We start from the raw sequence: 57,671 nt of genomic DNA, 5'->3' as shown, positions 1-57,671 counted from the left end.
CCAGCGGGAACGGTACGACGATGCCGTAAAGGCTTTTTCCAGTGCCCTCGCCATTGAACCGGAAAATGCACTGTCGTATTATTACATGGGGCTTGCCTATCTCCAGTCAAAGCAGTTCGAGAACGCGATCTCCGCTCTCGCGCAGGCGACACAGCTCGATCCAACGCTTTCCGACGGCTACATGTACCAGGGTATTGCGCTTGCAGCGGTCTCGCGCCATGAAGAGGCAATCCCGCTGCTTGACCAGAGCCTTGCGGTAAACCCCTCGCTGATCGAAGCAATGATCTGCAAGGCCAAATCACTCTTCATCCTTGAGCGGTACCCCGAGGTGATCGAGACCGATGACCGTATCCTCTCGCTCAACCCGACGCTCATCGATGTCTGGATGCAGAAGGGAGATGCCCTGTCCGGCCAGTCCCGGGAACTGGAGGCCATCAACGCTTACACAAAAGCGCTGGAGATCAATTCTAACCTTGCCGAAGGATGGGTGCGGAAAGGGACCGTGTTATACGATCTCGGCAAGATCCCCGATGCGATCAGCGCATACACCCGGGCGCTCGAGATCAACCCGGCGCTCTATGACATCTGGATGCGCAAGGGCGATGCGCTCAACCAGATCGGCAGGACGGATGATGCGATCCTTGCCTATTCAAAATCACTGAAGATCGAACCTGACAACGAGGCTGGCTGGATCAAGAACGGCCGGGCACTCTTTGACATGGGCCGGTACCAGGACGCGATCGATGCCTTTGACAGCGCAATCGCCCTGAACCAGCGGAGTATCGAGGCATTCTACTACAAGGGCCTGGCACTGGAGAAAGTGAACCGGTTCGAGGGCGCGATCCACGTCTTCGAGATCCTGCTCGAGATCGACTCAAAGAACGGCGATGCGCAGTTCCACAAGGGGCTGTCGCTCGCAAAGCTGGGGGACCACCGGGACGCGACCGCCAGTTTCGAGAAGACCATCGCCATCCTCCCGGCATTTGCACCGGCATGGTACAACAAAGGCAGGTCCATGATCGAGATCGGCCGGTACCCGGATGCGATCGTATCCCTGAACCGGGCAATCGAGATCGAAGCATCCTACACGGAGGCCTTCTATTATCTCGGCCTTGCGCTCTTAAAGACCGGAAAATATCCTGAAGCCCTTGAGGCATTCGACAAGAACCTGGCAAAAGACACGAGCAATGCACCCGGGCATTTCAACCGCGGTATCGCGCTCGAAAAGACCGGCAGGTTCGAAGACGCGCTGGAATCCTTTGACAAGGCCCTCATCTACGACCCGGAGAATGCCCTTGCGTTCTATCACAAGGGGAAGGCCTACGGGGACCTTGGCCGGCACAGCGACGCGGTCTTTGCCTTTGACAAGACCCTCCAGCTGAAACCCAAATATACCGATGCACGCCTGAGGAAAGGCATTGCCCTCTACAACCTTGGAAAATTCCGGGACGCAATTCACGATTTTGACAAGGCAATTATAGAGAATGCAAATAATTTCCAGGCCCATTATTACAAGGCACGGGCCCTTTCCGACCTCTCCCAGCACGACGAGGCGCTGGAAGAATACTCTCTTGCGATCAGGCTTGACCCGAACTCTGCCGAAGCGCATTATCATGCCGGTCTCTCGTTCCTGGAACGGTCACATCCTGCGGAGTCTGTTGTTGAATTCGAGCGTACCGAGACACTCGACCCCGCAAACGCGATGGCCTTCTATCACCATGGCCTTGCCCTCATGCGGATGGAACGGCAGAACGATGCCATCCAGGTCCTGGACCTCTGTATCTCCCTCACGCCCCGGTATGCCCCCGCCCATCACCAGCGCGGGCTCGCACTCTATGAACTCGGCCGCTACCAGGAGTCCGTCGATGCATTCGACCAGGCCCTCGAATCCGATCCGGCCCTTGCCGATGCGGCACTCTGCAAGTCGTTCGCCCTGCACGACCTCGGCAGGTATGAGGATGCCCTGTCAGCAGCCGAAAGAGCGATCAGTATCCGGCCCGGATCTCCCGAGGCCTGGCACAGCAAAGGCACGGCCCTTTCCGACCTCGAACGGTTTTCCGATGCAGTCCCGGCATTCGACCACTCGATCGAGCTGGATCCTTCCGATGCCATGATCCATTATGAACGCGGGCTCGCGCTGGCACACCTGGAAAAGTATCTCGAAGCAGTGGAAGCGTTCGACCGTGTCCTTGCCCTGATACCCAGCTACACCCCGGCGTTCTACCAGAAAGGGATTGCCCTTGCCGAGATCGGGATGTTCGAAGAGGCGATCATGTCCTTTAACATCGCCCTCGAGATCACCCCGGATGACGCAGCAATCCATTACCAGAAAGGGCTCGCACTGGTCCGTCTCGAGAACCATGAGGATGCGATCGAATCGTTCGATGCAGCATTCAGCATCGATCCCCTGAAAGCAGACTCCCTGTACCAGAAGGGTCTTGCGCTTGCGGTCCTCGGGAAACAGGAAGAGGCAGCGTCCGCGTTCTCGCAGGCCCTGGAGATCGATCCCGGCAACAAGGACGCGCTCTACCACAAGGGACTGGCCTTTGCCGAGCTGGGAAAATTCACCGACGCGATCGAGATCCTGACAAAAACCCTGGATACCAACCCGAAAATTGCCAATGCCTGGCTGATCCGGGGGTTCTGCCTGTTTGCCGTTGAACGGTTCTCTGAAGCGGTGCTCTCGTACAACAATGCCCTTGAGATCGAGACAGAGAACCCCCATACCTGGTTCTACAAGGGGCGGGCGCAGATCAGCCTCGGGAATGATGAAGATGCGGTGGCGGCATTCGACCAGGCCATCCGGCTGGTCCCTGAGTTCGGGGAAGCCTACTATTACAAGGGCGTTGGCCTGTTCCGCCTGAAACGCCTGCCCGAAGCCGCAGCGTCATTTGATGAAGCCAACCGGCTGATGCCGGACTTTACCGAGGCCTTCCTGGAGAATGGCCGGACCCTTGCCGCACTCGGGAGGTACCGTGAAGCGGCGACGGCCTTTGAACAGGTGCTGGCCGTCCATCCCAAGGACCTCTCCGCACTCTACGGGCTGGCACGGGCACGCGATCATCTTGCTTCCTACAAGGAAGCGATCGCCGCATACGCAAAAGTCAACCGGATCTCCCCGGACTGCGAACGGGCATTCCTGTACAAGGGTTTTGCCCAGATGCTCCTCCACGAGTATGACGATGCGGTTGCTGCATTTACCCGGGTCATCGAGATCAACCCGTCCAATGCCGAAGCATGGCAGGAGAAGGGCAGGGCACTTGTCATGCTTGAAAAATTCGCGACAGCCGTAGAAGCGTTTGATGGCTTCCTGGGGGTTAAGCCGGATGTTGCCGAGGTCCTGTTCGAGAAGGGTCTTTCCCTCACCCACCTCGACCGGTACGAGGACGCTCTCGAAGCGTTCAGCCGCTGCATCGAGCTTGGCCTGAACACGGCAAGGGTCCATACCGAGCAGGCGCTCTGCCTGTTCAGGCTTGAACGGTATGAAGCAGTGATCGCTTCGGCAGACCGGGCACTTGCCCTCGACCCGCAGGACCCGCGTTCTCTCCTGGCAAAAGGCGAATCCCTGCTGCTCCTCAACCGTTATGCGGAGGCCATCTCCTCGTTTGACGGGGTGATCGCACAGGATCCGGAAAATGTGCGGGCACACCGGGGCCGGGGGATCTCCCTGGTAAAACTTTCCCGGTACGAGGACTCGGTCATTGAACTGGACCGGGCGCTGGAGAACGATACCGCAAACCCGGAGCTCCTTGCATGCAAGGGACACTCCCTGTACCGCCTTGCCCGGTATAAGGAGGCAGTGGAATCGCTGGGCAAATCGTTGAAACGAAAACCCCAGAACCCGGCAGCCCTCCTCTTCCGGGGGAAGGCATATCTCCGCCTCAGCCGGTGGGATGATGCCCATGCGATGTTCGAGAAGCTGATCACTCTCGACAAGAAAAACGCCACTGCCTGGTATTACAAGGGCGTTGCCCTTTCTGCACAGAACCTTCACGAGGAAGCCCTTGCAGCATTCGAGAAGGCGATCGTGTCCGAAGGTACCTGTGCTGTCGCATGGTACAATAAGGCACGTGAACTGAACGCGCTGAAAAAATACGAAGATGCCCTTCCTGCCTTCGATCGTACTCTTGAACTGCAACCGGATATGCAGGATGCCGCGTACCAGAAAGGGCTGGTACTGGCAATTATCAGCCGCCATGAGGATGCCGTCGCAGCCTTTGACCGGGCCGTGTCCATGGGGCTGAATACCCGGGAACTCTGGTATTACCGCGGGAACTCCCTCATGCAGGTTGGACGGTGGCAGGATGCACTGGAATCCTTCACCAGGACCCTGGGTCTCGCGCCGGAAGATGCAGCCGCTTGGCTCGACAAGGGTGTCTGCCTCACAAAGCTCGCGGATTATTCCTCTGCTGTTGAAGCATTTGATAAAACTATTGAGTATGACCCGAAATCCGTGCAGGCCGTGTTCAGCCGCGGGCAGGCATTAACGGAACTCGGCAGGGATGAGGAGGCAATACTTGCGTTTACCCGTACCCTTGAACTCGATTCCACCTGGTATGATGCCGCATACCTGAGGGGGCGTGCATTCTCACGGCTCGGGAAATACACAGATGCTATCGCATCCTTCGATTATGCCCTTGAACATGCCCCGGATTTTTACCAGGCTCATTACTACAAGGGACTTGCCCTCCAGGCCCTGGGGAAATACGAGAAGGCGATACGCTCCTACAAACAGGCCCTCACCCACGATACTTCGATCGTCGATGCCGTATACCAGACCGGTCTTTCCTACTTCGGGCTCGGTAAATATGAGAACGCCCTCAGGGCGTTTGACAAGATGCTGGAAGTGGAGCCGAACAATTCGCAGGTCCTGTACCAGAAGGGACGTTCCCTGGCACGACTGTCGCGGTTCGATGAGGCACTCCAGTCGGTCGACCGTGCACTGGAACTCGAAAACAACAATGCCGATGTCTGGGTGCTCCGTGGCAGTACCCTGTACGACCTGGGCCGGTTTGAGGAGACCCTGGAATCCTTTGACCGTGCCATTGCCCTCACCCCGGAGAACCCGGTTCCCTGGTACCTGAAAGGCCGGTCGCTCACCGATCTGGCACGGTACCAGGACGCAGTCCCCTGTTTTGACCAGGTGCTCGGGGCCGATGACCATTGCGGGGGAGCCTGGCTCAGGAAGGGCAGTTCGCTCCTCTCGCTCGGCCAGTTTGAACCGGCCATCGATGCCCTGACCCATGCCCTTGACCTGGATCCGAAGAATGCAAACGGGTGGTATGACCGTGCCATTGCGCTGTCGGAGCTGGGCCGGTATGAAGAAGCGGTTGCATCCTATGACCACGCCATCGCGATCAACCGAAAATATGCCAACGCGTGGTATGACAAGGGCGTTGCCCTGGTGCACCTCGACCGTGACCGCGATGCAATCCAGGCATTCGAGAACACGACCGCGATCGATCCGCACTTCATCAACGCCTTTTACGACAAGGGGCTCGCGTTCGAGCGGCTTACCCAGTACAGGGAAGCGCTCACGGCATTCGATGCAACGCTCTCGATCAATGCTTCGTATGTCCCTGCCCTCTACCATAAAGGACTGGCACTCTTCCACCTTGACCGGTTTCCTGAAGCGGCATCCACGCTCTCTGCCACCCTTGACCTTGACGCAACCCTCACGGATGCATGGTATCACCTGAGCCAGTCCTATATGCGTCTTGGGAATTTCGATGAGGCCGTGCCCGCATTCGACCATGTGCTCGAACAGCGTCCGGACGATATGGATGCATATCTCGGAAAAGGGCGTGCACTCTCTGCACTGGGATCCTATGACCGTGCCATTGAGTCGTTTGACAGGATCATCGGGCACTCTCCGCAGCATACCGAAGCATGGCATGCGAAAGGGCATGCCCTCTATAACCTGAAACGGTATGGCGATGCGATACATGCCTTCAATACGGTACTCCGGTCTGACCCGGGGGACCACGACGCGATGTATCACCGTGCTGCATCGTATGTCGCCCTTGATAAGTTTGAGGAAGCGGTCGAATCATACCATCACCTGCTGACCCTGACACCGGATAATGACAAGGCATGGTTCGAACAGGGCATGGCCCTGTCCCGGCTCAACCGTCATGACGATGCCATCCATGCATTCAACCAGGCGGTCCGCATCCGGCCGGACTATTTCGATGCCCTCTTTGCGAGGGCCCGTTCATTCGACAGCCTCGAAATGCCAAAGGAGGCAGTCGATGCCTACAATAATGCACTTGCGGTCCAGCCCATGCACATCCCGTCCCTCCATTTCAAAGGTGCAGCTCTTGTGAAGATGGGGAAGAACGAGGAGGCCATCAAGATCTTTGACCGTGCACTGGAGATCGACCCCACGTATACGGAAGCGTTGTACGACAAGGGCCGGGCCCTGTCAGCGCTGGGGATGTTCCGCGAGGCGGCCAAAACATTCGATAAGGTGCTCAGCATCGACGGGAACTATGCCGGCGTGTATTACCACAAAGGTCTTGCCCTTGCGAGCCTTGGCCGGCATGACGAGGCGATCATCGCCTTCAACAAGAACATCGACCTCGACTCCGACAACTGGCAGGCCTCGTACCATAAGGGGCTTTCCCTCTTCCAGACCGGAAGGTCCCAGGACGCGATCGAGGCCTTCGATAACGTGATCGGGATCTTCCCGGAATCGATCGATGCATGGCTCCACCGGGGCAAAGCGCTTTCCGCGCTGGGCCGGCACAACGATGCCGTTGAATCTTATATCCGGACGCTCGAGATTGACCCGTCCAATGCCGATGCCTGGTATCTCAAGGGAAGTGCGATTTATGCATCGAACGGGTACGAGGATGCGATCGAGGCATTCAACAGGGCTTTGGAGATCCGGCCGGATTACATGTCGGCATATTACGACAAGGGACGGTCCCTGTGCCATATGGGCATGTTCCAGGAGGCGGTGATCGCGTTCGATAATGCTCTTTCCCTCCAGCCAAAGAATGTGGATGCCCTGTACCACAAGGGAGCAGCGCTGGCAAAACTCTCGCAGTACGACGATGCGATCCAGGCCTTTGACAAGGCCCTGAAGATCCGCCCCAATTTCGCCCATATCTGGACGGGAAAGGGAAGGGCCGTATCCGCTCTTGGCAGGGACCATGACGCGGTCAGTTTCTTCAACAAAGCCCTTGGCATCAACCCAAAGGATGCACGTGCCAGTTATTCCCTTGGCTTTTCCTTATTAAGGCTCGGGAAATATCACGAAGCCATCAGGAATTTCGAGGCAGCGCTGGCGCAGCATCCTCACTGTGCAGAAGCGTATTACCAGAAGGGCCGGGCACTCGCGATGCTCTCCATGAACAACGAGGCTGTCATCGCGTATGACCGGGCGATCTCGGAGAATGACGGGTTTGCGGAAGCTTGGCTGTACCGCGGGATCTCACGCGCCAGCCTCGACTTGTTCGACCTGGCAATCCAGGATTACGGGCACGCCCTTTCCCTCAACCCGTCCTATGCCGCTGCCTACCTCTTCCGGGGCATTGCCCTGATAAAGGTGCATCGTGCGGATGAGGCGGTCGGTGCATTCGACCAGGCGCTCATCCACCAGCCGGATTATCCCGAAGCATACTATTACAAGGGCCGTGCCCTCCTTGAACAGAAACAGTACGAGGACGCGATCCCGTCTTTCGACCTGGCCCTTGCAAACAACAACCGCTACGCGGAGGCCTACTTCCACAAGGGTGTTGCCCTCGCCCGCATCGAGCGGTATGATGAGTCGATAACTGCGTTCAACGCGGCACTGGGTATCCAGCATGAATACGCCGAGGCGATCTACGAACGCGGGAGGTCCCAGCTCCACACCGGAAAATACAAGGATGCCATTTCCTCCTTCGACCAGGTCCTCGCGCTCACCCCCGGGAATGCGGGTGCCCTGTACGAAAAAGGCCGGGCGCTCCTTGCCCTTGTGAACCCGACGGCAGCAGCCACTGCGTTTGACCAGGCGATCGATATCAACCCCTCCTGCTGGCAGGCACTCTTCTGGAAAGGTCGTGCACTCGTTGAACTGGTGAGTTACGATGCGGCGATCACGGCATTCGACCATGCGCTGGAGATCATGCCGCGGATGGCCGTGATCCATGACCAGAAGGGACTGGCCTATGCAGCCCTCGAACAATACCGCGAGGCGATCGGGTCCTATGACCGTGCACTGGAGATCGAGCACCTCCCGCCGGTATTTGCCCACAAGGGCGTTTCCCTCGCCGAGCTCGGGATGAACCGGGACGCGATCGAGGCCTTTGACAAGGCGATCGAGCTGGATCCGAACCTTGTCGAGGCGTGGATGGGAAAAGGGAATGTCATGTATGATCTCGGCAAATATCCGGATGCGGAAAGGGCGTACGAGAGCGGGCTTGCACTGGACCCGGAAAATACCGAGGCACTGACACGGCAGGGGATGGCCCTGTCGGCCCGGCAGAAATACGATGAAGCCATCGAGTTTTATGACCGTGCCCTGCTGATCGATCCAACGTTCTCCATCGCGTACTTTACCCGGGGCAGTGCCCTGATTGCGCTCGGCCGGAATGAAGACGCCGTGGAGGCGTTCGATGCGATGCTCCATATTCAGCCGGAGTTCGTCGATGCCTGGATCCACAAGGGCCGGGCGCTCCAGGAGATGGGCATGTTCCAGGACGCCCTCGCTGCATTCAAGCGGGCGCTGGAGATCGATCCCGGGCGCAAGGAGTGTTGGAACGATATCGGGGATGTCCTTGACAAGATCGGCAAACCCGAGGAAGCAAAGATCTGTTACGAGAAGGGAAGGTAAGGGGTTCCCGTTCCGCTTTTGATACTGTTATCTGCGTTTTTCCGATCCTTGTAAAAATTATTCCTCTTCTTTTTCCCGCAGGTACACGAACCAGAACACAAGGCCGATGATGATCGCGGCAATGCCGACAAACACCGGGGTATACTTCATATAATCCGGTGCGGTCGCATCCCTGAGCTGCCGGGCAATCTGCCTGTTCTTGTCGATCTTCGGGTAATCGGGGTTGAGTTCTTTCACCTTGTCGAACGCAGCGATCGCCTCATCGTACTGCTTCATGCCGGCAAGGGCATATCCCTTGTTGAACCAGGCATCGGCATTGGCGGGATCGAGTGCGATCGCCTTTTCGAATGCGAGGACCTGCTGGGTATAGTATTCGTTCGCCCGGGCCGGGTCGTTCATCTGGTCTTCGTACACATACCCGAGGTTATAGAGGATCTGGCCCCGGTTGATCCAGCCCTGGACATAATTGGGATTGATCTCCACGGCCCGGGTCGATGCGTCCAGTGCATCGGAGAACCGGCCGTCTCGGTTGAGTGCGTCCGCTTTGGCGTCCCATGCATCGAAGTACCCCGGTTCAAGGCTGATCGCCTGATCGTATGCCGCGACTGCATCGGAAGTATTCCCTGATGCAAGGAACGCATTTCCCTGTGCGTACCATCCGGTCGCATCGCCGGAATAGGCAAGGGCCGGAGTACAGAATAGAAGCAGGAAAACAATCGTGATTATCGACAGATGTACCGGGAATCGTATGCTCATATCAACCGGATAATATCTGGTGTGAAAGGGGAATAAAGAATTCTTTTCCTTGTGCCCGGTAGACAATTGCCCGGCTTAGTGCGTTAAGACCAGGATCCTGCGTGTCAGGCTTTTATGGACGCGCTGGTCGTGCTGCTGCAGCACGGTCATGTGCTGCGCTGCAATGCCGGAAATGTCCCGGTGGGTGACAACAACCGCACGGCGCCCGGGCCGGAGCACGCGCCGGATCTCGAGAAGGGCATCGCCATAGAGTTGGTCCATCGTATCGCTCTTGCGGATGCAGACCGACTGGCCGTACGGGAAGTCCGTGACAACGCTGTCAACCGAATGGTCCCGGAACGGGAGGGATGTGGCATCCCCCATGAGAAAGTCCGTTTCCTTTGCATTCTGCAGGCTCCCGCCGATCATGAACGGGTCGAAGTCGCTGCCAATCGTGTGCATGCCGAGCAGCTCGGCCTCGATAAGAATACCCCCGGTCCCGCAGAACGGGTCAAGCACACTATCGCCCGGGCGGGTGCATGCAATATTCACAAGGGTCCGTGCCATCCGCGGCATCATGACCCCCGGGTGGAAGAAGTCGCGCTTGCCGGGGTTCCGGGTATCGTATGCTGCCCTGTTGATCGTGTAGATGACCCTGCCAAAATAGCACCGGTCTTCCGAGAGGATTGCCCGGTACTCGACCTCCGGAGAATTGAGCGAGACGGGACCGGAGATCATCGTGCCGATCAGTCGCTCGAACTCCCGCTGCGATGCCGGGTTTCGTTCATGGCACCCCCCGTGGACCTTTTTTGCCCTGCCGGCAAAGGCCACATCCGTTTCCAGTGCAAGGCCTTTGAGCAGATCGCGGAATGCCGTGAGATCGGGCTCGCACTCCCCGAGGTATTCAAGCACGACCTGTGTCATGGCAAGGCGCTCTGCTGCCTCCGGGTCAGGGCAGTCGGCTACTGCGACCTGCAACCGCTGGTCAGTCACGGTCCCGATACATTCGAGCTCCGCGAACGGGAGGGTTGCATTCTCTCCCGAGAGCTCAAAGAGCAGCTTCATCCTGATCAGATGGTATCCGGGCGCACAAATAGGTGTGCCAGAACAAATGTAAAAAAGTGGGGGAGGGGATGGGGATGAATTACTTCTTACCCTTCTTCTTCCCCATAATGCCGGAGAAGAAACCGCCGGCACCGCCGCCTTTCCCTTCCAGTTCAGCCAGTTTCTGGTACAGTTCCTTCTGTTCGTTGCTGATGGATTTGGGGGTAATGATCCTGACCCGGACCAGGAGGTCTCCCGGTTTTCCGCGCCGCTTGACCCCCTCGCCGGCGATCTTGAGCGCCGTGTTATACTGGATGCCGGCCGGGATCCTGAGGTCGATGTGGCGTTTGTCAATGGTCTCGATCTCGATCCCGGTACCGAGAACCGCCTGGATTGGGCTGATCTCGACTGTGGTTTCCAGGTTGTCACCGGCACGCACGAACCGGTCATGGGGCTGGACATAGACTTCAAGGAACAGGTCGCCGTTTGCTGCCCCGTAGTCCCCGGCCTCCCCGTACCCTTCCATGCGCAGCCGCATCCCGTTGTCGATCCCGGCAGGGATGTGCACGGATACTTTCCGCTTGACGCGGGTGTGTCCTGTGCCATGGCATTCCCTGCATGTCTTTTCAGGGATCTTTCCTTTCCCCCCGCACTGTGAACAGGTGGACATACGGACAAACTGCCCGAAGGGGGAGTTGGTTGCCTGCCGCATCTGCCCGCTGCCGCCGCACCTGGGGCAGACATTCAGCCGTTTTGTCTCACTGCCGGAACCGCTGCACGCCTTGCATGGCTCCGAGTGCATCACCTCGATCTCCCGGTCCATGCCGGCCACGGCATCCTCGAGCCGTATCTGGATGCGCATCAGCAGGTCGGCACCGGGCTGGGGCCCGGATCTCCGCCGGCCTCCGCCACCAAAGAAATCGAAGATATCGCCGAAACCGGAGAAGTCTGCGGAGAACCCTCCCCCGCCGAACCCGCCGCCACCGGTGTAGGAGCCTTTCGAGGCATTGGTGAAGGTCTCGTGGCCCATGTTGTCATACTGTGCCTTTTTCTGGTCGTCGGAAAGGACACTGTAGGCCTCGTTGATCTGCTTGAACTTCTCTTCGGCGCCGGGCTCCTTGCAGACATCGGGGTGGTATTTGCGGGCGAGGTTGCGGTAGGCTTTCTTGATCTCCTTCTCGTCGGCATTCCGCGGAACGCCTAACGTGTCATAGTAATCGCCCGCACTCATCGTTTGCTCACTCTTCTTTTACCTTATAGTCGGCATTGACGACATTGTCATCGGTCTTCTGCTCCTGTTCGGGAGCGGGACCGGCACCATCGCCCGGCGGCTGCTGTGCTGCCTGGTCTGCCTGTGCCTTCTGGTACATCTTGGTCGTTGCTGCGTACACGGACTCTGTCAGGGATTCCATGGCCTTCTTGATCTCATCGAGGTTGTCTTCCGGCAGGGCCTTCTTTATCGCTGCAATACCCTCCTCGATTTTTGTCTTGTCTTCCGTATCGATTTTGTCGCCGCTCTCCTTGAGCATCTTCTCGGCCATGAAGACTGCGGTGTCTGCCTGGTTGCGCAGCTCGATCTCGTCGCGCTTCTTCTTGTCTTCTTCCTCGAACTGCTTGGCGGATTCCATGGCCTTCCTGATATCCTCTTCGGACAGTTTCCGGTCGCCCTTGATGGAGATCGCCTGCTGGTTGCCCGAGCCAAGGTCTTTTGCCGACACGTGGATGATACCGTTTGAATCGATATCGAACGTGACCTCGATCTGGGGGATGCCCCGTGGTGCCGGTGGGATGCCGGTCAGCTGGAACTTGCCGAGCGTGAAGTTATCCTTGGCAAGTGCCCGTTCGCCCTGTACTACATGGATCTCAACACTGGTCTGGCCGTCCGCGGCAGTGGAGAAGATCTGGCTCTTTCGTGATGGGATGGTCGTGTTCCGCTCGATGAGCTTGGTGGCGATCCCGCCAAGTGTCTCGATGCCGAGTGTCAGCGGGGTGACATCCAGGAGGACGATGTCCTTGGTCTCCCCGGTAAGGACTGCACCCTGAATCGCGGCACCGACGGCAACACACTCATCCGGGTTGATGCCTTTGTCTGGCTCCTTGCCGATGAGTTTCCTGATTGTCTCCACCACAAGCGGGACGCGGGTCGATCCGCCGACAAGCAGTACGTGGTCAATGTCCTTTGGCTCCAGCTTTGCATCGCTGAGTGCCTGCTTGACCGGGCCGACCGTGGATTCTACGAGATCCCCGATGAGCTGCTCCAGTTTTGACCGGGTCAGGTCGATATTGAGGAACTTTGGGCCGCTGGCGTCGGTGGTGATGTACGGCAGGTTGACGTTCGTGGTCTGCCGCTGGGAGAGTTCGATCTTTGCATTTTCAGACGCTTCACGCAGGCGCTGCATTGCATAGGGATCATTCCTGAGGTCAACACCCTCCTTCTTTTTGAACTCCTCAATCAGGTAGTCCTGGACAAGTTTGTCAAAGTCATCGCCGCCAAGATGGTTGTTCCCGGCCGTGGACTTCACCTCGAACACACCGTCGCCAAGTGTCAGGATCGATACATCGAATGTCCCGCCGCCGAGGTCGTAGACAAGGACCGTTGCATCATTTTCCTTGTCGATGCCATATGCGAGTGCGCTTGCTGTCGGTTCGTTGATGATCCGCAGCACTTCAAGGCCGGCGATCTGGCCGGCATCCTTGGTGGCCTGTCGCTGGGCGTCGTTGAAGTATGCGGGGACGGTGACAACCGCCTTGGTGATCTTCTCGCCAAGATATGCCTCGGCATCGACCTTGAGTTTCTGCAGGATCATGGCGGATATCTCCTGCGGGGTGTAACCCTTGCCATCGATGGTTACTTTCTCGCTCGTCCCCATCTTCCGCTTGATGGACTGGATCGTGCGCTGGGGGTTGGTCACTGCCTGGCGCTTGGCAAGACTGCCGACAAGCCGTTCCCCTTCCTTGGTAAATGCGACAATGGACGCGGTTGTCCTCCCGCCTTCAGCATTCGGAATGACGATGGGCTTCCCGGCCTCCATGATCGACATACAGGAAAAGGTTGTTCCCAGATCGATTCCCAGAACCTTCTCTTTAGCCATTTTTTATGCCTCCTGATCTTTCAGATTTCCTTTGGATACTGCTACTTTTGCAAACCTGATAACTCTTTCATGCATACGATACCCGCGTGAGATCTCGTCAATAATGGTACCGGCAGGTTCATCTGACGGCACATGGGCGATTGCCTCATGTTCAGCGGGATTGAATGTTTTTTTGAGTGAATCTATAGGACGGACACCATGACGAAGCATCTGGTCATTGAGCAACTGGTGGATCTGAACAACTCCTTCATGGAGGTGTGCATCATCAGCCTTGAGTGCCCTATCCATGTTGTCGAGGACCTCAAGGAGGTCGATGGCAAAGCGTTCGTTTGCCATGGCGACAAGCGAAGCGCGATCCCGTTCACTGCGTTTTTTATAATTCTCAAAATCCGCAGCAAGGCGCAGGAACCGGTCGTTCAGATCAGCATACGCTTTCTTCTGCTCATCCGGTTCACCGGCACCAGGAACGGCCGTTGATGTTTCCTCCGTGCCATTCACCTCTTTCCCGGGCTGCCCGTGTCCGTCATCTGCGTCGTTCATAATACATCCCATTCGATGTTCCATTATCTATTGCATTGTAGTTCTATATAAAATTTCACATACACCATATTCGGGAACCTCCAGATTGTGACTGTTTTCCAAAACCGGATGCAAATCATTTTATGAATCGGTATTCAGCAAAGATTTAAGGTTTGTTTCTCTCAAAGTTCCTGGCTTTTTTGTCCGGATCATCAAGATCCCGTACCCTGGATACCAAATGACCCTTGAGATACCGGTATGAGGTATACTCGCATACCTTTTTCTTTCCTGTTTTTCATACATAAGACCATGAAGTGGGCATTGCTTTCGGTCTGGGACAAGACCGGTATTATCGAACTTGCACAGGCCTTATCGGCACACAAATTCAATATCATGAGTTCCGGGGGAACAGGCAAAGCCCTTGCTGAGGCGAATATCAGGTTCACCGAAGTGTCGAGTTATACCGGCTTCCCGGAGATGATGGATGGCCGGGTAAAGACCCTGCACCCCAGGGTCCACGGGGGACTCCTGGGGCGGCGGCAGATCGATGATGCAGTGATGACAAAACACGGGATCAACCGCATCGACCTGCTTGTCGTCAACCTGTACCCCTTTGAAGCAATGTCCAAAAAGCAGATGGATCTCGAAAAACTGATCGAGTTCATTGATATCGGAGGGCCGGCGATGATCCGTGCAGCGGCAAAAAATTACAAGGACGTTGCAGTCGTTGTGGACCCGTCGGATTATCCCGGCATAATAACATCGATACATGCAGGGGACCTCTCCGAAAACCAGCGCCTTGAGCTGGCAAAGAAGGCATTCGCCCGCACCGCCAGGTATGATGCAGCGATCAGTAATTACCTGTACACCCTCACCTCGCCGTTCCCCACAACGCTGTCCCTCCAGTTTACGCACGGGAGGCCGTTGCGTTATGGCGAGAACCCGCACCAGATGGCAGCAGTGTACGGGACTCATGGAATTGCCGGTACCGAGCCCCTCCAGGGCAAACAGATGTCGTACAACAATTACCTCGATGTCAATGCGGGAGTCTCACTGCTCCGCGAGTTCGATGACGCGGCGGCAGTGATCGTGAAGCATAACAACCCCTGCGGAGTCGCAGTTGGTTCTGATGTGCTTGATGCATACCTTACAGCCCGCGAGGTCGACCCGGTCTCCGCGTACGGCTCGGTTGTATCCGTGAACCGTGAAGTAACAAAACCCTTTGCGGAAGAGATCTGTAAGACGTTTGTCGAAGTGATCGTTGCCCCCCGCTTCTCCGATGATGCCATCGCCATGATGAGAACGAAAGAAAATATGCGGGTACTGGTCCTCCCGGAAAAAACCGGTGCAGATGAGGTCCGGACCATCGATGGCGGGATCCTTGTCCAGAGGACCCCGGCCTACCAGGAGCACTGGCAGGTGATCACGGACAGGGACACGTCAGCGGATGAGATGAAGGCGCTCCAGCTCGCCTGGAAGGTCTGCAAGCACACGAAGAGCAACACCATCATCTTTGCCGACCAGAAGAGGACGCTGGGCATCGGTGCCGGACAGATGAGCCGGGTTGACTCGGCGAAAATTGCCATTGAGAAAGCATGTGCTCCCCTCAGGGGATCGGCAGTGGCGTCGGATGCGTTCCTCCCGTTCCCGGACACGCTCGAAGTCGCGGCCGAAGCCGGTGCGACGGCACTTGTCCAGCCCGGTGGATCGATCCGGGACAAGGAAGTCATCGAAGCCGCAAACCGTCTCAACATGGCAATGGTTTTTACGGGCGTACGGTACTTCAGGCACTGATATTTGCCCCTTTTTTTGAATTTTAACCAAAAATCTGCGATAGATATTTATTCTGCGAAGTTGCCATACCTTCTTTAAATCGTTTGTGGCAGGAAACAGCCACAGATGATTCTATACATTGATTGGTATCTTTGTGGTGAAACAAATGGATTTTGGAAACATGGTTGGAGAATCCTTTGCCTATGCAAAGGATGCAATTGTAGGAAAATGGATGCAGTGGATCTTGCTCCTGGTAGCAACGATCCTGCTCTGTATCCCGCTCCTTGGTTATACCCTGAAAGTATTCCGCGGCGAGAAACCGGCACCGGAAGTGGACGGATGGGGAACCCTCATCATTGACGGTATCAAGTACTTTATCGTCTCGCTCATCTGGGCAATTCCCCTCCTGATTATCGCCTTTGTCACGATTGGTGCAGGTATTACTGCCTATGTCATGAACCCTGCAGCGATCATTGGGATCATCGGTGGCATGCTCGCCGGATTCATCATCCTCTTTATTGTTGCCGTCATCACCGGCCTCCTTGCGACAATCGGTATCATCCGGTTCGCCCGGACCGGCAGCATGGGTGAGGCGTTCAACTTTAGTGCGATCCTTGAGACGATCGGCAAGATCGGCTGGGTAAACTACATCATAGCCCTCATCATCATCGGGATCATTATCAGTATCATCGAGGTCATCTGCATGGCCATTCCCTATGTCGGGATGCTCATCCTTTTCCTCCTGACCCCGTTACTCGTACTCTGGCATGCACGCTATATCTGCCAGCTGTACGACAGCGCCGGCGCGGCATAATATCTTCACTCTTTTTTCACGTTACTGAATTATCGGTATGTCCCTGTTTTTTCCTGAATACACGGTTATCTGAAAACAAGAACCGATCGCACCCGGAAAATACAGTTATTATGGGTGTAATATCACCCGTCAATGCAGAACTGCCCTAGCCTGACCGACAAAAAAGAGTTTTCGATTGGATCTCAGTAGCCGGGTTATCGCTGCACTGCACCAAGGTTTGCCTGTTCCACGGTCTTTGCATACCGGGCAAGGACGCCGGTGAGGGCTTTTTCCGGGGGCTTCCACCCTTTCTTCCGCTGGTTGATCTCTTTTACCGATACCTGCAGATCGATTGTCTTTGCATGCAGGTCGACCGAAATAGAATCTTTGTCCCGGACAAATGCAATGGGGCCGCCGACTGCCGCTTCCGGGGCAACATGGCCGATGCAGGGGCCGCGGGTGCCCCCGGAGAACCGGCCGTCCGTGATGAGGACAACCTTCTTGTACCCTAGTCCCATCAGTGCCGACGTTGGGGAGAGCATCTCCGGCATCCCCGGTGCCCCGCGGGGACCTTCGTACCGGACGATCACAACATCGCCCTCTTTGATCTTCTTTGCCAGGATTGCTTTCATGGCCGGTCCCTCTCCATCGAAAACCCGGGCCGGGCCGGTGTGCTTCCACATCTCCTTTGGCACACCGGCGCTTTTCACAACGGCACCATCCGGTGCAAGGGAGCCGGACAGTACCCGGAGCCCCCCGGTAGTACTGATGGGCTTTTTCAATGGCCGGATCACTTCCTCATCCCTGACAACAGCGCTTTTTGCAATCTCCAGGATCTTCTTTCCGGAGACTGTCGGGCTGTTGTCCAGATATGGCTCCAGCTGTTTCTGCACCGCAGGGATCCCCCCGGCGCGGTGAAGGGTCTGCATGGAGTGCGGGCCGGAGGGCTGCATATTACAGATATGGGGGACTTCTTCGGCAAGTGTGGAGAAGTCCTCAAGCGAGAGCGGGACTTCGGCTTCGGTTGCGATCGCCATGAGGTGCAGCACCGTGTTGGTCGAACCCCCGAGCGCCATGTCCACCCGTATGGCATTCCGCAGGCTCTTCTTCGTGATGATGTCCCGGGGCGTTACCTGTTTTTTCACCAGGGGAATGATCGCTTCTCCGCTCTCGCGGGCGATCCGCAGTTTCCCCGCATCAACAGCCGGTGTTGCCGCACAACCGGGGAGGGACATGCCCAGCGCCTCGGTCATGCAGGCCATGGTATTTGCGGTATACAGTCCCTGGCAGCTGCCGCACCCGGGCATGGCGCAGCACTCGAGTTCGCACAGCGCATCTTCGGTCATCGACCCGGCGGCTACTTTTCCCACGCCTTCAAAAATATCGATGAGGGAGAGATCTTTCCCGTCCTGGTAGCCTGAGAGCATGGCCCCACCGGTCAGGACAACTGTCGGGATATTGCACCGGACCGCAGCCATCAGCATGCCCGGCACGATCTTGTCGCAGGTGCCGATGCAGACGAGGCCGTCGAACCGGTGGGCCTGCGCCATGAGTTCGATGGAGTCCGCGACATTTTCGCGTGAAGGGAGGGAATACCTCATTCCCTCGTGGCCCATCGCGATGCCGTCGCAGATGCCAATAACCCCGAACTCGAACGGCACACCACCGGCGGCAGCAATGCCTTCCTTCACCTTCTCGGCCAGCTGACGGAGGTGAATATGGCCGGGCACGATCGTGTTGTATGCATTGGCGATTCCTATGAACGGGAGCCCCATCTCGCGATCGGTCACGCCGAGAGAGCGGAGGAGCGCACGGTTGGGCGCCCGCTGGTAACCTGATTTCACTTCATCACTGCGCATGGATAACGGACCTGCCTGTGTTTGAGAGGTTCGCTTTCCTATGACTTTAGCCCTTGTATGGATGGATACAAGAAGACCGGTGAAGGATCATGAACGGGAGAAGGAGACGGCCGCATCCACGAAATCCCGGGCGAACGCCGGGGTAAAATACGAGTGTGTGTACATTCCCACGGTATTCGATGCTGCAAGCCCGTCTTTCCCGTCTGTAATCCCCATCCCTCTCGAAAGGGTGATAACGTAGCGTGCATCCTTGTCCGGGACCAGCCGTGAATAATGGAATTCATGGCCGGCAACGATCCGGCCCTGCGGTAAAAACGATCCCGTGCCGGTAACCGTACCTTTCACATATCCCAGTGCCTGGATCCGGTTTGTCATCTCGGCAATGGCGGGAAGGATGCCGGTCATGCGACAGGTACGCTCGCCTTTGACTTCCCGGGTCAGGTACATCAGCCCGCCGCACTCGGCAAAGACCGGCAGACCGTCCCGAGCTGCCTTGCTGATATCCGTTGTGCAGGCTGCCACCTCGAGTTGAGGAAGGAAAAGTTCGGGATATCCTCCGCCAAGATACAGTGCATCGACCTGGGGCAGCCGGTCCTGGAGCGGGCTGAAGAAGACGAGTTCGGCACCGGTTTTCCGGAGCAGTTCAAGGTTGTCCTGGTAATAGAAGCAGAAGGCATTGTCGCGGGCAACACCAATCCGGGCCCGGGAGGCCACCTGCGAGGGGGTCTCCTGTCGGACCGGGATTGCCGGCGCTTTACCGGCTGCCGAAATAATCGCTTCAAGATCGCAATGTTCCGCGATAAGGTCGCTGATTTCATCATGCGAGCCGGATTCGTGTGCCATGAGAAGGCCGAGGTGCCGGCTTTTCAGGGTAATAGCCTCACTCCGTGGGATCCACCCGAACGCGGGGATCGCAAGGGAGGGCTCCATCATCTCCCGGTGGCGTCTGCTCCCGGTGCGGTTGACAATTACGCCAGCGATTGTGACCGTGGGATCAAAGGTCATGAACCCCTTGATGAGTGCGTGGATGCTCCGGGACATCCCTTTTGCATCGACAACGAGGATGACCGGCGCCTGCAGGAGCCGGGCAACATGGGCGGTACTTGAGAGATCGGATCCATCAACCCCGTCAAACATGCCCATGACCCCCTCGACAACCGCTATGTCGGCGCCTGCCGATGCACGGGAGAACGAAGCACGACATTCCTCCTCGCCCATCATGAACGGGTCGAGGTTACGGGAGATCCTGCCGCATATCCGCGTGTGGTGCGTTGGATCAATGAAATCCGGGCCGACCTTGAATGGCTGGACAGTATACCCTTCCTTTGTGAGCGCTCCCATGATCCCGCTGGCAACGGTTGTCTTGCCGCAGCCGCTGTGGGTACCGGCAATGATGATCCGCGGGATGGTCATGGGGGACATCCCGTACAAAAAATCGTTGTCATTGTGATACGCATGTCTGCACCGGTATTATCTGAAAAGGTACTCCAATGAGTGCTGTTCTCGCTATACAATCTGGTAAGCCGTGGCTCTTAATAAATTCGGACGCTGTCATCTTCGGCTGAACATGTCCTGCGATTATCTTGACGAGAAAACCCGGGTGCATGTGATACTGCGTGAGAAAAGAGGGGAAAAAGAGTGCTTACTGTTTTCTGCTGCGGTAATGGTAGATGAAATAAGCAATGCCGATAATTGCTGCAGCGAGGATGGAGAGGTAAATCGGGTTGGTGATGATCGTCTCCAGTCCCTTTGTTGCGGTAACATCGACGTTCACCTTCATGATGTCAGAGATGTAGGTATTATCGACTGCATCGCGGTAACGGATCTCCGAATCGAGGCCGTACTCCTTGATGGTTGCACTGCGATCAACACTGACCTGGTAGGACACGACCCGGGACTCGCCCGGCTGCAGGTCTCCGATGAATGCGATATCCTCGCTGCTGCTGAACGGGTCGACGGCACTGATCCGTGACTGGGCGCTGTAGATGGTCGTGTCACCGGTATTTTTGTATTCAACGGAGATGACCTCCTTATTCCCCGGGTGCATCTCTGCAGGTGCGGAGATGATGGCAAAGTCTGCCTTCCCCCCGATCGGTACGCCAACCGTGTCACTGCGGGAAGTGACCGTGTCCCCTTCTGAATTCAGGTATTCAACCTCAACATCAACGGGATAGGTCTGCTTTTCTGCGCTGGAGGATACCGAGACCTTGTACCGGCAGGACGCCGTACTTCCCGCCGGGAAATCACCGATATAAGCGCTGTTGTCCACCGGGACAACCGGGCTGTTGCCGTTCCGGGTAATTTTTACAATCGCCTGCGTCGCATCTTCAGAACCCGTGTTATTGATCTTCAGGTTCAGGTAGCCTTCAGTACCGGCATTCAGGTGTTCCGGCTCTGCTGAAATGACATCGATTGATACTTCGTGCCTGATGGTGATCGGGATATTGAGCGTGAGAGCCACGGTCTTATACCTGTACTCGATAGATTCGATGGCCCCCGCCTGGGCAAAGGTATCCTGATAGGAATAGTTCAGTAAAAGGGGCAGGGTATAGGTGCCGCCCTTTGCATCGGTATTAATTTTCGTGATGAATGTCGAAGTAGTGCTCGACCCGCCCGGGAGGTCCCCCAGCATCTGCGGGTCTGTCTTCACGACCAGCGGTGCATTGCCGGACTGGAGAGCCACCTTCAGGAATTTTGCCGTGTTTGGCAGATCGGCAAGGTCCTGCGTGGCACTTGACACAAGCTTGTATTCGTTGATCCCGGTATTTTTGATTACGAGGGTAATCTGTGATTCATTTCCCGGACTGAATTCTGTGGACCCCGAAATATATGACGAAAGGTCCGGGCTCCCGCCCATATAATTTGTACCAGCCAGTGCCGGGGCAGCCAGAAGGCTGCAGAATATCAATACAATGCATATGTTTTTTCCAATAATAGCCATCCGTTATCCCCCTCAAAACCCATTGTCTCATGAAAATATACTACCGGTAACCGGAAGCAAACAGGTGTGATGCAGAATACTCTTTCCGAAATCTATTCTCCCAGATAATGATAAGTAATCCTATAATATTTTGCGTACACCCGGATAATGTACCCGCCGGGAATTCATGCAGCAAACGGATTCATTCCAAAAAGATCCTACGAAAATAACCCTTTATTGTCATATACTTTGTTTTGAAATGCTTATTTACTATGAGTTACTGTACTCTGATTAACCATGATAAAGCCGGGACCTGTCTTTTTTATTATCGCGATGATTGCCATGATGGCACTGTCTGGCTGCGTTGCCCCCCCCAAAGAATCGTCAACGGGAGTCAAGTATACTAATACGCCGGCGGGAGGACCAACCACAACCGCCTCCGGCTCTGCTTACGTTACCACAGCAACTCCGTATGTAACCGTTCCGGATGTCGGCATCACCGGGACACAGGCCCCGGGGTATTCCACATTCACCGCCCCGACCCCTTCACCTGAGGAAAAAAGCTGCAGGATTTATACATTGACCCAGGCATTTCTTTATAATGGATCCGCGTTCTCCTTCAACCTGAAAAATCCCCCGATGTACATCAATTACACTGTTAAGCCGCATAATATCACGGGCTATGATGCATACACTTCACGATATACTTCGAAAAAGGATGTTGTCGAAAAATACGACACGTATGATCCCCAGTCTTACCTTGAAATCACGGTGAGGAATAAAACCTCCGGTGAGATCTATCTCCAGGATGGATTCGGCAAGGATTATTCCACGTACCTGACAAGGACTCTCAAGGTGTTAAAACGGGATGATCTTCTCGTTGAAATAAAGGGTCATAAAATCACCGCAACGATAAATTTCTGGGTCAAGCCTGTGGGCAACATCGATAATCCTGAAAACATGACATTTGATGCCTGCACGTACTGGGGCCAGTCAACAAGGGACACCACCAGTCTTGCACTTATTACAGGAACTCCTACACCCACGTGGACCCATTAAAACCGCCATCTTTTTTTAAAATTCCTGGTATTCCCGGGGTATATCAGACCGTGAGACGGTGAGATATTTAAGCGATAAAAGCAATTTAAGTAAGGCATACACTAAAACGCCAGTCCCGGTAGGGTAGTGGACATCCTAGAAGATTGCGGATCTTTTGACCCGGGTTCAAGTCCCGGCCGGGGCGTATCTTTTTTTAGGTTGGATTTCCTACAGCAATTGAAAAACCGATAGCACCGGCTCATGCTAACTTATGAATACGCTCGGGAATTCCTTGCGGATTATTGTACCCGGCAAGGATCCGGTATTATAACTGGGGATCGGTGCATTCCCGGATTGTAGTTGCTCCGGTAAGTGTGGATACATCAACAAAAATGCCTGATCCGATAAAAAACGGGATGTAATGCCGGGAGCCATGGAGGCGGCTGTTACCCACGGGGGGGAACCCGTTCGGTACGGCATGCCAGGATCGGTATCATTGATACGGCGCAGTACAGCGATTGTAACAAACGGCATGTTGGTCGGCACATTCGATAATGCGTAATCGTTGATAGCATTCTTGTGCCTGGGCATTGCATTGAGCTATGCACGCCAAAACGTCGGAGCCCCCGATACTATTTGAGGGTGCCTGCAATGATTCCTGCAATGGCAGGTCTATGGCATACCAGTGTATCCCGGCAACAAAAGCCCCGGCAACCGACAAACAAATAATGAACAATACAAGCCGGCCCAGCGGCGATTTTACGGATCCTGACATGGAACAAAAACTCTCCTGGCGAACCAGAGTTCAATCTTCGATTCGGGTGAAGGGCTTATAAACCTTGACTATTTGGAAAATAATCGGAAATATTTTCCATGTGTCGTCTCCAAACCGTGTGTTCATCCGGTCCGGCCGTAATGGAGCGCGTTTGAGCCTCAGGTAATCATCCACATTGAAGGCAGAACTGTGCATGATTGATGCAGGGTATGAACGTGCCTCGGTAGGGTAATGGATATCCTGGAAGCCTCCGGAGCTTTTGACCCGGGTTCAGGTCCCGGTCGGGGCGTATCTTTTTCGGGTTGGATTTCCTGCAGCAATTGAAAAACCGATAGCACCGGCTCATGCTAACTTTTGAATAACCTCGGAAACATCTCGGAAATTTCTGTACCCGGTAAGACGCCGGCATTAGTAATGGGGACCAGTGCATTTCCTGATCGCAGTTGCTCCGGTACGTGGGGATACATCAACAAAAAATCCGGATATCATTAAAAAAGGGAGGAAATGACGGAGTCATGGAGGCGGGTTACCCGCATGCAGGAACCCGCTCAGCGTGGCATGCCGGGATTTATATCAAGAAATCCCCGCGGACTTACTCGCCTGCGGAACAGTTATCCACACAAACACCATTTTGCACGGTACACCCGCTACTGTGATATCGTTCAAAGCATTCTTGTGCCTGGGCATCGCATTGAGCTATGCACGCCAAAACGTCGGAGCCCCCGATACTGTTTGAGGGTGCCTGCAATGATTCCTGCAACGGCAGGTCTATGGCATACCAGTGTACCCCGGCAACAAAAGCCCCGGCAACCGACAAACAAATAATGAACAATACAAGCCGGCCCAGCGGCGATTTTCCAGATCCTGTCATGTTACAAAAACCATCCTTTTGAACAATGTTCAGGCTTCCGTTTGGGTGAAGGATATTTAAACGTTGACTATTTGGAAAATAACCGGGGAAATTTTCCATGTGTTGTCTCGCGATCGTACGTTCGGACGGTCTGATCTCAATGGAATACACAAGTCCCATAGCATCATTCACGTGGCAGGCAGAATCGTACCGTAAGGGGAAATTCCGGACCGGGCATCTCATGAAGAGACCGTTTTACGGGCTTCACGGTGTTAGTAATGGGGTACTTTGCACGATTGATACCGGTATGAACGTGCCTCGGCAAGGTAGTGGATATCCTGGAAGCCCCCGGAGCTTTTGACCCGGGTTCAGGATCTGGTCGGGGCGTATCTTTTTCGGGTTGGATTTCCTGCAGCATTTGAAAAACCGATAGCACCGGCTCATGCTTACTTTTGAATAACCTCGGGAACATCCCGGAAATTTCTGTACCCGGCAAGACGCCGGCATTGTTAATGCGGATCGGTGCATTCCCATATCGTGGTTGCTCCGGTTATTGGGAATACAACAGTAAAAAAACCGGATGCTTAAAAAAGGGAGGAAGTGACGGAGCCATGGAGGCGGGTTACCCGCATGCGGGAACCCGCTCAGCACGGCATGCCGGGATCGGTATCATGAAATCCCCGTTGATTTACCCGACTGCGAAACAGCGCTCCACACAAACGTCATAGTTCCTGGTACACGTGAAAGCTTCTTGAGTGCATTCTTGTGCCGTGACCTCGCAATGAGCTAGACACGGCCCGATGTAATAGCCCCCGATACTGTTTGAGGGTGCCTGCAATGATTCCTGCAATGGCAGATCTATGGCATACCAGTGCACCCCGGCAACAAAAGCCCCGGCAACCGACAAACAAATAATGAACAATACAAGCCGGCCCAGCGGCGATTTTACGGATCCTGACATGGAACAAAAACCATCCTGGCGAACCAGAGTTCAATCTTCGATTCGGGTGAAGGGCTTATAAACCTTGACTATTTGGAAAATAATCGGAAATATTTTCCATGTGTCGTCTCCAATCCGTATGTTCATCCGGTCCGGCCGTAATGGAGCAGGCAGAACTTTGCACGATTGATGCAGAGTATGGACGTGCCACGGTAAGGTAGTGGATACATCAGCAAAAATTCCGGACGCGATAAAAAAAGGGATGTAATGCCGGGAGCCTTGGAGGCGGCCGTTACCCACAGGGGGGAACCCGCTCAGCGTGGCATGCCGGGATTTATATCAAGAAATCCCCGCGGACTTACTCGCCTGCGGAACAGTTATCCACACAAACGCCATTTTGCACGGTACACGCGATAGTTTCATATCGTTGATAGCATTCTTGTGCCTGGGCATCGCATTGAGCTATGCACGCACTGACATCAGAGCCCCCGATACTATTTGAGGGTGCCTGCAATGATTCCTGCAACGGCAGGTCTATGGCATACCAGTGTACCCCGGCAACAAAAGCCCCGGCAACCGACAAACAAATAATGAACAATACAAGCCGGCCCAGCGGCGATTTTCCAGATCCTGTCATGTTACAAAAACCATCCTTTTGAACAATGTTCAGGCTTCCGTTTGGGTGAAGGATATTTAAACGTTGACTATTTGGAAAATATCCGGGAAAATTTTCCACGTGTCGTCTCGCAACCGTACGTTCGGACGGTCTGATCTCAATGGAATGTACAAGTCCCATAGCATCATTCACGTGGCAGGCAGAATCGTATCGGGTGGGGAAATTCCGGGCCGGGGCGTTCGACGTTTTTCAGGACAACCCATTTCACTATTAAAACTTTTCAAAAACAGGGGATTTTTAAAATTATTTTATCGCATACATAGCTACGACTTTTTTAAAATGATCTCCTAATTTGAATAAGTCTTTCAAATCCGAAATCGGAATTATTATTTCTTCACGCTTTTCATTGTCGAAAACACCGATCTTTTTTTGTTTCCCATCAAAATAGAATCGACAGATTGGCTTCCGATTATTATTTTCGTATAAAATTCCACAATACGATTGCAAATCGCGCATTACAACTAGTGATGGGTCAATTACTTCGGTTAAGATTGCCCTTATAATATAATAACCATCATACTCTTCTTCGGTGGTTTCAACTTTATTTGTCTCTTCATCTTGAATTGTTTGGGCCTTATCATCATTTTGGGGTGTTGATGTCTGAGGTTCCATTGCAATTTTTAACCGTTCATTTATCTTCTCTGATAAGAATTGATTGAGAGATTCTTTTGTAATTATGGTGAATTTTTCTTTTGCCTGTTGCGTCATCATTTTAGAATATACTTTCCGCGCGAGAAATACGACAAATTCTTCGGATGGATTAGAAAATTCCTTATTAATAATATGGATAATCTCGCGGGTATACTTTAAATTGGAGGCATAATCTTCAAGTTCATCGAGATTGATTTCCTGTTTTGTAAACTTTTTTAATTCCGCAATTAAAGGTTCTTTAATGTCTAATAAATCAATTTCAAGAAACGGTTTAACATCCATTTTATTTTTTGCATCTAAATCGGTATAGAACTGATACACAATTCCATTAGTCAGAACACCAATTTTTGCAGGTGTCGATGTAAAATAGCGATATAACTGCGTTGCATGTTCCTTCTTTAAATCGGAAGTAATCGATTTGCATTCAATAAGAATAACAGGCTCCCCATTTTTTAAAAGAGCATAATCTACCTTCTCTCCTTTTTTCAAAGGAATATCAGCAATATATTCGGGGTTTACTTCATTGGGATTGAACACATCATAACCAAGAATTTTTATAAATGGCATGATAAGAGCGTTTTTCGTTCCCTCTTCGGTAAGAATTTTTTCGGTTAGCCCTGGAATTTTCTTTGAAAATGCTCGAATTTCATCGATAAAGTCCATGAAAAGTAATCGCGATCTCCAATATTTATTTCTTTATAAATGCGTTTTTTTCAGAAAATTCAAGGATAATCAACTATCTTTACAAATTATTCCATCATTATGAACTTACCCACCCCCTTCGGGGGTCGCTCGGGGGTCTCGCCGACACCTCGCTGGGCAAGATCCTAAATCATGTTTGAAAACAGGTAAGTGCGTAGCCAAATGTCGAAACTCATCAGAGTTGAGACATGAGAAGAATTCTTCAGAGTTCTTCGAAAAGTCGACAGACCTTTTGCGCGTGGGGCATCGCAAAAATATTTGCCAGCCAAAAATTTTCCTGCGTGATTGAGATCCGAATCAACAAAACCCTGCTGAATTATTTTTCATAAAACTTTGACAAAAAATTACCATCGCAATCCCAATCGCAACAAAAATTTTTTTCCGGATCAATCGCAATCCGGAAAAGATTTCCTTCAGCTCCCGACCCGCAAACCCGCCCACCATTATTCATCACATTTTCCCCCCAAAAAACGGAATCCTACGACGTAAAACCATCACCCCCGTTTAAACGCTCATAGTGCCCCTCCGGCCATCAGATCCCCCCTCCAGACGTCCAAAACCTCATCCGGGCACCCGATCGGCCAACCGGACACGGCTAAAAACGCAGGTCATTTCTCCGACGTAAAACAGGCAAAAAACAGGTAAATTCCGGTGGTTATTTCCCCATTTTTGGCATCCGGACCGGGAAAAGTGGTCAATCGGAGCCCGTAAAATGCCCGGATTGGGGCATCCCCCAATGGGGAGTGTTCACCGACGGAGGAGTTTTCAGGAGGCTACCCCTGCGGTATCCTGGAAACATTCAGGCAAATAATGCATAAAATCCCCGCGTCCCGGAAAGCTCTAAAAAAAATTGCCCTGTAGAAATCCTTCTCACACTACACTCAGTGGAATTACGAGTGTGCCCCCCTCTCTCATATCGAAGAACTGCGGTTCTTCTCAAGCCTCCGCTTCCCTTTGGAAACCGCAGGCTCCCCAGAGGGGGAGTCCGAATGGTCCTTCAGGACCATGAGGATGAGAAGAATCCGTATGGATTCTTCGAGGCAACCCAAGGGGGCAAGCCCCCTTCCCTTGACCCCCCGATTTCAATTTTTTTCAAGGCTCGTATACGCTAAGTTCCACGGGGCGAGGGTCGGCAGACCCCGAGCGCCCGTGGCCCCATCCCTATCTGACACTATCCCACATAGGTTTTCTACAGAGCCAAAAAAATTTGTAACCGGCAAAAAATCTGCAAACAATATTTTTTTAATCCGGAAGTTCCGGAAATATTTTCATAACCGAAAAAAATTTCCAAATATTTCAGCGGCTGGAACATTCCAAACAAAATGTAACCGGCAAAAGAATTTAGAGAATCTGTACAGAAAAAAACTGATACCTTCCGGAAAAAATTTCCGGACCTTTTCAAACCATCCGGGCCAGAACGAGCGCAACGAACCCGCACCCGGCAACGACCATCACGGTCATCACCGCATAATCCCGCTTCTCAAAGACCCGTTCGCGGACGTGGGTTCTCTTACCCGTCCGGTATCCCCGCATGTCAATGGTCAGCCCGAGTACATTAGAGCGGAGCAATGCGTTGGATACCAGAGGGATGACGATGGGGGAAACGCTCCGGACCTTCCCCAGTACTCCGGTCCCCGGGTTAAAGCCGCGTGCCAGTTGTGCCTCGTGGATGCGCTGCCCCTCGATCTGGAGGGTCGGGATAAACCGGAGCGCAATGATGAACATCAGGATATAATCAATCGGGACCCGGATCTTCTCCATTGCGTGGACGATGTCCCGTGGCTGCGTTGATATCAGGAAGAGCTGGAAGGCGAAGATGAGGATCATGAAACGAAGTGTGAGGACGACGCCTATCATGAGTCCTCCAACGGTGATTGGGATTAAGCCGCCGACCAACGGAACACCCTGCGGGATGACATATCCGATTGTTTCCCCATTGGGCATCGTAATGACCGTGATCAGGATGAAGATCACACTCATGACGAGGATCAACTTCAGCTGGTTAAGCGATTCCGAGAGCACATTGCCGTATGCCGCAAAAGCAAGCAGGGCGATTACCATGAGGATGAGGAACGGAATATCGGTGGCAATGATGGCCATAACAGTAACGAGGATAATGAAAAAGATCTTGGTATAGGGATGGAGCCGGTGCAGGAATGCATCCTTGTGGACGTACTGGAGGATCTCTGCCATTGTCATGCACCTTCCGAATCGGTAATAATACGCCCGTTCTCCATCACGATGATGCGGTCGGCGCAATGTTCTGCGATCTCCCGGTTGTGGGTGATGATGATGATCGTGTGGCCCTTCTCCTGGAGGTTTTTCAGCATGTCGATGACCATACGTGCTTCGTACCCGTCAAGTCCTGTTGTCGGCTCATCAAGCACGATGATACCCGGCTGCATGGCAACAACACAGGCAATGGCAAGTCGCTGCCGCTCCCCCCGTGAAAGCCACCGCGGGTACAGCCCGGCCATTTCAGAAAGACCGGCATCCCGGAGCGCTGCATCGATGACTGCGTCACCGTTCCCGATATCGAGGTTTTTCACCCCGTACGCGATCTCTTCTAGCACGGTATCGGCAAAGAACATGTGGTCCGGGTTCTGGAAGACAAGGCCGACATGATGCGCGAGATCGGCAATGCTGCACTCCTTGGTATTCCTCCCGTTGATGATCACATCGCCGCCCGTTGGGGAAAGGAGCTGGTTGAAGTGCTTGACAAGTGTTGTCTTTCCCGAACCGTTCTCCCCCACGATGGCGACAAATTCCCCCCGGTGGATGGTAAGGTTGATCCCGGACAGTGCAGGTACATCACCATAGGAATGGGAGAGATTTTGCACGGAAATAACCGGATCGCTCCCCGAAGGTTTCGGTACGGCCTTCCGGATGGTTGAGAAATCAGGAAAGATCATGCCCCGGATACGTGTATCCTCCAGGACCGTGACCGGGTTGCCGGATGCAGTAATGGCACCGTTTTCCAGGATGACGAGCGTGTCGACCATATCCCGGAAATGGTGGTACTTGTGCTCCACCAGCAGGATCGTCTTTCCCTGGTTTTTGAGCTCTGCAAGGATCTCTGCAATCCGTTGTGTGGCATGCTCGTCAAGTTCGGATGTCGGCTCATCAAGAATGAGGATATCGTTTCCCAGGGCCAGTGTTGCGGCAAGGGCGACTCTCTGTTTCTGGCCGCCGGAAAGATGGTGCGGCGACCGGTCCCGGATCTCGTCGAGATAGGTTGTCCTGATGATCCCGTCGAGACGCTCTTCGATAACTTCAGCGGAAAGCCCGCGATGTTCAAGCGCTGATAAAAGTTCTTCCTCAACGGTGGTAAAGATCATCTGGGCTTCGGCATCGTCAAAGACAACCCCTACGTTCTGGGCAAGATCGGAGAGGGATTTGTATTCCGATACGTTCTTTTTGTCAACGATTACGGTCCCTTCTTTCTTTCCGCCATACTCATGGTACAGGATCCCGGATGCTGCAAGGCAGAGCGAAGTCTTCCCGGCTCCTGAAGGGCCGGTGACCATCACACACCGGCCTTTTTTCAAAGAAAGTGACACGCGGTGCAGGGCCGGCTGCACCGTGTGAGGGTATGTGTAACTGACGTCAGTGAGTTCGATCATTCCTGTCCTCTAAGAAGCACCCTGCTGGAAGGGATGTAGAGGAACTGGACAACGATTGCATTAAAAACTGCCGTTATGACAACGATCGGGACAAAGACAGCAACGAATGCCATCATGTCGCCATTGTACTTGGCCAGGTAGGTCGCGCCGATGGCGATGATCGCGATCGCGGCAAACGAAAACCCGCTCGCCAGTGTTGCGACAAAGGTGGTTATGGAAGGAGCAATCTTGGTCCGCTCGCGGAGTGCCGCATAGAGGACGAAACAGACCAGGGCACCGATCGGCTCGCTGATGATATTTGCCGGTGGGAACATCGAGCTGGAGATCAGCATCGAGAGGACACCGGCAACAAGGCCGATACCGAGTGCTTCAAGGATCTTTGGCCGGATCAGGATGATCGCAAGACAATAGAATGCGATGATCATGTTCGGTGTTAAGGGCGTGTGGAGCATCGCAAGGAAGTACCGGAGGATGGCACCGATAGCGAGCAGGATTCCGACAATAGCAATGTCTTTTGACTTCATGTGGTTCACAACCATAATGTTCAGGTACCAGGGGGAATGCGGTTATTGTTCGCCGCGTAATGACTTTTGTATACCTTAATGTATACATCTGTCCATACATGTATTAAATTTACCTTTATGTGGGCAATGGATCGTGAAATAATCTTGACAGGTTCCTTCTCCTGTTACAATAAGTATCGGCCGGGTTTCAACCACTATCTTCATTGCCTGCCCCATCCCTCACACGTACTGAGAGGAAACCGGATGGCATTCTCATCTGCAAGCAACGAGATCTACCAGGAATCGCTTGCCATGCATGCGAAGTACAAGGGGAAGCTTGGCATCCGGTCCAAGGTCCCCTTAAAGACAAAACACGATCTCTCGGTAGCCTATACCCCGGGTGTTGCGGAAGTCAGCCGGGAGATCGTGAAGGACAAGGCCCTTGCCTATGAATACACGCTGAAAGCCAACACCATCGCCATCGTCACGGATGGTTCCGCCGTGCTCGGGCTCGGCAACATCGGCGGTTATGCGGCCATACCTGTCATGGAAGGGAAGGCGATCCTGTTCAAGGAATTTGCCGGGGTCGATGCCTTCCCGATCTGCTTTGAGAGTTATGAAACGAATTTTGTCGACAAGGTGCGGAACATTGCACCGGTCTTCGGGGGGATCAACCTTGAGGATATCGCAGCCCCGAAATGTTTCGAGGTGGAGGATGCCCTGCAGGACATCGGGATCCCGGTCATGCACGATGACCAGCACGGGACTGCGGTTGTTGTGCTTGCTGCAATCCTGAATGCCTGCAAAGTGACCGGTAAAAAATATGGTGATCTCAACATCGTGATCAGCGGGGCGGGAGCAGCCGGTTATGCCATCACCCGCATGCTGAAATGCATCGGCTACAGCCCGGATGTCTGTACCCGGGTCAACGACATCATTGTATGCGACACGCAGGGAACGATCTTCCGGGGCAGGCCCGGTCTTTACAAAAACAAGTACAAGTTCATCATCGCTGAAGAGACGAATAAAAACGCCCTTGACGGCAGCCTTGCGGATGCGATGCGCGGGGCGGATGTCTTTATCGGGGTGTCCGGCCCCGGGATTGTCACGGAGAAGATGATACGCTCGATGAACCAGGATGCCATTGTCTTTGCCATGGCGAACCCGGTACCTGAGATTATGCCGGATAAAGTAAAGCATGCCGGCGCTGCGGTTGTTGGCACGGGACGGAGCGATTTACCCAACCAGATCAACAACGTGCTCGCATTCCCGGGGATATTCCGGGGGGCACTCGATGCACGCGCCACGCGGATCACTGATGAGATGAAGATTGCCGCTGCACATGCAATCGCCGGCTGTGTCCCCAGACCCCACCGCGAACGGATCCTTCCCAATATCCTTGACAAGGACGTGACGAAAGCCGTTGCATCAGCGGTGGCAAATGCAGCAGTCCAGTGCGGGTGCGGCCGTGCCCGTCCCTGAATACCGATGGAAGGGATTTTGTAAGGTATTACCGAATAGTAAACCGGAATAGATTCTACCCTGTGACAGGGAGCATTTCACACCCTCCGGGGAATTATACTGGCAGGATGATACGATGACAGGAGGCAGAGTATGCTGATGAGGATCGGGGGCGCCGATGTTGCCTCCCTGGACGATACATGGATCGCTGTGACGAACCCGGCAACGGGTGAGCAGATCGATCGCGTACCCTCCGGTTCATCCGATGATGTAGGGCGGGCCGTGGATGCTGCGGAAGCTGCATCCGCAGGCTGGAAGAAGAAGATGATACGTGACCGGGGTAACATCCTGTTCCATGCGGCAGAGGAGGTGCGGGAGCAGCACAAGGACCTTGCCCGGCTCCTGACGATGGAGCAGGGAAAGCCCCTCCGGGAATCCATCGATGAGGTCAGGGGATATGCCAATATTCTTGAATTTTATGCCGGGATATCTGCCTCCCGGCCGGGGGACCTCATCCGTCTCGGCACTTCCGGCGATGCACTTGTTTCGCATGAGCCGCTGGGGATCTGCGGGGCGATCATCCCCTGGAATATGCCGGTGCTCATCATGGGCTGGAAGGTCGGGCCTGCTTTGCTCGCTGGCAACACGATGGTCCTCAAACCGGCTTCAACAACACCCCTGACAAATATCCGGCTTGGACAGATCCTTGAGGCATCCGGCCTTCCGGCCGGGGTCCTCAATATCGTAACAGGGCCCGGGGAAGTTGTTGGTGAATCCCTTGTCCGCCACCCGCAGATCCGCAAGATCTCCTTTACCGGGAACTGTGCAACAGGCCGGAGGATCCGGGAACTGTCGACGACTCATCTCAAGCAGCTGACGCTCGAACTCGGGGGCTCGGACCCGATGATCGTAATGGACGACGCGGATATCGACAAGGCAGTCGTTGGGGCGCTCCGGGGCCGGTTCTATAATGCGGGGCAGACCTGCACGGCGGTTAAGCGGTTGTTCGTCCACGATGCCATTGCTGCGGTGTTCACGCAGAAACTGAAACGCCGGATCGAAGAACTGAAGATCGGCAACGGCCTTGATGCCGGTATCGATATGGGCCCCCTGAACAGTTTCGCCCAGCGCGAACGCATATCGCAGCTGGTTGATGCGACACGGGATGGCGGGGAAGGGACGATCCTTACCGGGGGATGCCGGTTGGACGATGCGCCCTGTGACCGCGGTCTCTTCTACCGGCCGACCCTTGTTGCCGATGTGGCCCCGGCTGGCCGGCTTATGAACGAAGAGGTGTTCGGTCCGGTCCTGCCGGTGATGCCGGTCCCGGACCTCGATACGGCAATCCGTGAGGCAAACCGTACCCGCTATGGCCTCGGGGCCTCAGTCTGGACCACACGGCTGCATACCGCAAAACGGGCATTCGATGAGATCAATGCCGGGATCGTATGGGTGAACCGCCACCTCACTGTCCCGCCGGAAATCCCCTTCGGCGGGATGAACGAGAGCGGGATCGGCAGGGAGAACGGGATCCACGCTCTTGACAGTTATTCCCGGACCAAGACCCTGTTCCTCAACTGGTAGGAGCGGGTCAGTTCTTTCTTTTGTTCAATACAATTATTATCCCTAATACCGCAGCTGCGCTGACCCAGAGTGGCAGGGCAGAATGCAGGGTTGTCGGTACCTGCGTTGGGGTGGTCGCGATTGCTGATGCAGGTGTTGGTTGAGCAACCGTTCCCGTTGTCATGGCGGTCTCGGCGACCTGCGTTGTTGCAGGGACTGACGGGAGGATATTGAATGTCGATGAACCCCGGACATCCTGGATAATGGCTGCGACCGTCACGATATACTCATCCGGCCTGAACGTCGATGCATCGATGTCAAACGACCACTGGTTGCGCCCATCGCTGCCGGGCATCACCTCCACTACGCCGCTGGCACCCGAATATTCCCCGCTCTCGCTCTTCTTGGTCGGTGCAAAGGATGATGAATAGACATCCACCTGGAGCTTATCGCCAACGGCGAGGTTGGTGGAGCCGGTGATGGTGAATTTATCCCCGACTACATGGTCGCCAACGGGATGGATAAGTGCATCCGGCTGGCTGACGTAAAACGAGGACGAGGCAAACGTATCATCGATGTTCTGGCTGTTAATCGCCTTCATGAGTGCGGATGCAGCATCGGTGCTCTGGAGACTCCCGCTCCGGGTCAGCTGGAATATCGCTGTCCCGCCATTCATCTGGCGGTTGATGACCTGCCCGGTATCGGAGGAATAGATAATGTCAAACTCCCCGTTCATCATCGGGTGCTGGACAATCACGACGTACTGGCCGGATGCGAGGCTCTGCGTATCGGCTGACTTCAGTTCGTACGAATAGGTGTTATCATCGTTGACAGAGATTGTTGATACTTTCACGGTATTGTAACCGATCTCCCATACCTGGAGGCCGTTGCGGGGGTGGCCGGTTGCGACACCCTGGATGTACACGGGGTCCCCTTTCGAGATGGTGGCAGAACCGGCTGTTGAAGAGCCGGGCGTCAGGGTGACCGCTGAAACGGGTATGACCAGTACGGCAATGCAGGCAATGATGATAAGATACCGGCATGCAGACTTCCATGAATAAGAACGATGATCCACGATTTACTCCCTCTACACGTACTCTGAAAATCCTGATTTAATAGCTTGCTGTATTGAAGCCGGGTCCAGAGAATTCCATGCACTCCTTTATGAAAAGGAAAAAACCTGCTGTCAGGAAGACTAAAACTAACGAAAATTGCCAGAAGAAAGCGAGTGGGAGGAGTAAGCCTCCTTTTGTTTTAGCGGCATTCAGCTCTGCGTCATACCCGGACGGATACCGAGCGCTCCATGGTCCTGTTCTGACTTGCACCCGCAGGGATTCGCCGTTTCACCGTATCCTGCCCGTAAACGTTCAGCGGGTTACTCGCACATTGTGTTTCTCGCCGTTTCCGGCTCAACCGCTTCATCACTGTTGGCAGGCCGTGTCGTTTCTGTGCCATTGCCGTGACTCTCGCCACCCGTACTTGCGTACGGCTGCGTGCCCGGTGGGTGGGGGGACTTTCCTCAGCAACACTTAAGTTACCGTCGGCCGCTCTCTCCCTCTCGTTTATCTATGGGCCGGCAGAAGAGATAAGCGCAGCGACCGTACCTCTCTGTTCTGGAATCCGCAGTTGCCCGCAGGGCAGTCCGCCCGGTTCGATAGATTGTTATCCAAGATGCACTATAGACAGTCACAGGAAAGGGAACAGCCATGGAATTGCTCACTCCGGAAGAGGGTCAGATGGCGCTCCGCTCCGCACGCGGCGCCATTGAATATGTCTGCGCGAAAAAACCCAAACCTGCGCTGAAACTCACTCCCGTTTTCAATGAAAAGCGCGGCGTTTTTGTCACCCTCAATATAAAAGGCGAGCTCCGCGGGTGCATCGGGCTCCCGTATCCCGTGATGCCGCTTGGGAAGGCAATTGAACATGCCGCAGGAGCAGCTGCGCGTGAGGACCCCCGGTTTCCCCCGGTGCGGAAGGAGGAACTGGAGGAGATCACCGTCGAGGTCACGATCCTTACTGTACCTGAACCCCTGAAAGGCGACCCCCCGGAACGTCCCGGCAACGTCATTGTCGGCAGGCACGGGCTCATCGCGCGCGGCATGGGGACGAGCGGGCTCCTCCTCCCCCAGGTGGCCACCGAGTACGGCTGGGACGCCACCACCTTCCTCGACCATACCTGCATGAAGGCCGGCCTCCCCAACCGGTGCTGGACCTACCCCACAGTTGAGATCCTCACCTTTGAAGGGCAGATCTTCTCGGAAAAAAAGTGAGGGCAACCGTTTAACCTGAAGAGAGCCCATATAAAGCGACATCACGGTGCGGAATGGCTATTGCATTTGAAAGTCTGTACAGCGACTGCGCGGGGCGCTGCGGGAAACTGGCGGTCGGGAAGAAAATCGTAAAGACGCCGGCCCTGCTGCCGGTCATCAACCCCCACCTCCAGCTCGTCTCGCCAAAGGAGATGCAGGAGATGGGTGTCGAGGCGCTCATCACCAATGCCTACATCTTCTCGCAGAGCAGGCAGTTCCGGGCCCGTGCCCTTGACGAGGGGCTGCACAAGGTACTCGATTTTGACGGGGTGATCATGACCGACTCCGGTTCGTTCCAGCTTTCGGTGTACGGGCAGGTCTCCATCACCAACACGGAGACGCTCTCCTTCCAGCGCGATATCGGCAGTGACATCTGGGTACCCCTCGATATCCCCACCTCTCCCGCCGCGGACCGCGAGACCACCGAACGCGAACTCGCGATCACGCTCGAACGGCTCGCCGAGGCAAAGGAAGTTTTTGGCAGCGATGCACCGATCGCCGGGCCGGTACAGGGCGGGAGTTTCGAAGACCTCCGCGAGTTATCGGGACGGAAAGTGACCGGACTCGGCTTCTCGTTCTGCCCCATCGGTGCGGTTGTCCCCCTCATGGAGTCCTACCGGTACCGCGAGCTCGTCAAGGTTGTGATGGCCGCAAAACGGACCCTCTCCCCCTCGGCCTGCGTGCACCTGTTCGGTGCCGGCCACCCATCGATGTTCGCACTTGCAACGGCGATGGGTTGCGACCTGTTCGACTCGGCTGCCTATGCCCTCTATGCAAAGGACGGGCGGTACCTCACCTCCCACGGCAGTTACCGGATCGAGGAACTTGCGGACCTCCCCTGTGCCTGCAGTGTCTGCCGGTCGCACACGGCTGAAGAACTCAGGGCCGCCCCCGACCGCGAACGCCTGCTCGCGCTCCACAACCTGTACGTAACACTCGCCGAGATCTCACGGGTCCGGCAGGCAATCGTTGACGGTACGCTCTGGGAACTGGTGGACGAGCGGTGCCGCGGCCACCCGCAGCTCCTCTCCGGGTACCGGGCGCTCCTTGACCATGCCCCGGTCATCGCGGAGCATGACCGGGCCTCGAAACGCCGGTTCTTTTACCGCGGCGATGAGAGCTGCCGGCGCACTGAGGTCCTGCGATACCAGCAGCAGCTTGCCCGGCTCCCGCTTAAGAAGAATGTCCTCATCCTGATCGATGGCAGGGTGCGGGAAGGATACGACGACACGCTCTCCTTCAAGCCCCCGTTCGGGCCGTACCCTCAGGAACTGAGGGAGACCTTCCCCATCGGCCCGTGCGAGCTCCCGGAATGGGACGATGCGATGGTCCGGCAGGGATGCCGGGGCATACGGGCCCTTGCCGACAGCCACCCGGGGAGCAGGATTGTGATCGCGTGCGGCCCGGCATGGGCTGCGTTCGTGCAGCAGGAACTCGGGGACATGGAGACCGCAGATGACGAGATTTGATATCCGGAAACGGGACGGGCTTGCCCGGACCGGCGTGCTTGAGACCGGCACCGCGATCGTGAAGCTTCCTGCGGCAGCCGAGACCGATGTCCTGTTCCCTGCCCTGGCGGAGTCCCCGTCGATCAATATCCCCCTGTCTGCTCCTGCAAAACTGGTACAGGAATTTCCCCCGGTAATTACGGACGCCCCGGTCATCATCCATCCCCAGCGGGAGAATGCCGCGGAGAGCGGCGACTGTGTCATGGCCGCAAACTGGCACACCGCGTTTGCCAACCCCCGTAATTATGTGGACTGGCTTGTCGGTCTCAAGGAGAAGACACCCGCCGACACCGCGTGGTATGCTCCCGCATCAGCCCTGCCGTCAACGGTCGCAATTCTCTGTTATTCCGGCTTCGAACTCTTCGATTACACCGCGGTGGACCTCAGGTCAGCACAGGGCCGGTTCTGCACGCCCGAGGGGGATTTCCCGGCGGATGCCATGGAAGCCGGTATCTGCACCTGTCCCGGGTGCAAAGCCGGGGACCTGCTGGGGCACAACCGCGAAGCGCTCCGGCACGAGATTGCGCTCGTCACCCGCTTCATCCAGCAGGCACAGCTCCGGGAACTGGTTGAGTCCCGCTGCCGGATGGATGCAAACCAGGTCGCGATCCTTCGCCACCTCGACCGCCATTATTCATTCATGGAAGCGGTTCTGCCTGTGGCCCGGAGCGGTGTCATGCGGGCAAACTCCGGCGAGTCCATGCAGCGGGCCGAGGTGCAGCGGTTCGCCGAACGGCTCCTGACGCGCTACATCCCGCCCCGGTGTGATGTCGCGGTTCTCCTTCCCTGTTCGGCAAGGAAGCCCTACTCGCTCTCGCAGAGCCACCGGCGGTTCCAGGTAGCAATTGGCGGCCGTGCCCACGAGCTGATCGTCACCTCCCCGCTCGGCCTCGTCCCCCGCGAGCTCGAATGTGTGTACCCCGCAGGCCATTACGATGTCCCGGTGACCGGGTACTGGGATGCTGAGGAATGTGCGGTCATCTCCGGCATCCTTGCACGGTACTTCTCGCGCCACCATTACCGCCGGATCATCGCGCATCTCGAAGGTGGCGCACTCACCGTTGCCCGCCAGGCCGCCGAGCTCTGCGGCATCACGCTTGAATATTCCTGCACGGAGAACCCGGCAGGTCCCGCAGCATTAAACGCGCTGGACGCGAGCCTTGCCGGTGAGCGCAAGATCAAGGATGACCGGTTGCATGGCATGCTCTCCTGCCAGTTTGGTGTCGACATAGACACAAAAGGAATGATGCCACGCGGCCGTAACCTCGAGTTGTTCTGGAGCAAAGGCAATACCCAGTTCTTCTCGCTCGACACCGGTACCGGTCTCCTCCGCCCCACGTTCGATGGCTGGGCCATGATCGCTGAAGGGTACCGCGTAACCATTGATGATTTCGTACCGGAAGGCGACGTGCTCGTCCCCGGCGTGACCGGGGCAGACCCCGCGATCCGGGACGGCGACGAGGTCCTGGTGGTGGGTAAGCGGGCCATCGCAACCGGCCGTGCAGCCCTACCGGCCGGAGAGATGCTGCGTTCGCGCCGCGGTGTTGCCGTCCGTGTGCGTAAAATAAAGAAGCTATAGTTCCAATCTATACGATACATTGCAGATCATCGATGGAGTGAACAGGTTGTTCCATAGCGAAAGAGCCGGACAGGGACGGTGGGAATTGTGAGCTCCCCCGTCAATGCACAGGATGTAACCAATACGATTCCGGCCGGTCCGAACGGCCCGGCAGCCACGCCAATCGTGATTGCCGTTCCAAAGGAACAGGCCCCGGGTGAACAGCGCGTGGCGTCTGTGCCGGAAGTTGTCCAGAAGTTCACGAAGTCCGGCTATACTGTCCGTGTCGAGCATGATGCGGGAACGGGCGCATACTATCCCGACGATCTCTTCAGGGCAGCCGGTGCAACCATCGCGTCCGGCCGAAAAGAGCTGCTGGACGGCGCCCGGATCGTCCTCCGGGTCCAGCCCCCTACCGTTGCCGATGTCGATCAGCTTGCCGAGGGCACGATCGTCATCGGGTTCATGAACCCCGCAAACAACCTTGAGGCGATCGCCCGGATGCGCGACCGGAAGATCACCGCGTTCGCTCTCGAACTCGTACCGCGGATCACCCGCGCCCAGAGCATGGATGCACTTAGCTCGCAGGCAACTGCCGGCGGGTACGTGGCAGCCGTTATGGGTGCCGACAACTGCCCGAAGTTCCTCCCGATGCTGACAACTGCCGCCGGTACGATCAGGCCGGCAACCGTCCTCATCCTTGGTGCCGGTGTTGCCGGTCTCATGGCAATTGCAACGGCAAAGCGGCTTGGCGCCCTTGTCGAGGCCTACGATGTCCGGCGCGCAGCCGGCGAACAGGTCCGGAGCCTCGGTGCCAGGTTCCTCGAACTCGAGATCAATGCCGAAGGCCAGGGCGGCTATGCCCGCGAGCTCACTCCTGAAGAGAAGGCGCAGGAGCAGCAGATGGTCTCCGCCGCCGTTGCACGGGCGGACATTGTCATCACGACCGCCGCGATCCCGGGGCGGAAGGCCCCTGTCCTTGTAACCAAAGAGACGGTCGCAACGATGCGGCCGGGTGCCGTCATCATTGACATGGCTGCCGAATCGGGTGGCAACTGCGAGCTGACCCGGGCCGGCAAGACCATCCGGGAGCACGGCGTCCTGATCATCGGGCCGCAGAACCTCCCGGCCCGGATCCCGTTCCACACGAGCCAGATGTACGCAAAGAACCTCCAGTCGTTCCTGTCGCTCCTCGTTGACAAGGATGGAGCCCTTGTTACGGAATTCACCGATGAGATCCTGGTCGCAAGCCTCCTTGTCCACGCGGGAGAGGTGCGTCATAAACCAACGCTCGATCTCATCACCGGGGGAAAACCATGACCGATACAACCATGCTCTGGACTGCTGTCTACATCGTGATGCTGGCCGCGTTTACCGGCTATGTCGTCATCAGCCGGGTCCCCGCGATCCTTCACACGCCGCTGATGAGCGGCTCGAACTTCATCCACGGTATCGTGCTCGTCGGTGCAATGGTCGCGCTCGGCCTCGCGACAACGCCTCTCGAACAGGCCATCGGTTTTGTGGCGGTCATTCTCGGTGCGGCGAACGTGACCGGAGGTTACGTTGTCACGGAGCGTATCCTCCAGATGTTCGACCGCAGCGGAAAGAAGCCCGGCAAGGAGGCCTGAAATGACCGACCTCTCGTGGCTGATCGATCCGGTCTACATCGTGACGGTCTTCTTCTTCATCATCGGCATGCAGCGGATGAGCCACCCGCTCACTGCCCGGAGCGGGATCGTCTGGGCCGGCGCTGCAATGTTGATCGCGACGCTCGCAACGTTCTTCACCCCCGGCCTCACCAACCTTGCCCTGATCGCCATCGCGATCGTAATCGGCGGCGGGTTCGGTTACCTCGCGGCAAAGCGCGTTGCGATGACCGACATGCCCCAGATGATCGCGCTTTACAATGGGATGGGCGGCGGCGCGGCAGCCGGGATCTCGGCCGTCGCACTCCTTGGCACAACCCATGCCGCCACCGGTTCCCTTGCGGTCATTGGCGGCCTCATCGGTGCCATCTCATTCACGGGGAGCATCATCGCATTCATGAAACTCCAGGGCTGGATGCGCCCACGGCCGATCACCTTCCCCGGCCAGCAGGTCATCAACATGGCGGTACTGGTCCTCGCCATCATCTCCGGTATTCTCGTCATCGTGCAGCCGGCCTGGCTCCCGCTCTCCATCTCCGTATATCTCCCGCTGTTCTTCGTCCTCTCGCTCGGGTTCGGGCTCCTCATGACCCTCCCGATCGGCGGGGCCGACATGCCGGTCGTGATCTCGATGTACAACGCCTTCACCGGCCTTGCGGTTGCGCTTGACGGGTTCTCGTTTGCAACCCCCAACTATGCGATGGTGGTCGCGGGTATCATCGTTGGCGCCGCAGGTACGCTGCTCACGCTCAACATGGCAAAGGCAATGAACCGTTCGATCACGAACGTCTTCTTCGGGGCATTCGGCGCAACGGAAGAGAACGTCGAGATCCAGGGCAGCATGAAGTCGATCGAGACCGATGACGTCGCGGTCCTGCTCGCGTACGCGAACACCGTGGTCGTTGCCCCCGGTTATGGCATGGCAGTTGCCCAGGCCCAGCAGAAGGTCAAGGAACTGACCGACCTGCTCGAGAGCAAGAACGTCCAGGTAAAGTTCGCCATCCACCCGGTTGCCGGGCGGATGCCCGGGCACATGAATGTCCTTCTCGCCGAGGCGGGAGTCTCCTACGACCACCTCTTCGACCGGGACGAGATCAACCCGGAGTTCCCGAGCACGGATGTTGTCCTTGTGATCGGCGCAAACGATGTCGTCAACCCGGCAGCACACCGTCAGGGCAGCCCGCTCTTTGGTATGCCGATCCTCGATGTTGACCAGGCAAAGAACGTGATCGTCCTCAAGCGCGGACAGGGAAAAGGGTTCTCCGGGATCGAGAACGACCTGTTCTACCGGGACAACACCCGGATGCTCTATGGCGATGCACAGGAGTCGGTCGGGAAGCTCGTACAGGCCGTCAAGAAGTTCTAGGTTTTTTTTGCTCTGTAGAAACGCTGCAAAAAGTAAGAATTTGAATTAGGATGGAGCCACGGGCGCTCGCCGCCTCATCGGGGCTCGCCCCGTGGAGCACGACCTTACGAGAATCTATATGTTTTTTTCAAAAATAGGGGTCAAGGGGGCTTGCCCCCTTGGGCTGCCTCCCCCTTTGGGGGAGAGAGGGGGTCACACTCATAAATTCCACTGAGCTGAGTACGCAACACGAATAATTTCAACAAAACTGATTTTTATTCCTTTTTTTCTATTCCCATTTGCTGCGTTTTTTGCAATCGGCCTTGCACATGCGCTCTATCTGCACGGAATTGCCCGGAAAACGGTGAACTTATATGGTTATCTGTCAGAATGAATGATATGGCAAAGGGGGTCATACCATAGAAGATACTGTTCCGATTCCTGACGGCCAGGTAGTCCGCAAGAAACTGCACTTTTTCTGGATAGCCGATTGTTCCGACTCCATGCGGGGAAAGAAGATCGCGACCCTGAACCAGGCGATCCGCGAAGCAATTCCTGAAGTCCAGAAAGCTGTCGCGGCCTATCCGGAAGTAGAGATCTTTATGCGGGCGATCAGGTTCTCCGATGATGCGGCATGGCACGTCGGTCCCGACCCGGTGCCGGTGGCAGAATTCACCTGGCCGGAACTCGAGACCTCGGGACTGACCGCAACGGGGAAAGCGCTCCGGCTGCTTGCCGACGAGCTCTCGATCGAGCGCATGCCCCGGCGAGGGCTTCCCCCGGTCTGCATCCTCGTCTCCGACGGGTTCTGTACCGACCCCAGCGAGGAATACGACAATGCAATTGCCGAACTGGCTAAGATCCCGTGGGGTGTAAAGGCTGTCCGGCTCGCCATTGCGATCGGCGACGAATCGGATTATAATGAACCGGAACTCCTGAAATTTGTCAACCAGGACCAGATCGGCCTCCTCAAGGCCCACTCTCCCGAAGAACTGGTCTCGTACATCAAGTGGGCTTCGGTCTCTGCATCGGTGGCCTCGTCCCGCGGCCGGAGCCGGAGTACCGGGAGCATTGACGACATCTCGAATGTCGCGCTCGAATCTCCCCCGCCGATGATTACCTCCAATACCGAATTATTTTAGATAAGTGAACATGGACCCCCCCCGCCCGTTCCTCTCGGCATGCGACCCTGCTCTTGGCTGGGCCTTTGGCTGCAGCCGGACCGGGGCATCCCATATCCGGTCCTCCCGCCCCTGCGAGGATGCGTTTGCCGTCTGGAGCGGGTCGTCCGGTGCCATTCCCTGCATTGCGATTGCCATTGCCGACGGCCATGGTGACCCGCGCCATGACCAGAGCCGGACCGGTTCGGCACTCGCCGTGCAGGCTGCCGTGGACGAACTGATCGGGTTTCACCGGATGCATATGCACACGATCCCCCGGCATATCCTGCGGTCCGAGTTCAGGGCCGATTTTCCCCGCAGGGTGACGCGCCGCTGGCGGGATTACGTGCAGGTCGATGTCGGGCAGCGGGAGATCACGCTCTCCCCTGCGGGCAATGCCGGGAATAATGGTTACACGCGGTACGGCTCCACCCTGATCGCGGCACTCATTGTTGGCGACACGATCCTGATCGGGCAGATCGGGGACGGCGACGTTGTCCTTGTCCGGCCCGATGGCACGGTGGAGTGCCCGATCCCCTGCGACACCCAGCTCATGGGAATGGAGACCCAGTCGCTCTCGTCCCGGGATGCCCATCTCCTCTGGCGCACGGCCACGCTCGACCGCGGGGCCGGGGGTTTTCTCATCGCCGCAACCGATGGTGTCTCGGACTCGTTTGACGGCTCCGAAGGCCCGGAGTTCCTGAAGTTTGTGAAGAGTCTCGTGGACCGGGTGAACGAGTTCGGTATCGAGAGTGTTGCCTGGTCCATGAAGGGCTGGCTCGACCGGTACTCGGAACTGGCGAGCGGGGACGACATGACGCTGGTCTTTGTCAGTATCAACCCGGTCGAGGGAGAAGATAAACCGCAGCCGGGACAAAACGGAACCGGTGAGGACGACGTGTTATCAACGGAGGGATGGTAATGCCCCTTGCGATTGGCGAGCGCGTGAAGGCGGAACTCACCGGCACGGAATACCACGTGATCCGGAAACTCGGCGAGGGGACGCAGGGCGAGGTCTACCTTGTCGAAGGGCCTCAGGTGTACCAGGCGGTCAAGTGGTACAAGGCCGAGCAGGCCACGCCCGAACAGCGGGCAGCCATCCTGTACCTTGTCCGGACCGGCCCACCCTATGGCGCTGCCGGCAGGAGGTTTGTCTGGCCGCTCGACCTCGTGACCCGCGAGGGTTCCGAACAATTCGGGTACCTGATGATGCGGATCGACACGCAGCGCTATGCCGAGCTTGGGGAGGTATGGGCGCACGTCAAGCCCGTGCCCAATTTCTCGTCGCTCTGCGAGATCTCCTACCAGCTCGCAAACAGCTACCGGGCCCTCCACCTCTCCGGCCATTGTTACCGGGACATCTCTGCCGGCAACCTGATGTTCGACCCGCATACCGGCGATATCCTGATCTGTGACAACGACAATGTCGGCGTGAACCGCCAGTCCCGCTGCCAGGTCTGGGGCACGATGGAGTACATGGCACCGGAGATCATCCGGGACAGCGCCGACCCGTCGACCCAGACCGACCTGCACTCGCTTGCCGTCCTCCTCTTTTACCTCTGGGTCTGGCACCACCCGTTCCATGGGGAGATGGAGTACGGCTTCCACTGCTGGGACATCCCGGCAAAGAAGAAAGTGTACGGCGAGTCGCCGGTCTTTGTCTTCGACCCGGACAACCCGGCAAATCGGCTCCCCCCTGACCCGGACTATGCAACCGCACGCGAACGCTGGGAGTACTGCCCGCAGGAACTCAGGGACACGTTCATCCGGGTGTTCACGGATGGCCTGCGGGATCCCGGCCGCCGGGTGACCGAGGGGGAGTGGCAGAACATCTTCTCATCCATCAAGGACCGGCTTGTCAGGTGCCCCAAGTGCCGGGCCGAAAATTTCGCCCGCACGGATGGCCGGACCCAGGCCTGCTGGCATTGCCATGCACCGCTCATCTCTCCCCCGCTGCTGCGGATCGAGCGCCCGGTCGGGGATACTACCCTTGCTCTCTCCTCCGGGACCACGATCCGGCGGAGGCATATCTCGCTCTCTCCGGCCAATGATGACGGGTCATCCATTGTCGGCACCGTTGTCCCGCACCCGTCCATTCCCGGGGCTTTCGGGATCCGCAACCAGTCATCAACGCCCTGGCATGCGGTCTTCCCGGACGGGAACAAGACGATCGTCCCTCCCGGCCGGGCGGTCCCGCTGAATCCCGGGACAACGCTCATCATCGACGGGGTGACGCTGACAATCACGGCTCCTGAGACCCCGGTGAACTCATGAACGAGCAGCCCGCCCGTATCCTCAAGTCGATGGTCGAACGATACGGCCCGTCCATTGCCTGCGATCCCCTGCGGTGCGAAGGCCTTCTCCGGGACACCTGCCCGCGGTGCAACAAGGAGATCTTCGTGCTCGTCAACGCTGTCCGCCAGCACGTGCCCTCGGACCTCCTCAACCCCCGTCACTCCCTCTCCCCGTCACTCTTCCGGGGATTTCTTGTCAGACGCCTCCAGGACGAGCTGGCGTTTTCCGATGAAGCGGCCCAGTGGGCAGTCGACACATGGGCACGGGCGCTCGGCCTGGACAACGGGTCTTCTGCACCGGGATCTTCTCCGAATTCCTTTGCGGACATGGCTCCCTCTGCTGCAAACCGTGTCCCTGATCCCGTGTCTACCGGCACCTCCGGCACCGGCACGGACCAGCGTGCGTCATGGGTGAATGGCCTTGAGTCCGGAAGTGTAGAGGTGCGGCTTGGCGTGGTCCGGCAGCTGGCACAATCCGGTGACAAAGAGAATACCCGGCTCCTCATCACCAGTCTCGAGAATACCGTATGGAGAGTCCGGGAAGCCGCGTTCGATGCGCTGCTTGCCATGGGGGAGCCGGCAGAGCCGTTCCTTGTCGAAGCGCTCGGCGATCCCCACAACCAGGTGGTCATCCCCGCAATCATCGCGCTTGCCACGATCAGTTCCCGCGGGGCCGTGGACCCTCTTGTCGCCCTGCTCGATGCCGGTGGCGACCCCGCGGTCTATGCCGTATGGGCGCTCGGGGAGATCGGGGACGGCCGTGCGATCACCCCGCTGACAAGGCTCTTAATCAGCAGCGATGCCCGGCTCCGGTCCGGGGCGGAAGAGGCGCTTGGAAAATTCCCGTGATTGTGCCCGACCGCCCGGTAGTACAGCAATGCATTCTTTCAGGTATTCCGCGCATCAATAACGTCAAAGATTAATTTCCTGCCGAATGCTTTTTCAAACGCCTTCCTCTCGTTCTCGATCCCCCATATCTCCAGCTGGCAGTCGCCACCGGTGACAATCTCGAGGCGGGCGGTATTCTTGTCAGCAGCGGAGAACCGGACGTGCTGGACCAGCCCGGCATGGCTCCGGTCCAGGCTCTCGCCAAGCCGGATGAAACTCGAAAGGAGCTGGAGGGCATTTCGTTCCCGTGCGTCGAGATCGGTGATATCAGGATCTTTCTTCCGGGGACTCTTCTTCCGGTGGAAGCGTGCAAGCGTTGCAATAAATCTCACCTCCCGCTCATCGAACCCGAGGAGCTCGGCATTCCGGATAATATAATACGAGTGGGCGTGGTGGTTGGTGTACGAGATGAACGAGCCGATGTCGTGGAGGAACGCTGCGTATTCAAGCAGTTCGCGTTCGGTCTCGGAAAAGTCATGCAGTTTTTTCGTCTTTGCGGTGTCGAACATATCGAGCACGAGACCCATGACCGTCCGGGCATGGGCTTCGTTGATCCCGCAGGAGCGGCCGAGCTGGAGCACGCTCCGCTGGCGGGGCGAGAGTTCTCCGAAGAGGGGGAAGTTGTCTATCCGCGAGAGGTAATCGATGAGGAGGCCGTCCTGCAGCCCCCGGCCGGTGATGGCGATCTCGGCAAGTCCCAGTTCCTTCATGAACACGTCGAGGACCGCGGCACCGGCAACGATGATGTCGGCACGCTCGGGGTTCATGCCCGGCACCTTCCGCCGCTGTTCCAGCGGGAGCTGGCAGAGCATCTCGACCACTTTTTTTAAGTCCTTATAGGTGAGGGTCTGGCCAGCACGATTGCCCGGAGAACCGTTGGCCGGGTGGAGCGCCCGCTCGGCAATCTCGGCCAGGTTGATGATCGTGCCGGAACTTCCGATGGCACAGTCCGGTTTAAATTTCCGGATCGTTCCCGTGGCATGGATGATGGCGTTTTTAACATGCTGCTGGATCTTCCTGTACTGTTCCGGCGCGATGGGCCCCTTCTCATCGGGACTGCAATAGATGGTGGTGAGCCGGATGGCGCCGAGCGGGAAACTGTCAAGGTGGTGGCAGTCCCGGGCGTCGCCGACCGCGATCTCGGTGCTGCCCCCGCCGATATCGATGCAGAAGATCCTCCTGTCGCCGATGTGGATGCCGCTCGCAACCCCGAGATAGGTGAGGCGGGCCTCCTCGCGGCCGGAGATGACACGGATGTCCAGCTGCGCCTCCTCGCGGATCCGGCGCAGGAGTTCGTCCTGGTTTGCGGCCTCGCGGGTTGCGGAGGTGGCGACCGCAACGAACTCCTCGGAATTGAAAGTCCGTGCCAGTTCCGCGAACTTTTTTGCCACCATGACCGCACGGTCCATGGCCTGCGGGGTGACGTCGTCGTCCTCGAATTCCCCCTCGCCCAGCCGGACCTGCTGTTTCTGCCGTGTCAGGATCGTGTAGGAATGGTTCGGGTTGAGACGGACGACCAGCACCCGGATCGAGTTGGTCCCCATGTCGATGAACGTGACTACCCGGCCTTCCGGCCCGATGCCTGCGTCCTTCACGTGATCACGACCTCCCGTCCATAGACCCGGACGAAGAGATCGGACCGGGACTGCGCCCGCTCCCTCTCCTGGGTAACATCGGTTTGGGATATGACTTCGCAGGTGACCTGCCGGTCGCCGATAGTGCAGCGGACCTCCTCCACGGACCCCGCATGGATAAGGTCCAGCCCGTCAGCGATGCGGAGGATCGCGGCGAGCTGGAGGATGGTTACCTGTGCTCCTGAAGGGAGGAGCGTGAAGAGGGGATGGGACTCGATCCGCACCCGCCCGCGGTGGGCGAGGGCGACAAGGCCGGTAGTGATGCGGTCGGCGAAGTCAAGCGGCAGCGATTCGTCCGCGAAGATCATGCGGGCCGACCGGGCATTGTGCCGTTGTGCGCCGTGGAGCCACCCGATATCATGGAGCATGCCCGCACATCCGAGCAGGACCCGGTCGTGCGGGGACATCCGGTGCAGGGGCTGGAGACCATCGAAGATCATAAGCGCGAGGCGGGTGACCGTGCGGTGGTGGGCAAGGCCTGCCGGGTATATCGCCGCCCGTGCCTCGCATGCCAACCGGAGTTCATCATCGCGGTATTTCTTTACCGGGATGTAACGCGTCATCCGTCCGCTGACAAACGTCTGCCGGAGTCCGTCCCAGGTCCCGGCGCGGGTGAGGGACTCCCAGTACCGCATGAACCGGCGGTGCAGCTGGACGCGTTCGCGCTCGCGTTCCTGCAGGAAGAGCCGGAGGCTGGCGAGCGTTGCCGTGTCCGGCTGCGTCTTTGCGTCCTGCGACCTGAACCGGCCCCGTTCCCTGAGCAGGAGCCTTGTTACTGTATCGATCCAGACATCGCAGTCATGGATGTCGCCGAGGATCTCCTGCACCTTTTTCACGCGGCTGATCGGTTTTTGCAGGCCAAGCCGGTAGACCGGCGCGTACACTTCCATCGTGTACCGGAGTTTTTTTGCCGCGATCCGCATCGCGTGGTGCTCCGCCACTGCATCGGCATGCTCTACCCATGGCTCAAAGGCCCGCATGTCTTCAAGGCGGGACTCGATCCGGAGTGCTGCAACGGTCGGTACCCCAAAGGCCATTGCCTGTACCGGTATCCGCCTGCCGTCTGCAAGCCGTGAGGCAAACGTTGTGCGCATATCGCTGACAATCCCGCTTTTTTCGAGTGCCGCAAGAGCAGAGAGGACATGGACCTGGAGCTGCCGCCGCTTCTTCTGGAGATCCTTTCCGAGAAATGCGACCGCCGGTTCCACCGGGTTGGTGCCCGCGGCCCCGGGGCGTGCCTTCCAGGCAGCATTACTCTTCTTACAGGACCTGACCAGGAACGCGATCTGCACATCCGCATCGCGGGCTTCGCCAAGCGCCCGGGTGATGCTTGTTATCTCCTTCATCCAGCGGGCGTACTGTTTCTGCGGGAAGCAGGGTTTAAAGAGGGGGAGGGCTGCCCGCAGCCGGCGGGACGCGACCCGCATGCGGTGGATGTACTCGATGTCCCCGGCAGCCCTGACGCCATCGATCTCCTTTTCGAATGCCTCAAGGAGCGGGGGCAGCCGCTGCATCCCGAACCGGCAGAGCCCGGTGTCCGTGGACGAGGCTTCAGGAATTCCTGCCATGCCAGGTACCCCGGTGTTCCACGAGCCATGCCTGCGCATTCCGCGCCTCTTCCCCGTGAGCAGGTGCGAGACGTGCGTACGTGCCATCGGGCTGCATAACCCGGGACTTCGTGTTGTCCCCGAGCTGGACCGGAAGGATTGTACCCGTTATCGCTGTCTTCAGTAACGGGTCCTGTATGGGGAAGATGATCTCGACCCGGCGGTCGAGGTTCCGGGGCATGAGGTCGGCGCTCCCGAGCCAGACCTCTTCGTCCCCGCCGTTCCTGAAGTAATAGATCCGTGCATGTTCGAGGAACCGGCCAACGATGGCCGTGACCCGGATGTTCTCGCTGATGCCCGGGATACCGGGGCGGAGACAGCAGATGCCGCGGACCTGCAGCTCGACCTTCACGCCGGCCTGCGAGGCGGCGTAGAGCGCTGCGATGCAGGCAGGATCGACCAGTGCGTTCATCTTAAAGATGAGGTGCCCGTCACCGTGCTGCCGGTGGCGGGAGATCTCCCGGTCGATCCTCTCCAGTATGCCGGTACGGAGGGTGACGGGTGCAACGAGCAGCTTGTTGTACCGGTCGATCCGGGCGTACCCGGTCAGGAAATTGAAGAGGTTGGCAATGTCCTCGCCGATCTCCCGGTCGCAGGTGAGGAAGCCGAAGTCCGTGTAGATGCGGCTCGTGGTTGCGTTGTAGTTGCCGGTGCCGAGGTGCATGTACCTTCGGATACCACCTTTCTCGCGCCGCACGACCATGCAGAGTTTCGCGTGCACCTTGAGGCCCACGACCCCGTACACGACATGCGCCCCTGCCCGTTCGAGCGCCCGGGCCCACCCGATATTATTCTCCTCGTCAAAGCGGGCCTTGAGCTCGATTAAGGCCGCGACGGTCTTCCCGTTCTCGCGGGCTTCTAAGAGGGCGTTGACGATCGGGGAGTTTGAACCTACGCGGTACAGGGTGATCTTGATCGCAAGCACGTCCGGGTCATTGGCTGCCTGCCGGATGAAATTTACCACGGGCGAGAAGCTGTCGTAGGGCTGGTAGAGCAGGATGTCGTGGTGCCGGATCGCGTCGAAGATATTCCGGTCTTCGGCAAGTTCCGCGGGGATCGCAGGGGGGAATGGGATGTCTTTGAGGTCCGGCCGGTCAAGGGACATCAGCTGCATGAGGTCGGCCATGCCCACCGGGTGGCCGACGCGGTACACCATCGAGTCAAGGACGCCCATCTTGGACTCGATCATGTGGCAGGTCCTCTCGTGCATCGAACATTCGATTTCAATGCGCACGGTCTTTCCCCGGGCCCGCTGCTCCACGATCTCTTCGACCGTGGTGAGGAGGTCCGAGGCTTCATCGACTTCGATCTCGAGGTCTGCGTCCCGCGTGACCCGGAAGGGGAACGAGTCAACGGTTTCGAGGCCGGGAAAGAGCATGTCGAGGTGGGCGGCGATGATCTCCTCAAGATAGACGAGGTGGACGACACGGTCGTCGCTGCGTGTGCTGCCGTCCGGCTCCGGGACCCGGATAAGTCGCGGGAAGAGGTTGGTCGGGACCTTGACGCGGGCAAAAAATTCTTTTCCATTATGGTCCCGCACGATGATCGCGAGGCTCAAGGAGAGGTTGGAGATGAAGGGGAACGGGTGGGAGCTGTCGAAGGCAAGCGGGGTGAGGACCGGGAAGACCTCGGTCCGGAAGAACCGGTGCATTGCCTCTTTCTGCGGGTTGCTCATGTCGCGGTACGTGTGGAGGACAACGCCGGCAGCGGCGAGCCTTGGCAAGAGTTCTTTGTGCCAGCAGTCGTCCTTGGCCTGCAGTTCCGGGAGGAGCTGCTGGCGGATCGCATCGAGCTGCTGGGCAGGGGTCATGCCGTCCGGTGGCGCCTTGAGCACCCCTTTCCTGAGCTGGCGCTGGAGGCCGGCGACACGGATCATGAAAAATTCGTCGAGATTGTTGGCAAAGATGGAGAGGAACTTTACGCGCTCGAGCAGGGGGTGACGCTCGTCAAGGGCTTCATCGAGTACGTGCCGGTTGAACCGGATCCAGCTCAGTTCGCGGTTGATGTAAAGCGAAGGGTTATCGGCCAGAAGTTGCGGCGTTTCCATGAGTGCACCCGGGATTATTGAAAACATGCGAGGGTATACCCTGCGGGTTCCAGTATTACTCATTACCACGGGATACTATAAAGGCTGCGTGAAGTGGGGGGGTTTGGTGGGGGCTGGGGAAATTGTGGGGGGGGTGAAAGGGGTGGTGGGATTTTTTGAAAAATTTTTAAAACAACTTCCCGGATTATTTTGTAAAATTTTTCCGGACGCGGATCGATAAAAAATCTCTACTACAAAAATGATGTCACCCCCTCCCTGCTGATGCAGGGAGTCGGCGCGACGCCTCGTCGGGTCGCGCCTGGGCACGTTACTTGATCAAATATTCTCGTACAGTACGTTGCTAGCGCAAAAGTCGGCAGACCTTTTGCGCGTAAGGCATCCCATAAAGTGAGAAAAGACACTCCAGTCAACCCCCCTCACTCATGCCAGTACCTTACCTACATCCCCAATATGCCCGCAAAATGCCCGGTTTGCCAAAAGCGCCATTTTTAGAAAACGCAGCAAAACGCCCGGATTTAATCGGAGCGCGGATAGTGTCCGAAATATCAATCGGAGCACATTTCAGCGTTTTGAGGATATGGGTTGATTTTCCATTTTCCGGGACCTGTTGGACTGAAGGGCGAGGGGGCAAAATAAACGCCCGCCAAACGCTGCTATGAGGCTCCGGAGGGTATTATATGCGCCTCAGTTTGGGCGTATTTCGTTGATTGGGGCACGCTATTGTGGGCGTTTGCCGTCGGAGAAGGGATCTTCCGACGGAGACTTATCCGATCCATGTTTTCTAGATCGTGTAGATCCGTGAAGATCTTCCGGACCCCCTGTTTAGCAAAAACCACCAGGAGTTTTGTATCAAACAGGGGGTCGTAGGATCTAAATCGGGGCGCAATGCGTGCTCCGTTTGGAAACGGGGGCTGTATGGAGCCCGGATTGAGGGGGGTTATGGATCGAAAAAAAGGGGTGTTTACAGAGGGGTGGAACTGGCGTAAATCTGCATGTCTGGTGGTGGTGTTCGCCGATGATATTTTGGTTTAGCCATCCTTTCGCATCACGCGAAAATATTTTCGAAAAAAATTCCGGCAGCACAAATGAAAATGTAAATGGTTGCGAAAAATAATCTCTAAAAAAATCCGGTTCGGGTCGGAAAATTTTTCACAAACGATTCTGATTTATTTTTAATTCACAAATTTTTTTTCATAATAATTCCAGAAATCTCCGGGAAAAATCCGGAAAATTTTTAAAATAATTTGATAAAAATTTTCTATCCGGCTCTGACACAATGCATAAAGGCTCACCGGACAATAATTAATCAGCATATGCTCTTCTGGATCTGCTGGTTTGCCAGCCTCACGCTCGTCACCCTCGTGTCGGTCTATGTGATCCGGCATTACCGCCAGTACGCATTCCCCGTCCTGGTCGGTTTTTATGTCATCTACCTTGCCGCATCGCAGATCCTGGCAGCCCGCATCCTGGAATTCAATATTTTGTCCATGGTTCTTTTTGCGCCGGCATCGGTTCTCATCTACCCGTTCATCGCCCAGGTCATCGACATGATCAATGAGGTGTACGGCGTGACCATGACTCACGTTGCCATCATGATTGCCTTTGTCACGCAGGTCCTCTGGGTTCTCTTCATTGTGATGATCAATTCCTTCCCTGCTGCGCCGTTCTTCGCTTATGAAGAGGCGTGGCAGTCGCTCTTCTCCATGAGCATCCGGATCACGATCGCCAGCTGGGTTGCGTTCCTGATCTGCTCGAACGTGGACGCGTTTGTCTTCGACCGGATCAAGAAACGGTTTCTTGAAAAGGAGAAGGCGTACCGCCGCAGTACGCTCACGAACCCATGGGTCTGGCTGCGTTCGAGCGCCAGCGATGCGATCAGCCTCACGCTCGACTCGATCATCTTTGTTGTCGTTGCCTTTGCCGGGCTGATGCCGATCGTTCCCCTGATGATCGGACAGATCGTGATGAAGAACATCATCGGGTTCCTGGACAATTTCTGGTTCGTCTGGTACAAATCCATGCTGAACAAGGATGCGGGAACGGTTGGCGCTCCTCCGGTATCCCCGCCGTGATTTTTAAAAAAGCCGGCCCATTTTTTAGCGATGCGGCTCGCGGACTTTGATCTCCCTGTCCCCGCCACTTCGTGTTAATCTCTTCTTAAAAATTACCCGTTGAAATTGTGGTAACGGTAACAGTTATCGATGAACTCCTGCTTCGTCCGCTTGGTTGGTCGGGTTGCCGGCCTGAGGTAACCAATCTGCGGGGTCTGGTGTGCGGGGCAGAACGGGCAGAGGGCTGCATCCACGTCGCCGGCCTTCTCCCGTACCGGACAGTAATAGATCCCGTCCGTGAACTCGACCTCGTCCCCGCCCGGGAACGGCGTGCCGACCGGGTGGCCGGGTTCGTCAAGGATGAGCATGCAGTAACCCGCAAGGAGATATTTCAGGAACCGTATTACCGGTGCATCCCCGCCTTCGTCTTCCCGGCACTGGCCGGCAACCATGTCCCAGTATTTCTTCTGCTCTTCCGTGACCGGCTGGTGCATAGTCTTGAACTTCCCCTGCTGATCATCAAGACGGATACGCTGGTACGTGCCGAGCAGGTGTTCGGTGATCTTCCTTGTCAGCCGGTCGCGGTACTCGGGCGTGAGGTCCTGGACCTTTGTCTCGAAGTTCCGTTTCATCTGCTGGATGTCTGCAGGGGAATGGGCGAGCACGAGCCGGGCGATGCTGTCACCGAGCCTGCCGCGGGTCGCTGCCCCTTTCAGATCCCGGCAGGCATCCGCGATCGTCCCGGTTGTTTTCGGTCTGCTGAACAATCCCATGCCGGTACTCCGCGATGCCGGATAGTTGGGGAAACGGGGATATAGGATCTGCGATCTTAGACAGACCTCCCGGTCCATATGATGACAGGAGGCCGCTCTGTTCCGTTCGGGAGTGATTGCGGATATTCAGTGATGGGGGGTCACACCTCCCGATTCAGGGAAAAAGTTCAATCGGGGCTCATTCCTGACCCCGATTCATGGTACTGGGATTCATTCTACCGGCTTGTTTCGGCCCTTTTTCGGGGGGTTATTCCGGGAAATCCCTGTATTGGCCCGGATTGCCTTTCTGCCGGTTTTGCGCTGATAATAACCGGCCAGTATAGTGCAGTTACAGCGAAGGTCATGGATCAGGGGCGTGTTTCTGGAAATGGGGGGTGGGGGGGCCGGAAAGGAGGTTAGGGGGGGTTCCAGGGAGGTGGCGGCATGGATCGTGGACGACAGCACGCATAAGCGTTTCGTGATCGATTATTTCGACCCGGATTTTGTCGCCATCGATCCGGATGTGGAGGAGCGGGAGGGAGGGCAAAGGAGATGGTGGAGGGGATGCTGGGTACGGCGTGATGGATGAAACAAAATATGTATCTTTTCTCAATCAATATTGGAGCACAAAAAATGATATGAATATATAATCAGCAAACTGAGACTCACTCCAGTGGTATATATGCACGGGGATTCTGGAGATAATACCGCAGAAGTCGTTTCAAAATTCGGAGGAAATGTCCCGGTTAACATTGATCACCTGAATGAAGAAGAACGGCATAAATTGATTCTAAAAATGATTGAGGATCACAGAAAATTCTGTCAGCAGCTGGAAAAAACCGCACTGGATGCCCTCAATAACGCAATTGACCGGGCAAAAAAGACCCAACAGATTATTGTCAGTTTGAACATCGCGATGTTCTTTTTTGGTGTCTTTCTTCTGATAACTGCCGCAGTTGTCGGTATGGTAAAAGGAGATGGTGGTTACGCCATTATTTTTGGTGGTGTTGGACTGGTCCAGATCATTGCAAGTTTCTTTGTAGGTTCGATGGAACGATCCCAGAAAGCAATTTCTGATCTTGTCCAGATTGAAATCGCCTACCTGAGTTATTTTGAACAGGTGAACCTCTGGGAACTCTATGCTGGAATACTTGATAGTGACCACAGGATCGACCAGGCAAATCTGGAAAAAGCAGCTGATAAGATTCAGGCATGCACCAAGACGACGCTTGAATTGCTCCAGATAAATATTGAATCGAAAACCCCTACAAACGAAGCCTCGAAAAAATGAAAGAAGTACATTGTTAAAGAGAGAGTAAATGACTAGCATTGACATTCTTAATTTGCTTGTAATTCTTGCAATACTATCCGTTTTTTTTCTTGTTATCATTTTTAGGATATCGATAAGACAATTCGTTAATGATCTCTACAAAAAAATTCGTTCATTTAGTTCTTCTCAAAAACAACCTATGTCATTGGAAAAAACAGTTTCTCATATAATATTTGTCTTCAATGTAATCTCGATACAATTATTCATTTTTTCCTCATTTTTAGTATACATTTTAAAGGAAAGCAATTTGATGGGAGTTTATCTGAACTCGATGAATTTTTCAAATTTAACCGAGTTTCTTAAAAACGATATAGTTTATAATTTAACTTGTGGAAATCAGACTTGCCATATCATCGGTGGGACTAATTTCTCTTTTGAAAATTTATCAATTCTTATTGCGTTGTTAACCGGACTAATTGTCTACACACATTTCTTTGGAATGATTGGCGAAGACCCCTATATTTCAATGAAGAGTGAGACTCGTAAGAAATATTTTTGGTTTTTTGAGAATTTGGTTTGGATAACTTTAGTTTATGCCTTTTTCATCATATTTGGTTTAATTTTTGGAGTGATTACTAATTTTCTCATTCAAATCGTACTTTTATTATATGCTTGGATAAATATGATTCTCCTAGTCCCTATATCAGAGAATTTCAAAAAATTATTTGAACATTATGATAACATCGAGAAATTCAATAAAATTGCTAAAGATAAACCTAATTTACCTTGGTACAAAAACACTGGAATTCTCAACAAAGGAGATGTAATTTCAATCTATATTTTCATCCTCACACTTGAATTTGCATATTTTGGATTTTTGTTCAACATCAACATTTTTTTGTTAATTTTTATTGAATCATCATTCATCTTGATGCATATTTGGGTGAGCCGGATAAACCATATTCCAAAAGACAAACATACTCTCGAATTAATATCAGGTCCACCACTCGAAGATGTGTTTGTTATTGATGACATTACTGACGAGTATTACGTGATAATCTCCAAAGATATGGGAGTTAGTAAAATAATGAAAACGTTCGTAAAAAGAATATATGTCAAGAATGAAGCAGAGGGGAGCCCCGAAAATGCGTAATAACTTCTGAATGGAGAATGTTCATGATATACAGGTGAATATATGCCCTCCAAGACACCGATGTTCGTAAGTTCGACATACACAGACCTGATACCCCACAGAAACGCCGTA

At 55.7% G+C, this 57,671-nt stretch carries 38 protein-coding genes, 2 tRNA genes and 1 other RNA gene (2 of these 41 cut by a window edge); 23 read left to right on the top strand and 18 right to left on the bottom strand.

The features are described from left to right. On the top strand, positions 1–8,821 hold the 3' portion of the coding sequence (locus tag M0R30_RS10650) for a tetratricopeptide repeat protein (RefSeq protein ID WP_292546662.1). 2,600 nt of this gene lie to the left of the window's left edge; only the last 8,821 of its 11,421 coding nucleotides appear in the window; its start codon lies beyond the left edge, outside the window; it ends in the stop codon at positions 8,819–8,821. A gap of 57 nt (positions 8,822–8,878) precedes the next feature. Here the strand turns inward: M0R30_RS10650 and M0R30_RS10645 are convergent, their stop codons facing one another. The 5 genes from M0R30_RS10645 to M0R30_RS10625 all read right to left on the bottom strand — a co-directional run bounded on the left by M0R30_RS10645 (position 8,879) and on the right by M0R30_RS10625 (position 14,232). Beyond that, positions 8,879–9,577 carry a tetratricopeptide repeat protein gene (locus M0R30_RS10645; RefSeq protein WP_292546660.1) on the bottom strand — a complete coding sequence of 233 codons (699 nt, stop codon included), beginning with the start codon at positions 9,575–9,577 and terminating at the stop codon, positions 8,879–8,881. 75 nt (positions 9,578–9,652) lie between these two features. Continuing rightward, positions 9,653–10,621, bottom strand: coding sequence for a methyltransferase domain-containing protein (locus tag M0R30_RS10640; protein WP_292546658.1), 969 nt, complete (start codon positions 10,619–10,621; stop codon positions 9,653–9,655). 79 nt (positions 10,622–10,700) lie between these two features. Then, positions 10,701–11,831, bottom strand: a complete 1,131-nt coding sequence (gene dnaJ, locus M0R30_RS10635; RefSeq protein WP_292546656.1) for a molecular chaperone DnaJ — start codon at positions 11,829–11,831, stop codon at positions 10,701–10,703. A 7-nt stretch (positions 11,832–11,838) separates the two neighbouring features. Beyond that, positions 11,839–13,692, bottom strand: coding sequence for a molecular chaperone DnaK (gene dnaK, locus M0R30_RS10630; protein WP_292546654.1), 1,854 nt, complete (start codon positions 13,690–13,692; stop codon positions 11,839–11,841). A gap of 3 nt (positions 13,693–13,695) precedes the next feature. Then, entirely contained in the window at positions 13,696–14,232 is a 537-nt protein-coding gene (locus M0R30_RS10625; RefSeq protein WP_292546652.1) for a nucleotide exchange factor GrpE, read from the bottom strand. A gap of 288 nt (positions 14,233–14,520) precedes the next feature. Between M0R30_RS10625 and purH the strand changes: the two genes are divergently transcribed. Both purH and M0R30_RS10615 read left to right on the top strand, forming a co-directional pair. Then, positions 14,521–16,005, top strand: a complete 1,485-nt coding sequence (gene purH / locus M0R30_RS10620) for a bifunctional phosphoribosylaminoimidazolecarboxamide formyltransferase/IMP cyclohydrolase (protein ID WP_292546650.1) — start codon at positions 14,521–14,523, stop codon at positions 16,003–16,005. Between the two features lie 145 nt (positions 16,006–16,150). Continuing rightward, on the top strand, positions 16,151–16,798 hold the full coding sequence (locus M0R30_RS10615) for a DUF4013 domain-containing protein (protein WP_292546649.1): 648 nt from the start codon (positions 16,151–16,153) through the stop codon (positions 16,796–16,798). Positions 16,799–16,992: 194 nt separating this feature from the next. Here the strand turns inward: M0R30_RS10615 and ilvD are convergent, their stop codons facing one another. The 3 genes from ilvD to M0R30_RS10600 all read right to left on the bottom strand — a co-directional run bounded on the left by ilvD (position 16,993) and on the right by M0R30_RS10600 (position 21,376). Continuing rightward, positions 16,993–18,636, bottom strand: coding sequence for a dihydroxy-acid dehydratase (ilvD, locus tag M0R30_RS10610; protein WP_292546648.1), 1,644 nt, complete (start codon positions 18,634–18,636; stop codon positions 16,993–16,995). Between the two features lie 87 nt (positions 18,637–18,723). Continuing rightward, complete coding sequence (locus tag M0R30_RS10605; protein WP_292546646.1) at positions 18,724–20,049, bottom strand: cobyrinate a,c-diamide synthase; 1,326 nt, start codon at positions 20,047–20,049, stop codon at positions 18,724–18,726. A gap of 229 nt (positions 20,050–20,278) precedes the next feature. Beyond that, positions 20,279–21,376, bottom strand: coding sequence for an S-layer protein (locus M0R30_RS10600; RefSeq protein ID WP_292546644.1), 1,098 nt, complete (start codon positions 21,374–21,376; stop codon positions 20,279–20,281). A gap of 477 nt (positions 21,377–21,853) precedes the next feature. Between M0R30_RS10600 and M0R30_RS10595 the strand changes: the two genes are divergently transcribed. The 3 genes from M0R30_RS10595 to M0R30_RS10585 all read left to right on the top strand — a co-directional run bounded on the left by M0R30_RS10595 (position 21,854) and on the right by M0R30_RS10585 (position 23,658). After that, positions 21,854–22,615: a hypothetical protein gene (locus M0R30_RS10595; protein ID WP_292546642.1), complete on the top strand. Its 762-nt coding sequence runs from the start codon at positions 21,854–21,856 to the stop codon at positions 22,613–22,615. A gap of 112 nt (positions 22,616–22,727) precedes the next feature. Next, positions 22,728–22,799 (top strand) — tRNA-Arg (locus tag M0R30_RS10590). 787 nt (positions 22,800–23,586) lie between these two features. Then, a tRNA-Arg gene (locus tag M0R30_RS10585) sits at positions 23,587–23,658 on the top strand. 2,420 nt (positions 23,659–26,078) lie between these two features. Here M0R30_RS10585 and M0R30_RS10580 read toward each other — a convergent pair. The 4 genes from M0R30_RS10580 to M0R30_RS10565 all read right to left on the bottom strand — a co-directional run bounded on the left by M0R30_RS10580 (position 26,079) and on the right by M0R30_RS10565 (position 31,335). Beyond that, positions 26,079–27,149 carry a type I restriction endonuclease gene (locus M0R30_RS10580; protein ID WP_292546640.1) on the bottom strand — a complete coding sequence of 357 codons (1,071 nt, stop codon included), beginning with the start codon at positions 27,147–27,149 and terminating at the stop codon, positions 26,079–26,081. A gap of 1,437 nt (positions 27,150–28,586) precedes the next feature. Beyond that, positions 28,587–29,381 (bottom strand): energy-coupling factor transporter transmembrane component T, encoded by a 795-nt coding sequence (locus M0R30_RS10575; protein WP_292546638.1) that lies wholly within the window; start codon positions 29,379–29,381, stop codon positions 28,587–28,589. Positions 29,382–29,383: 2 nt separating this feature from the next. Further along, entirely contained in the window at positions 29,384–30,811 is a 1,428-nt protein-coding gene (locus M0R30_RS10570; RefSeq protein WP_292546636.1) for an ABC transporter ATP-binding protein, read from the bottom strand. After that, positions 30,808–31,335 carry a tryptophan transporter gene (locus tag M0R30_RS10565; RefSeq protein WP_292546634.1) on the bottom strand — a complete coding sequence of 176 codons (528 nt, stop codon included), beginning with the start codon at positions 31,333–31,335 and terminating at the stop codon, positions 30,808–30,810. Before M0R30_RS10565 ends, M0R30_RS10570 begins: the two co-directional genes overlap by 4 nt. A 243-nt stretch (positions 31,336–31,578) precedes the next feature. Here M0R30_RS10565 and M0R30_RS10560 point away from each other — a divergent pair, with 243 nt between their 5' ends. Together M0R30_RS10560 and M0R30_RS10555 are read left to right on the top strand one after the other, a co-directional pair. Beyond that, a complete protein-coding gene (locus M0R30_RS10560) occupies positions 31,579–32,796 on the top strand; it encodes an NADP-dependent malic enzyme (protein ID WP_292546632.1) in 1,218 nt (405 codons plus the stop codon). Positions 32,797–32,928: 132 nt separating this feature from the next. Further along, a complete protein-coding gene (locus tag M0R30_RS10555; protein WP_292546630.1) occupies positions 32,929–34,359 on the top strand; it encodes an aldehyde dehydrogenase family protein in 1,431 nt (476 codons plus the stop codon). Positions 34,360–34,366: 7 nt separating this feature from the next. Here M0R30_RS10555 and M0R30_RS10550 read toward each other — a convergent pair whose 3' ends face one another. Together M0R30_RS10550 and rnpB are read right to left on the bottom strand one after the other, a co-directional pair. Beyond that, the gene (locus M0R30_RS10550; RefSeq protein ID WP_292546628.1) at positions 34,367–35,413 is read right to left on the bottom strand and encodes a hypothetical protein; all 1,047 of its coding nucleotides are present in this window, start codon (positions 35,411–35,413) and stop codon (positions 34,367–34,369) included. A 151-nt stretch (positions 35,414–35,564) separates the two neighbouring features. Beyond that, positions 35,565–35,898, bottom strand: an RNA gene (gene rnpB, locus M0R30_RS10545) — RNase P RNA component. A gap of 146 nt (positions 35,899–36,044) precedes the next feature. Between rnpB and M0R30_RS10540 the strand changes: the two genes are divergently transcribed. The 10 genes from M0R30_RS10540 (at position 36,045) to M0R30_RS10495 (ending at position 47,007) form a co-directional block, all read left to right on the top strand. Beyond that, complete coding sequence (locus M0R30_RS10540) at positions 36,045–36,608, top strand: TIGR00296 family protein (RefSeq protein WP_292546627.1); 564 nt, start codon at positions 36,045–36,047, stop codon at positions 36,606–36,608. A 53-nt stretch (positions 36,609–36,661) separates the two neighbouring features. Continuing rightward, entirely contained in the window at positions 36,662–38,116 is a 1,455-nt protein-coding gene (tgtA, locus tag M0R30_RS10535) for a tRNA guanosine(15) transglycosylase TgtA (RefSeq protein WP_292546626.1), read from the top strand. Next, positions 38,103–39,734: an archaeosine synthase subunit alpha gene (arcS, locus tag M0R30_RS10530; protein WP_292546624.1), complete on the top strand. Its 1,632-nt coding sequence runs from the start codon at positions 38,103–38,105 to the stop codon at positions 39,732–39,734. Before tgtA ends, arcS begins: the two co-directional genes overlap by 14 nt. Before the next feature lie 87 nt (positions 39,735–39,821). Beyond that, positions 39,822–41,033, top strand: a complete 1,212-nt coding sequence (locus tag M0R30_RS10525; RefSeq protein WP_292546622.1) for a Re/Si-specific NAD(P)(+) transhydrogenase subunit alpha — start codon at positions 39,822–39,824, stop codon at positions 41,031–41,033. After that, a complete protein-coding gene (locus tag M0R30_RS10520; protein ID WP_292546619.1) occupies positions 41,030–41,341 on the top strand; it encodes an NAD(P) transhydrogenase subunit alpha in 312 nt (103 codons plus the stop codon). The genes M0R30_RS10525 and M0R30_RS10520 overlap by 4 nt, the downstream gene beginning before the upstream one ends. 1 nt (position 41,342) lies before the next feature. Beyond that, a complete protein-coding gene (locus M0R30_RS10515; protein ID WP_292546617.1) occupies positions 41,343–42,725 on the top strand; it encodes an NAD(P)(+) transhydrogenase (Re/Si-specific) subunit beta in 1,383 nt (460 codons plus the stop codon). A 482-nt stretch (positions 42,726–43,207) separates the two neighbouring features. Further along, complete coding sequence (locus M0R30_RS10510) at positions 43,208–43,846, top strand: vWA domain-containing protein (RefSeq protein WP_292546614.1); 639 nt, start codon at positions 43,208–43,210, stop codon at positions 43,844–43,846. Between the two features lie 10 nt (positions 43,847–43,856). Continuing rightward, positions 43,857–44,786, top strand: coding sequence for a PP2C family serine/threonine-protein phosphatase (locus M0R30_RS10505; protein WP_292546612.1), 930 nt, complete (start codon positions 43,857–43,859; stop codon positions 44,784–44,786). Next, positions 44,786–46,138, top strand: coding sequence for a protein kinase (locus M0R30_RS10500; protein ID WP_292546610.1), 1,353 nt, complete (start codon positions 44,786–44,788; stop codon positions 46,136–46,138). Before M0R30_RS10505 ends, M0R30_RS10500 begins: the two co-directional genes overlap by 1 nt. Then, positions 46,135–47,007, top strand: coding sequence for a HEAT repeat domain-containing protein (locus M0R30_RS10495; protein ID WP_292546608.1), 873 nt, complete (start codon positions 46,135–46,137; stop codon positions 47,005–47,007). The genes M0R30_RS10500 and M0R30_RS10495 overlap by 4 nt, the downstream gene beginning before the upstream one ends. Positions 47,008–47,045: 38 nt before the next feature. On the opposite strand, the gene M0R30_RS10490 is transcribed toward M0R30_RS10495, so the two are convergent. From M0R30_RS10490 to ppk1, 3 genes are read right to left on the bottom strand one after another with little or no spacing between them, the layout of a single operon-like run. After that, the gene (locus tag M0R30_RS10490; RefSeq protein WP_292546606.1) at positions 47,046–48,641 is read right to left on the bottom strand and encodes a Ppx/GppA phosphatase family protein; all 1,596 of its coding nucleotides are present in this window, start codon (positions 48,639–48,641) and stop codon (positions 47,046–47,048) included. Next, positions 48,638–50,248, bottom strand: a complete 1,611-nt coding sequence (locus M0R30_RS10485) for a CHAD domain-containing protein (RefSeq protein ID WP_292546604.1) — start codon at positions 50,246–50,248, stop codon at positions 48,638–48,640. Before M0R30_RS10485 ends, M0R30_RS10490 begins: the two co-directional genes overlap by 4 nt. Beyond that, positions 50,232–52,334: a polyphosphate kinase 1 gene (gene ppk1 / locus M0R30_RS10480; protein WP_292546602.1), complete on the bottom strand. Its 2,103-nt coding sequence runs from the start codon at positions 52,332–52,334 to the stop codon at positions 50,232–50,234. The genes M0R30_RS10485 and ppk1 overlap by 17 nt, the downstream gene beginning before the upstream one ends. Before the next feature lie 1,313 nt (positions 52,335–53,647). On the opposite strand from ppk1, the gene M0R30_RS10475 reads away from it, so the two are divergent. Further along, on the top strand, positions 53,648–54,406 hold the full coding sequence (locus tag M0R30_RS10475) for a queuosine precursor transporter (RefSeq protein ID WP_292546600.1): 759 nt from the start codon (positions 53,648–53,650) through the stop codon (positions 54,404–54,406). A gap of 92 nt (positions 54,407–54,498) precedes the next feature. On the opposite strand, the gene M0R30_RS10470 is transcribed toward M0R30_RS10475, so the two are convergent. After that, the gene (locus M0R30_RS10470) at positions 54,499–55,158 is read right to left on the bottom strand and encodes a DUF2115 domain-containing protein (RefSeq protein WP_292546598.1); all 660 of its coding nucleotides are present in this window, start codon (positions 55,156–55,158) and stop codon (positions 54,499–54,501) included. Between the two features lie 415 nt (positions 55,159–55,573). Between M0R30_RS10470 and M0R30_RS10465 the strand changes: the two genes are divergently transcribed. From M0R30_RS10465 to M0R30_RS10450, 4 genes are all read left to right on the top strand, one after another. Then, positions 55,574–55,726, top strand: coding sequence for a hypothetical protein (locus M0R30_RS10465; RefSeq protein ID WP_292546596.1), 153 nt, complete (start codon positions 55,574–55,576; stop codon positions 55,724–55,726). 84 nt (positions 55,727–55,810) lie between these two features. Continuing rightward, the gene (locus M0R30_RS10460) at positions 55,811–56,428 is read left to right on the top strand and encodes a hypothetical protein (protein ID WP_292546595.1); all 618 of its coding nucleotides are present in this window, start codon (positions 55,811–55,813) and stop codon (positions 56,426–56,428) included. 28 nt (positions 56,429–56,456) lie between these two features. Next, entirely contained in the window at positions 56,457–57,560 is a 1,104-nt protein-coding gene (locus M0R30_RS10455; RefSeq protein ID WP_292546593.1) for a hypothetical protein, read from the top strand. Positions 57,561–57,602: 42 nt separating this feature from the next. After that, a protein-coding gene (locus M0R30_RS10450) for a DUF4062 domain-containing protein (protein WP_292546591.1) crosses the window boundary here: on the top strand, positions 57,603–57,671 show its beginning. Its footprint extends 219 nt past the window's final position; 69 of the gene's 288 nt are visible here — the first part of the coding sequence; its start codon is at positions 57,603–57,605; its stop codon lies off the right edge, out of view.

This window comes from Methanoregula sp., from assembly GCF_023227875.1.
Taxonomy (GTDB): Archaea; Halobacteriota; Methanomicrobia; order Methanomicrobiales; family Methanospirillaceae; genus Methanoregula.
The sequence above is the reverse complement of the archived record's forward strand: the minus strand, read 5'-3'. Positions and strand labels throughout refer to the sequence as shown.

What these genes read in the sequence shown, in the direction of transcription:
- M0R30_RS10565 (WP_292546634.1), bottom strand. Translation starts at nt 31,335, where the DNA reads ATGAAGTCAAAAGACATTGCTATTGTCGGAATCCTGCTCGCTATCGGT.
- M0R30_RS10515 (WP_292546617.1), top strand. Translation starts at nt 41,343, where the DNA reads ATGACCGACCTCTCGTGGCTGATCGATCCGGTCTACATCGTGACGGTC.
- M0R30_RS10555 (WP_292546630.1), top strand. Translation starts at nt 32,929, where the DNA reads ATGCTGATGAGGATCGGGGGCGCCGATGTTGCCTCCCTGGACGATACA.
- purH (WP_292546650.1), top strand. Translation starts at nt 14,521, where the DNA reads ATGAAGTGGGCATTGCTTTCGGTCTGGGACAAGACCGGTATTATCGAA.
- M0R30_RS10500 (WP_292546610.1), top strand. Translation starts at nt 44,786, where the DNA reads ATGCCCCTTGCGATTGGCGAGCGCGTGAAGGCGGAACTCACCGGCACG.
- M0R30_RS10495 (WP_292546608.1), top strand. Translation starts at nt 46,135, where the DNA reads ATGAACGAGCAGCCCGCCCGTATCCTCAAGTCGATGGTCGAACGATAC.
- M0R30_RS10615 (WP_292546649.1), top strand. Translation starts at nt 16,151, where the DNA reads ATGGATTTTGGAAACATGGTTGGAGAATCCTTTGCCTATGCAAAGGAT.
- M0R30_RS10475 (WP_292546600.1), top strand. Translation starts at nt 53,648, where the DNA reads ATGCTCTTCTGGATCTGCTGGTTTGCCAGCCTCACGCTCGTCACCCTC.
- M0R30_RS10625 (WP_292546652.1), bottom strand. Translation starts at nt 14,232, where the DNA reads ATGAACGACGCAGATGACGGACACGGGCAGCCCGGGAAAGAGGTGAAT.
- arcS (WP_292546624.1), top strand. Translation starts at nt 38,103, where the DNA reads ATGACGAGATTTGATATCCGGAAACGGGACGGGCTTGCCCGGACCGGC.
- M0R30_RS10605 (WP_292546646.1), bottom strand. Translation starts at nt 20,049, where the DNA reads ATGACCATCCCGCGGATCATCATTGCCGGTACCCACAGCGGCTGCGGC.
- M0R30_RS10470 (WP_292546598.1), bottom strand. Translation starts at nt 55,158, where the DNA reads ATGGGATTGTTCAGCAGACCGAAAACAACCGGGACGATCGCGGATGCC.
- dnaJ (WP_292546656.1), bottom strand. Translation starts at nt 11,831, where the DNA reads ATGAGTGCGGGCGATTACTATGACACGTTAGGCGTTCCGCGGAATGCC.
- M0R30_RS10570 (WP_292546636.1), bottom strand. Translation starts at nt 30,811, where the DNA reads ATGATCGAACTCACTGACGTCAGTTACACATACCCTCACACGGTGCAG.
- M0R30_RS10485 (WP_292546604.1), bottom strand. Translation starts at nt 50,248, where the DNA reads ATGGCAGGAATTCCTGAAGCCTCGTCCACGGACACCGGGCTCTGCCGG.
- M0R30_RS10580 (WP_292546640.1), bottom strand. Translation starts at nt 27,149, where the DNA reads ATGGACTTTATCGATGAAATTCGAGCATTTTCAAAGAAAATTCCAGGG.
- M0R30_RS10505 (WP_292546612.1), top strand. Translation starts at nt 43,857, where the DNA reads ATGGACCCCCCCCGCCCGTTCCTCTCGGCATGCGACCCTGCTCTTGGC.
- M0R30_RS10520 (WP_292546619.1), top strand. Translation starts at nt 41,030, where the DNA reads ATGACCGATACAACCATGCTCTGGACTGCTGTCTACATCGTGATGCTG.
- tgtA (WP_292546626.1), top strand. Translation starts at nt 36,662, where the DNA reads ATGGCTATTGCATTTGAAAGTCTGTACAGCGACTGCGCGGGGCGCTGC.
- M0R30_RS10595 (WP_292546642.1), top strand. Translation starts at nt 21,854, where the DNA reads ATGATAAAGCCGGGACCTGTCTTTTTTATTATCGCGATGATTGCCATG.
- ppk1 (WP_292546602.1), bottom strand. Translation starts at nt 52,334, where the DNA reads ATGGAAACGCCGCAACTTCTGGCCGATAACCCTTCGCTTTACATCAAC.
- M0R30_RS10560 (WP_292546632.1), top strand. Translation starts at nt 31,579, where the DNA reads ATGGCATTCTCATCTGCAAGCAACGAGATCTACCAGGAATCGCTTGCC.
- M0R30_RS10540 (WP_292546627.1), top strand. Translation starts at nt 36,045, where the DNA reads ATGGAATTGCTCACTCCGGAAGAGGGTCAGATGGCGCTCCGCTCCGCA.
- M0R30_RS10645 (WP_292546660.1), bottom strand. Translation starts at nt 9,577, where the DNA reads ATGAGCATACGATTCCCGGTACATCTGTCGATAATCACGATTGTTTTC.
- M0R30_RS10640 (WP_292546658.1), bottom strand. Translation starts at nt 10,621, where the DNA reads ATGAAGCTGCTCTTTGAGCTCTCGGGAGAGAATGCAACCCTCCCGTTC.
- M0R30_RS10510 (WP_292546614.1), top strand. Translation starts at nt 43,208, where the DNA reads ATGCGGGGAAAGAAGATCGCGACCCTGAACCAGGCGATCCGCGAAGCA.
- dnaK (WP_292546654.1), bottom strand. Translation starts at nt 13,692, where the DNA reads ATGGCTAAAGAGAAGGTTCTGGGAATCGATCTGGGAACAACCTTTTCC.
- M0R30_RS10575 (WP_292546638.1), bottom strand. Translation starts at nt 29,381, where the DNA reads ATGGCAGAGATCCTCCAGTACGTCCACAAGGATGCATTCCTGCACCGG.
- ilvD (WP_292546648.1), bottom strand. Translation starts at nt 18,636, where the DNA reads ATGCGCAGTGATGAAGTGAAATCAGGTTACCAGCGGGCGCCCAACCGT.
- M0R30_RS10455 (WP_292546593.1), top strand. Translation starts at nt 56,457, where the DNA reads ATGACTAGCATTGACATTCTTAATTTGCTTGTAATTCTTGCAATACTA.